General features: G+C 64.9%; 52 protein-coding genes and 2 pseudogenes. 31 read left to right on the plus strand and 23 right to left on the minus strand.

What is annotated here, in order from left to right:
- Window positions 1-190: pseudogene (locus AWC27_RS31130) on the plus strand (hypothetical protein); the annotation flags it as partial.
- Between the two features lie 52 nt (window positions 191-242).
- Here AWC27_RS31130 and AWC27_RS14395 read toward each other — a convergent pair.
- Both AWC27_RS14395 and lppK read right to left on the minus strand, forming a co-directional pair.
- On the minus strand, window positions 243-536 hold the full coding sequence (locus AWC27_RS14395; protein ID WP_085671112.1) for a DUF503 domain-containing protein: 294 nt from the start codon (window positions 534-536) through the stop codon (window positions 243-245).
- 8 nt (window positions 537-544) lie between these two features.
- Complete coding sequence (lppK, locus tag AWC27_RS14400; protein ID WP_085671113.1) at window positions 545-1,171, minus strand: lipoprotein LppK; 627 nt, start codon at window positions 1,169-1,171, stop codon at window positions 545-547.
- Window positions 1,172-1,443: 272 nt separating this feature from the next.
- On the opposite strand from lppK, the gene arc reads away from it, so the two are divergent.
- Window positions 1,444-3,273 carry a proteasome ATPase gene (arc, locus tag AWC27_RS14405; protein ID WP_085671114.1) on the plus strand — a complete coding sequence of 610 codons (1,830 nt, stop codon included), beginning with the start codon at window positions 1,444-1,446 and terminating at the stop codon, window positions 3,271-3,273.
- A gap of 35 nt (window positions 3,274-3,308) precedes the next feature.
- Complete coding sequence (locus AWC27_RS14410; protein ID WP_085671115.1) at window positions 3,309-5,096, plus strand: hypothetical protein; 1,788 nt, start codon at window positions 3,309-3,311, stop codon at window positions 5,094-5,096.
- Here AWC27_RS14410 and AWC27_RS14415 read toward each other — a convergent pair.
- Window positions 5,093-5,728 (minus strand): hypothetical protein, encoded by a 636-nt coding sequence (locus AWC27_RS14415; RefSeq protein ID WP_085671155.1) that lies wholly within the window; start codon window positions 5,726-5,728, stop codon window positions 5,093-5,095. The two genes, AWC27_RS14410 and AWC27_RS14415, sit on opposite strands and share 4 nt — an antisense overlap.
- A gap of 10 nt (window positions 5,729-5,738) precedes the next feature.
- Window positions 5,739-6,923: a hypothetical protein gene (locus tag AWC27_RS14420; protein ID WP_211281631.1), complete on the minus strand. Its 1,185-nt coding sequence runs from the start codon at window positions 6,921-6,923 to the stop codon at window positions 5,739-5,741.
- Between the two features lie 306 nt (window positions 6,924-7,229).
- On the opposite strand from AWC27_RS14420, the gene dop reads away from it, so the two are divergent.
- The 11 genes from dop (at window position 7,230) to AWC27_RS14475 (ending at window position 19,006) form a co-directional block, all read left to right on the plus strand.
- Window positions 7,230-8,726 (plus strand): pup deamidase/depupylase, encoded by a 1,497-nt coding sequence (dop, locus tag AWC27_RS14425; RefSeq protein ID WP_211281632.1) that lies wholly within the window; start codon window positions 7,230-7,232, stop codon window positions 8,724-8,726.
- Between the two features lie 102 nt (window positions 8,727-8,828).
- A complete protein-coding gene (locus tag AWC27_RS14430) occupies window positions 8,829-9,023 on the plus strand; it encodes a ubiquitin-like protein Pup (protein WP_085671157.1) in 195 nt (64 codons plus the stop codon).
- Window positions 9,020-9,877, plus strand: coding sequence for a proteasome subunit beta (gene prcB, locus AWC27_RS14435; protein ID WP_085671117.1), 858 nt, complete (start codon window positions 9,020-9,022; stop codon window positions 9,875-9,877). Before AWC27_RS14430 ends, prcB begins: the two co-directional genes overlap by 4 nt.
- Window positions 9,874-10,638, plus strand: coding sequence for a proteasome subunit alpha (gene prcA / locus AWC27_RS14440; protein ID WP_085671118.1), 765 nt, complete (start codon window positions 9,874-9,876; stop codon window positions 10,636-10,638). Before prcB ends, prcA begins: the two co-directional genes overlap by 4 nt.
- Window positions 10,639-10,695: 57 nt before the next feature.
- Window positions 10,696-12,054 (plus strand): Pup--protein ligase, encoded by a 1,359-nt coding sequence (gene pafA, locus AWC27_RS14445; RefSeq protein WP_139801853.1) that lies wholly within the window; start codon window positions 10,696-10,698, stop codon window positions 12,052-12,054.
- Window positions 12,055-12,062: 8 nt separating this feature from the next.
- A complete protein-coding gene (locus tag AWC27_RS14450; RefSeq protein ID WP_085671119.1) occupies window positions 12,063-13,055 on the plus strand; it encodes a helix-turn-helix transcriptional regulator in 993 nt (330 codons plus the stop codon).
- Window positions 13,052-14,020, plus strand: coding sequence for a helix-turn-helix transcriptional regulator (locus tag AWC27_RS14455; protein ID WP_085671120.1), 969 nt, complete (start codon window positions 13,052-13,054; stop codon window positions 14,018-14,020). Before AWC27_RS14450 ends, AWC27_RS14455 begins: the two co-directional genes overlap by 4 nt.
- Before the next feature lie 101 nt (window positions 14,021-14,121).
- Entirely contained in the window at window positions 14,122-14,373 is a 252-nt protein-coding gene (gene tatA / locus AWC27_RS14460; RefSeq protein WP_083115492.1) for a Sec-independent protein translocase subunit TatA, read from the plus strand.
- Between the two features lie 116 nt (window positions 14,374-14,489).
- Complete coding sequence (gene tatC / locus AWC27_RS14465) at window positions 14,490-15,350, plus strand: twin-arginine translocase subunit TatC (protein WP_085671121.1); 861 nt, start codon at window positions 14,490-14,492, stop codon at window positions 15,348-15,350.
- An 87-nt stretch (window positions 15,351-15,437) separates the two neighbouring features.
- Window positions 15,438-18,179, plus strand: a complete 2,742-nt coding sequence (locus AWC27_RS14470) for a DEAD/DEAH box helicase (protein ID WP_085671158.1) — start codon at window positions 15,438-15,440, stop codon at window positions 18,177-18,179.
- Window positions 18,180-18,238: 59 nt separating this feature from the next.
- Window positions 18,239-19,006 (plus strand): DUF4333 domain-containing protein, encoded by a 768-nt coding sequence (locus AWC27_RS14475; protein ID WP_085671122.1) that lies wholly within the window; start codon window positions 18,239-18,241, stop codon window positions 19,004-19,006.
- Between the two features lie 89 nt (window positions 19,007-19,095).
- Here the strand turns inward: AWC27_RS14475 and AWC27_RS14480 are convergent, their stop codons facing one another.
- Window positions 19,096-20,052 (minus strand): 5'-3' exonuclease, encoded by a 957-nt coding sequence (locus AWC27_RS14480; RefSeq protein ID WP_085671123.1) that lies wholly within the window; start codon window positions 20,050-20,052, stop codon window positions 19,096-19,098.
- 129 nt (window positions 20,053-20,181) lie between these two features.
- On the opposite strand from AWC27_RS14480, the gene AWC27_RS14485 reads away from it, so the two are divergent.
- Together AWC27_RS14485 and AWC27_RS14490 are read left to right on the plus strand one after the other, a co-directional pair.
- Complete coding sequence (locus AWC27_RS14485; protein WP_085671124.1) at window positions 20,182-21,300, plus strand: M24 family metallopeptidase; 1,119 nt, start codon at window positions 20,182-20,184, stop codon at window positions 21,298-21,300.
- Between the two features lie 36 nt (window positions 21,301-21,336).
- Entirely contained in the window at window positions 21,337-23,589 is a 2,253-nt protein-coding gene (locus AWC27_RS14490) for an alpha/beta hydrolase-fold protein (protein ID WP_085671159.1), read from the plus strand.
- On the opposite strand, the gene AWC27_RS33000 is transcribed toward AWC27_RS14490, so the two are convergent.
- Window positions 23,571-25,340 (minus strand): DUF5631 domain-containing protein, encoded by a 1,770-nt coding sequence (locus AWC27_RS33000; RefSeq protein WP_342744549.1) that lies wholly within the window; start codon window positions 25,338-25,340, stop codon window positions 23,571-23,573. The genes AWC27_RS14490 and AWC27_RS33000 overlap by 19 nt on opposite strands.
- Between AWC27_RS33000 and AWC27_RS14505 the strand changes: the two genes are divergently transcribed.
- Together AWC27_RS14505 and AWC27_RS30205 are read left to right on the plus strand one after the other, a co-directional pair.
- Entirely contained in the window at window positions 25,266-25,472 is a 207-nt protein-coding gene (locus AWC27_RS14505) for a hypothetical protein (protein ID WP_085671127.1), read from the plus strand. The genes AWC27_RS33000 and AWC27_RS14505 overlap by 75 nt on opposite strands.
- Window positions 25,473-25,870: 398 nt before the next feature.
- Window positions 25,871-26,116 (plus strand): hypothetical protein, encoded by a 246-nt coding sequence (locus tag AWC27_RS30205; protein ID WP_139837000.1) that lies wholly within the window; start codon window positions 25,871-25,873, stop codon window positions 26,114-26,116.
- Between the two features lie 295 nt (window positions 26,117-26,411).
- Here the strand turns inward: AWC27_RS30205 and AWC27_RS14510 are convergent, their stop codons facing one another.
- The 6 genes from AWC27_RS14510 to AWC27_RS14525 all read right to left on the minus strand — a co-directional run bounded on the left by AWC27_RS14510 (window position 26,412) and on the right by AWC27_RS14525 (window position 31,676).
- Entirely contained in the window at window positions 26,412-27,371 is a 960-nt protein-coding gene (locus tag AWC27_RS14510; RefSeq protein ID WP_245847109.1) for a hypothetical protein, read from the minus strand.
- 680 nt (window positions 27,372-28,051) lie between these two features.
- Window positions 28,052-28,468 (minus strand): hypothetical protein, encoded by a 417-nt coding sequence (locus tag AWC27_RS30210; RefSeq protein ID WP_139837001.1) that lies wholly within the window; start codon window positions 28,466-28,468, stop codon window positions 28,052-28,054.
- Window positions 28,469-28,599: 131 nt separating this feature from the next.
- The gene (locus AWC27_RS14515) at window positions 28,600-28,998 is read right to left on the minus strand and encodes a hypothetical protein (protein WP_245847110.1); all 399 of its coding nucleotides are present in this window, start codon (window positions 28,996-28,998) and stop codon (window positions 28,600-28,602) included.
- A 97-nt stretch (window positions 28,999-29,095) separates the two neighbouring features.
- Entirely contained in the window at window positions 29,096-29,539 is a 444-nt protein-coding gene (locus tag AWC27_RS30215) for a hypothetical protein (protein WP_139837002.1), read from the minus strand.
- Window positions 29,536-31,194 (minus strand): hypothetical protein, encoded by a 1,659-nt coding sequence (locus AWC27_RS31135; RefSeq protein WP_169726794.1) that lies wholly within the window; start codon window positions 31,192-31,194, stop codon window positions 29,536-29,538. Before AWC27_RS31135 ends, AWC27_RS30215 begins: the two co-directional genes overlap by 4 nt.
- Window positions 31,195-31,373: 179 nt before the next feature.
- The gene (locus AWC27_RS14525) at window positions 31,374-31,676 is read right to left on the minus strand and encodes an RNA 2'-phosphotransferase (RefSeq protein WP_085671129.1); all 303 of its coding nucleotides are present in this window, start codon (window positions 31,674-31,676) and stop codon (window positions 31,374-31,376) included.
- Window positions 31,677-32,015: 339 nt separating this feature from the next.
- Here AWC27_RS14525 and AWC27_RS14530 point away from each other — a divergent pair, with 339 nt between their 5' ends.
- Window positions 32,016-33,500 (plus strand): phosphoinositide-specific phospholipase C-related protein, encoded by a 1,485-nt coding sequence (locus AWC27_RS14530; protein WP_085671130.1) that lies wholly within the window; start codon window positions 32,016-32,018, stop codon window positions 33,498-33,500.
- Here AWC27_RS14530 and AWC27_RS14535 read toward each other — a convergent pair.
- Window positions 33,442-33,849, minus strand: a complete 408-nt coding sequence (locus AWC27_RS14535) for a F420-dependent biliverdin reductase (protein WP_083114887.1) — start codon at window positions 33,847-33,849, stop codon at window positions 33,442-33,444. The two genes, AWC27_RS14530 and AWC27_RS14535, sit on opposite strands and share 59 nt — an antisense overlap.
- A gap of 35 nt (window positions 33,850-33,884) precedes the next feature.
- Here AWC27_RS14535 and dprE2 point away from each other — a divergent pair, with 35 nt between their 5' ends.
- The 5 genes from dprE2 to bla are packed head-to-tail and all read left to right on the plus strand — an operon-like array spanning window position 33,885 to window position 38,172.
- Window positions 33,885-34,634: a decaprenylphospho-beta-D-erythro-pentofuranosid-2-ulose 2-reductase gene (gene dprE2, locus AWC27_RS14540; RefSeq protein ID WP_085671131.1), complete on the plus strand. Its 750-nt coding sequence runs from the start codon at window positions 33,885-33,887 to the stop codon at window positions 34,632-34,634.
- Window positions 34,631-35,803 (plus strand): precorrin-6y C5,15-methyltransferase (decarboxylating) subunit CbiE, encoded by a 1,173-nt coding sequence (gene cbiE / locus AWC27_RS14545; protein WP_085671162.1) that lies wholly within the window; start codon window positions 34,631-34,633, stop codon window positions 35,801-35,803. Before dprE2 ends, cbiE begins: the two co-directional genes overlap by 4 nt.
- Window positions 35,800-36,549, plus strand: a complete 750-nt coding sequence (gene cobM / locus AWC27_RS14550) for a precorrin-4 C(11)-methyltransferase (RefSeq protein WP_085671161.1) — start codon at window positions 35,800-35,802, stop codon at window positions 36,547-36,549. The genes cbiE and cobM overlap by 4 nt, the downstream gene beginning before the upstream one ends.
- Entirely contained in the window at window positions 36,549-37,274 is a 726-nt protein-coding gene (locus tag AWC27_RS14555) for a cobalt-precorrin-6A reductase (RefSeq protein WP_085671163.1), read from the plus strand. Before cobM ends, AWC27_RS14555 begins: the two co-directional genes overlap by 1 nt.
- Window positions 37,267-38,172, plus strand: coding sequence for a class A beta-lactamase (bla, locus tag AWC27_RS14560; RefSeq protein WP_085671132.1), 906 nt, complete (start codon window positions 37,267-37,269; stop codon window positions 38,170-38,172). Before AWC27_RS14555 ends, bla begins: the two co-directional genes overlap by 8 nt.
- Here bla and AWC27_RS14565 read toward each other — a convergent pair.
- The 3 genes from AWC27_RS14565 to cobG are packed head-to-tail and all read right to left on the minus strand — an operon-like array spanning window position 38,169 to window position 41,374.
- Complete coding sequence (locus AWC27_RS14565; RefSeq protein ID WP_085671133.1) at window positions 38,169-39,638, minus strand: precorrin-2 C(20)-methyltransferase; 1,470 nt, start codon at window positions 39,636-39,638, stop codon at window positions 38,169-38,171. The genes bla and AWC27_RS14565 overlap by 4 nt on opposite strands.
- Complete coding sequence (locus tag AWC27_RS14570; RefSeq protein ID WP_085671134.1) at window positions 39,635-40,261, minus strand: precorrin-8X methylmutase; 627 nt, start codon at window positions 40,259-40,261, stop codon at window positions 39,635-39,637. Before AWC27_RS14570 ends, AWC27_RS14565 begins: the two co-directional genes overlap by 4 nt.
- A 9-nt stretch (window positions 40,262-40,270) precedes the next feature.
- A complete protein-coding gene (cobG, locus tag AWC27_RS14575) occupies window positions 40,271-41,374 on the minus strand; it encodes a precorrin-3B synthase (protein WP_085671135.1) in 1,104 nt (367 codons plus the stop codon).
- 138 nt (window positions 41,375-41,512) lie between these two features.
- Between cobG and AWC27_RS14580 the strand changes: the two genes are divergently transcribed.
- A complete protein-coding gene (locus AWC27_RS14580; RefSeq protein ID WP_085671136.1) occupies window positions 41,513-42,181 on the plus strand; it encodes an alpha/beta hydrolase in 669 nt (222 codons plus the stop codon).
- A gap of 46 nt (window positions 42,182-42,227) precedes the next feature.
- A complete protein-coding gene (gene cobN / locus AWC27_RS14585; RefSeq protein WP_085671137.1) occupies window positions 42,228-45,800 on the plus strand; it encodes a cobaltochelatase subunit CobN in 3,573 nt (1,190 codons plus the stop codon).
- 6 nt (window positions 45,801-45,806) lie between these two features.
- Here the strand turns inward: cobN and AWC27_RS14590 are convergent, their stop codons facing one another.
- Genes AWC27_RS14590 through AWC27_RS14605 form a run of 4 tightly spaced genes read right to left on the minus strand, consistent with a single transcriptional unit; the run spans window position 45,807 to window position 49,637 of the window.
- On the minus strand, window positions 45,807-46,610 hold the full coding sequence (locus AWC27_RS14590) for an SDR family NAD(P)-dependent oxidoreductase (protein WP_085671138.1): 804 nt from the start codon (window positions 46,608-46,610) through the stop codon (window positions 45,807-45,809).
- 9 nt (window positions 46,611-46,619) lie between these two features.
- Window positions 46,620-47,285, minus strand: a complete 666-nt coding sequence (locus tag AWC27_RS14595) for a TetR/AcrR family transcriptional regulator (protein ID WP_085671139.1) — start codon at window positions 47,283-47,285, stop codon at window positions 46,620-46,622.
- On the minus strand, window positions 47,272-48,417 hold the full coding sequence (locus AWC27_RS14600) for a sulfotransferase family protein (RefSeq protein ID WP_085671140.1): 1,146 nt from the start codon (window positions 48,415-48,417) through the stop codon (window positions 47,272-47,274). The genes AWC27_RS14595 and AWC27_RS14600 overlap by 14 nt, the downstream gene beginning before the upstream one ends.
- On the minus strand, window positions 48,414-49,637 hold the full coding sequence (locus tag AWC27_RS14605) for a DUF1214 domain-containing protein (protein ID WP_085671141.1): 1,224 nt from the start codon (window positions 49,635-49,637) through the stop codon (window positions 48,414-48,416). The genes AWC27_RS14600 and AWC27_RS14605 overlap by 4 nt, the downstream gene beginning before the upstream one ends.
- A 115-nt stretch (window positions 49,638-49,752) precedes the next feature.
- Here AWC27_RS14605 and AWC27_RS14610 point away from each other — a divergent pair, with 115 nt between their 5' ends.
- The gene (locus AWC27_RS14610; RefSeq protein ID WP_085671142.1) at window positions 49,753-50,139 is read left to right on the plus strand and encodes a PPOX class F420-dependent oxidoreductase; all 387 of its coding nucleotides are present in this window, start codon (window positions 49,753-49,755) and stop codon (window positions 50,137-50,139) included.
- A gap of 5 nt (window positions 50,140-50,144) precedes the next feature.
- Window positions 50,145-51,035 carry a type 1 glutamine amidotransferase domain-containing protein gene (locus AWC27_RS14615; protein ID WP_085671143.1) on the plus strand — a complete coding sequence of 297 codons (891 nt, stop codon included), beginning with the start codon at window positions 50,145-50,147 and terminating at the stop codon, window positions 51,033-51,035.
- Here the strand turns inward: AWC27_RS14615 and AWC27_RS14620 are convergent.
- Together AWC27_RS14620 and AWC27_RS14625 are read right to left on the minus strand one after the other, a co-directional pair.
- Complete coding sequence (locus AWC27_RS14620) at window positions 51,017-51,544, minus strand: hypothetical protein (protein ID WP_085671144.1); 528 nt, start codon at window positions 51,542-51,544, stop codon at window positions 51,017-51,019. The two genes, AWC27_RS14615 and AWC27_RS14620, sit on opposite strands and share 19 nt — an antisense overlap.
- A gap of 1 nt (window position 51,545) precedes the next feature.
- Window positions 51,546-52,250 (minus strand): dienelactone hydrolase family protein, encoded by a 705-nt coding sequence (locus tag AWC27_RS14625; protein ID WP_085671145.1) that lies wholly within the window; start codon window positions 52,248-52,250, stop codon window positions 51,546-51,548.
- A 72-nt stretch (window positions 52,251-52,322) separates the two neighbouring features.
- On the opposite strand from AWC27_RS14625, the gene AWC27_RS14630 reads away from it, so the two are divergent.
- From AWC27_RS14630 to lnt, 3 genes and pseudogenes are all read left to right on the plus strand, one after another.
- Window positions 52,323-52,796: an FxsA family protein gene (locus AWC27_RS14630; protein ID WP_085671146.1), complete on the plus strand. Its 474-nt coding sequence runs from the start codon at window positions 52,323-52,325 to the stop codon at window positions 52,794-52,796.
- Window positions 52,797-52,807: 11 nt separating this feature from the next.
- The gene (locus tag AWC27_RS14635) at window positions 52,808-54,388 is read left to right on the plus strand and encodes an amidohydrolase (RefSeq protein ID WP_085671147.1); all 1,581 of its coding nucleotides are present in this window, start codon (window positions 52,808-52,810) and stop codon (window positions 54,386-54,388) included.
- A 160-nt stretch (window positions 54,389-54,548) separates the two neighbouring features.
- Window positions 54,549-57,222 (plus strand): annotated as a pseudogene (gene lnt / locus AWC27_RS14640) (apolipoprotein N-acyltransferase); the annotation flags it as partial.
- Here lnt and rbpA read toward each other — a convergent pair.
- Window positions 57,201-57,536, minus strand: a complete 336-nt coding sequence (gene rbpA, locus AWC27_RS14650) for an RNA polymerase-binding protein RbpA (protein WP_083114870.1) — start codon at window positions 57,534-57,536, stop codon at window positions 57,201-57,203. The pseudogene lnt and the gene rbpA overlap by 22 nt on opposite strands.
- Window positions 57,537-57,671 lie beyond the last annotated feature (135 nt).

The raw sequence follows: 57,671 nt of genomic DNA on the forward strand, positions 1-57,671 counted from the left end.
CGGTGGAGACGGCGGAAACGGCAGCAATGGCGGGAACGCCGGCGCGCTCGTCGGCGTCGGCGGTAACGGCGGCAACGCCGGCTCTGGCGGTGCCGGCGCCGGCGGCAGTGCCGACGGTATCGCCGGCACCCGAGGCTTTGGAGGCGCCGGGGGGCTGCTGTTCGGACAGAAAGGCGCAGACGGGTCGTAGCACCCGCCGTGCGGTTGCGTGCACGTCAATTTCCGGCTGTAGTGGACGTCGGCTAGTCGTCGCTGCGGTGCAGGCCCCGGCGCACTGACAGCAACTCGAACTCGGGGTGCGCGGCGACGAGGCGCTCGGCGGCGTCGAGCACATCGACGGCGTGCGCGCGCTCGCCGGAGACCACGGCCACGCCGATGCCCGCGCGTCGGTATAAGTCCTGTGCGCCGGTCTCGGCAGCAGCGACGCTGAGCTTGCGTTGCAGCTCCGCGACGACAGGACGGATCACCGACCGCTTCTGCTTGAGTGATCGCACGTCGCCCAGCAACACGTCGAATTCAAGCCAGCCGATCCACATCTGTGGCCTCAGCCCGGAGGAGCGGGCGCCGGCGCCGGGGTTTCCGAGGGGCTCGGTTCCGGCGCTGGGGCGGGACCGGGCTCCGGAGCCGGCGCCGGAACTGGAGTGGATGGCGGTGTCGAGTTCCGTGAGTTTTGTAGCGCCAGCAGCATTTCCGCGGTTCGCCTGGACAGCTGCCAGCCGCCCTGGGCGGGAGTGAACTCCATCGGAAAGGTGAACTGGCGGTTGTTCGGTTGGGCGGTGGTGACGACGACGGTGGCCATCACGTCGGACGGATTCCGGTCCGACCAGGCAAGGTTGTTGGCCGCAAACGTCATGGGCAGATAGCCGCCATCGCGTGCGGCGGTGGTGAACCGGTCCAGCGCGGCGGCCGTCTCAGGAGTGGAGCCCTCGACGAGGTTCAGCTTGTTGGCTCCCGGGACGCCCGGGTCGGCGAGTCGTGACAACACGTCGGTCAGTGCTTCGGGCGCGGGCAGCGGACCGGTCGGCCGCGCCGGCACCACGCTGGACGTAGCGGGCGGCACCGACGGTTCGGCGGCAGGGGATTTTTTGTGATCGTTTTGCGAACAGCCCACGAGGCTCAGCACCGCCGTGACGATGGCGGTTAAGAGGGGCACGCAAACGATTCGGTGCATCCAGCGGCTACGAGCGGTGGGCGATTGCAATCGAAGTCACACTGGCCGCTCCGGGACCGGTCATCGCGACGGCTTCCATGCCCGTGGCTAGGGATTTCGCAGTCACCGCGATCCTTTCGCTCGGCTCGATCGGAAGCTGAGATTACCAGCGAGACCCAAGTTGTTACTTTTCATCAGCGTTTCGACGCATTTGACTCCGCACATCAAGCGGCAATCGCCGGTAGCGTTGAAGTATCCGCCACGCCATTCCTGGTGCGGGAAAGGAGCGCAACATGGGTGAATCAGAGCGTTCTGAAGCATTCAAGACCCCCCGCGATATCCCCCTGTCCAGCGAAGATGCTGCCGAACTCGAACAGCTGCGGCGTGAAGCAGCGGTGCTGCGCGAGCAACTGGAGAACGCCGCCGGACAGAACAACCCGGCGCGCGCTGCGCGGGATGTCCACCAACTCGAAGCCCGGATCGACTCGCTTGCGGCCCGTAATTCCAAATTAATGGAAACTCTTAAAGAAGCCCGCCAGCAACTGCTGGCACTGCGTGAGGAAGTCGACCGGCTGGGGCAGCCGCCCAGCGGCTACGGCGTCCTACTGTCGGCTCACGACGACGAAACCGTCGACGTGTTCACCTCGGGCCGCAAGATGCGCCTCACGTGCTCGCCCAACATCGACACCAAATCCCTCCGGAAAGGGCAGACGGTCCGGCTCAACGAAGCCCTGACCGTCGTCGAGGCGGGAACCTTCGAATCGGTCGGCGAGATCTCTACGCTGCGTGAGGTTCTCGCCGACGGTCACCGAGCCCTTGTCGTCGGCCACGCCGACGAGGAGCGCATCGTGTGGCTGGCCGAACCGCTGGTCGCCGAGGACCTTCCCGAAGGGCACCCCGACGCCCTCAACGACGACACCCGTCCGCGCAAGTTGCGCCCGGGCGACTCACTGCTGGTCGACACCAAAGCCGGCTACGCCTTCGAGCGCATTCCCAAGGCCGAAGTCGAAGACCTGGTGCTCGAAGAGGTGCCCGACGTCAGCTACGAAGACATTGGCGGCCTCACCCGACAGATCGAGCAGATCCGCGACGCCGTCGAGCTGCCGTTCCTGCACAAGGAGCTCTATCGCGAGTACGCGCTTCGCCCGCCCAAGGGCGTGCTGCTGTACGGTCCGCCCGGCTGCGGCAAGACGCTAATCGCCAAGGCGGTGGCCAACTCGTTGGCCAAGAAGATGGCTGAGGTTCGCGGCGACGACTCGCGTGAGGCCAAGTCGTACTTCCTCAATATCAAGGGCCCCGAACTGCTGAACAAGTTCGTAGGCGAGACCGAGCGTCACATCCGGTTGATCTTCCAGCGGGCGCGCGAAAAGGCGTCCGAAGGCACGCCGGTGATCGTTTTCTTCGACGAGATGGACTCGATCTTCCGCACCCGTGGCACCGGGGTCTCCTCGGACGTCGAGACCACGGTCGTCCCCCAGCTCCTCAGCGAGATCGACGGCGTCGAGGGACTGGAGAACGTCATCGTGATCGGCGCGTCCAACCGCGAGGACATGATCGACCCGGCCATCCTGCGCCCCGGGCGCTTGGACGTGAAGATCAAGATCGAGCGGCCCGACGCCGAGGCGGCCCAGGACATCTACTCGAAGTACCTGACCGAGTCGCTGCCGGTGCACGCCGACGACCTTGCCGAGTTCGATGGTGACCGAACGGCCTGCATCAAGGCAATGATCGAGAAGGTGGTCGACCGGATGTACGCCGAGATCGACGACAACCGGTTCCTGGAGGTCACCTACGCCAACGGTGACAAGGAAGTCATGTACTTCAAAGACTTCAACTCCGGGGCCATGATCCAAAACGTCGTCGACCGGGCTAAGAAGAACGCGATCAAGTCGGTGCTGGAGACCGGGCAGCCGGGTCTGCGCATTCAGCACCTGCTCGACTCGATCGTCGACGAGTTCGCTGAGAACGAGGACCTGCCCAACACCACCAATCCCGATGACTGGGCAAGGATCTCGGGCAAGAAGGGGGAGCGGATCGTCTACATTCGCACCTTGGTCACCGGCAAGTCGTCGAGCGCGTCGCGAGCCATTGACACCGAGTCGAACCTGGGTCAGTACCTGTAGGTAGTTTGTCGGTACCCCCGACTAGCGTCCCAAGGGTGCGCCTTCAATTCGATCCCGGCGACGACGACGCCTATAACGCGGCGCGCGTCGCGCTGCTTGACGAGCTTGACGGTTGGCTGGATCGACCCCCGCCCGAACGGGCCGGAGTGGTCACCGACGTCGAGATATTCCTGGACTGGCGGTATCACGAATCCAGCGGTGTTCTCGACGATTTCGGTCCCGGCGACATCACGCAGTTTCTGCTCGATTGGTGTCCGCGCCGCTTCGCGGGGCAGGTGGATGGCGCCGAATTTCTCTGCAGCGCAGTGGGTGTCTACGTCGACTTCATGGCAGCCAGCGGACGTCTGGTCGGGGGTATCGACCGCGCCAACCGACTGAGGCGCCTGGCCGCCGACCTCGTCCCGAGCGTGCGCGAAGAGATGCGCAGCCCCACTGCCGGCGGTGGTGACTCGGACACCGTCGAGTCATACGAGTTGCCGTTCGTCTACGTCCCGCCGAGGGCTGCGGACGTGGAGGCCGCCGCGGCCGCCGCGCCGTTGCTGGCGAAATTCGATGCCTTGCGCGACTATTTGGGGCCAGACGGCAAGCAGGTGACGGAGGCGGGGAACCTCAAGTTGGCCGACGGCCGTGCGCTGGTTGAGCTCCTTGGCACGGGCGACGAGATGGATGTCAACATCGGCGACAAAACATCGCGCAAGCGCACAACCGCGTGCCTGCGGCGGCTGAACCTCATCGTCGCCTTTGCCAAGGAAGCCGGAGCGGTGCGGATGCATCAACGTCGTTTGGTTCCGGTTAAGGCTTGGCGGGCGCGGTCAGCGGTCGCCCGTGCGGAGGCACTCTTTGCGGCGGTCGTCGAGCTGGGTCCGTCGCAGTCGCAGTCTTCCAGCCGGGTCATGTATTTCAACGAACTTCACGAATTGCTCGACGACGGGATCGTGCATTGGTTGGCTCCGCTGCTCGCGCACGACAACACTGAGCTGCCGTTCGAGTCCTTCATCGAGTGGGCGCAATCCGTACTAAGCCGGCACTTAAACCCCTACTGGGCGGATGAGGACATGCTCGACAAATTTACCGACGAGAACATGAGCTCTATCTTTGAGATCCTCGAGGAGGCCGGCGTAGTGCGATGGACTGACCGACAGGAGGTACCGAAGCGGTTCGGGCGCAGCCACTGGACTGCCGGCACTGTGGCGCTGACCGCCTTCGGCCGTCATGTCCTGCCGGACTATCTCGATAACGCCGGATATGTGCTGCGTCGCGTCGGCGACGTCCAAAATGCCGATGGTGCAGCCTTGATCGACGCGATGTTGACGACGGCTGACACCGGACATGGCGATTTGGTCGCGAACTGGCAGCCTGGCCGTGCTGCCATCGAGCGGGTGCGGATGCTCAGCGAGGCCATCGTGGCGGCCTCCAGCGCCGCCGGCCGGATGATGGGATTTACCGCGCTGCACATGTTCGACATCGAGGAAGCCGAACCGTTTGTCCGGCAGCTGTTGGACACGCCGGTCGCCGGCCATGCGGCGTTGTGGTTGATACAGCGAGGATGCGCGGCTCCCGAGACCCTCGCCAGCTTCGTCGACATCGCGGTACTCGTCGATGTGCTCGCGAGTGATGTGGCTGACCCGGAAGGACTATGTAGCTTCTTCGCTAGCTTGTCCGAGCCGCTGCAGGTGCTCGAAAACATGTGGCGCCATCCCGCGGCCGAGACCGCGGTCGTGCTCGACGCGCTAGGTCAGCACTTGCCGGATAAGGCGCTTGCCAAAGCCGCCCGAAAGGCCGCCGTTCGTCACCGGAGTTGGCTGCCGAACCGCTTGGGTTAGGCACTCGCCAGCGAATAGCTGTTCGTCAGGTCGTCCTGAAGGACTTGGGCAGCCCGTGTCGTGGTGTCGATCCTGAGCTCACTGGGCAGCACACGCGAGTGATAGGACCACCCGTCGGGAAGCTTGAGCCGGTCTGCCAGCTTAGGCAGGTCGGCTCGGGATAGGTTGGGATCCACCACCTGGCTCCAGGTCTGCATTACCCAGCGCTGCCCCCTGGGGTCCTGCAGTTCATAGACCTCTTCGCCCTCGTTGAAGACGAAGACCGTGTTACGGCTCACCTGGTTGACGGTGTAGGGCGCCGGGTTCATCGACGACAGCAGCACGGTGGCCTGCAAGAGCATTTCGATGCCGCCGAAGTTCTTCGTGATCGCCGGCCCCTGAGGGGCTTTCTCAATGGCGTTCATCAGCCAGTAGCGCGGGCCGTTGAGCAGGGCACCCGCCGCGCCGTGTTCCGTCGCGAGTGCTTGCGCGTCCAGCGCAGACCACAGTTCGGCGGGGCAATCGTTGAGCGGGAAGCTGTTGTAGACGCTGGCCTGAGGTCCGGCCTCGCCTGGGGTTACGAGAAGGACCTCCCCATAGCGCTTCCCGGAGATGTCGGTGACTTCTTCTTCGCGGGCATGTTTGGCCGGCACCAGGGTGAAGTTAATCACTCCGCTCAGCGGCGTCAACACGACCCGCGGCGATGTTGCCGCGGTAACGGTTGCGCGCGATCAGCGTGTTGTGCAGATCGTGGATCAGCGGGTCGACGAAGGTCGACCGATAGTCGGCGTCGCCCGCCGCGCGGGCGCTGATGTACATGAATGTCAACGCGCCGAGGAACAGACACAGGTGTACCAGCGAATCGGGCACCGGAACCGTCAGGCCCAGCAGTGTCGAGGTGCCCGATTCCGTGTGTGCCCATTCTTTGAGCAGCGCCGGACTGAGCACGATCAGCCCGAGAATGACGTAAATCGCGGCGGTGAGTGCCGCGACCACCGCGATCTGCGCCAACTGGGATGCGGCGAGGACGAAAACGACGTTGGCCCGCTCGGTTCTGGTGAGCGGTGGGCTGTTGGGCGGATCGGGTATCGCAGCAAAGGGCGTGTCGGTCAGCTCTTCACAGTCCATGGGTACCGCTGTCGGTGACCGCAGCATCGGCTTGACCCGCTCCACCGTGGCCGAAACGACAAATGCGGCGGCGATGCTTGTCAAAAACAGCACCGCCAACGCTAGGCGTTCGCCGCTGATCGTCGCGGACATCAGCCAGACATTGCCATTGAAGAACACCAAGGTGGTCAGCAGAACGACCGGCAGGGCCCGGATCGCCAGCGCCCCAATCGTCGCCAAATGCGACAGCACCATGCGCACCGACCAGCCGACCACCGACCCGATACCGCTGGCGGTGAGCAGCAGTACCGCGACGGCGACGAACGCCGCATCCGGCAGGTGGGATACGGACGTTTCGACGACGATGATGATCGCCACGATGCTCATTGCGACCGTTGCCGCGAGCGAACGCGTCCGGCTGTCCGATAGCCGCGACACCAGCCAGCCGACCAACATGATCAGTGCCGGCGCGACGCCGACCAGACCCAGGATCGCCCACTCTCGCGGACTGGGCGATCCGTCGATGATGACCTCGTCGCCGTGGGTGATCAGCAGGATCGGCAACATCCAGCAATGCAGCGTCGCGTACGCGGCCAGGGCAGGCGCCGACCGGGGCCACAGCCGTCGCCAGCGGGCTCGCTTAGTCAGCACCGACGGGAGGCCGCGATGCAGGAACCACGCTTCAGCCGCAGCCCTCGGGGAGTCCGCGGCTGCTGGCGCCCGGCGCAGGGAAAGGCTCATCCCGAATTACCCTAGTGGCGGTCTGGCGCATTTAGGGGCCGAGCTGACGGCTACAGCTGTGTAGCCAGGGCGGGATCTGCCGAGAATTTCCGCCCTACAAGCACACCCGAGGCCACCACTGCACACTCGATTGTCCGCGTCGGCCACGCACCGCTACGCGCACGCATTATCGCCACGCCTAGCGCGGATTGCGCGCCTCCTCCTCGGCCGCTACGCGGCCGCATCGTCGCCACGCCTAGCGCGCATTGCGCGCCTCCTCCTCGGCCGCTACGCGGCCGCATCGTCGCCACGCCTAGGCTTTACCGCATGCAACGGATTATCGGAACGGAGGTTGAGTACGGCATCTCATCGCCGTCGGACCCGACCGCCAACCCGATCCTCACCTCGACGCAGGCAGTGCTCGCCTACGCCGCCGCCGCCGGCATTCAGCGCGCCAAGCGCACCCGCTGGGATTACGAGGTGGAATCGCCGCTGCGAGATGCCCGCGGCTTCGACCTGAGCCGCTCGGCCGGCCCACCGCCGGTGGTCGACGCCGACGAGGTCGGCGCGGCGAACATGATCCTGACCAACGGCGCGCGCCTCTACGTCGACCATGCCCACCCGGAATACTCCGCGCCGGAGTGCACCGACCCCCTTGACGCGGTGATCTGGGATAAGGCCGGCGAACGGGTGATGGAGGCGGCCGCCCGGCACGTCGCCAGCGTTCCCGGAGCCGCGAAACTGCAGCTCTACAAGAACAACGTCGACGGCAAGGGCGCCTCATACGGGGCCCACGAGAACTACCTGATGAGCCGCCAGACGCCGTTTTCGGCCATCATCGCCGGCCTGACGCCGTTCTTCGTTTCCCGGCAAGTGGTGACCGGCTCCGGGCGCGTCGGCATCGGGCCCTCCGGTGATGAACCGGGCTTCCAACTGTCCCAGCGCTCCGACTACATCGAGGTCGAGGTCGGCCTGGAAACCACTCTCAAACGCGGCATCATCAACACTCGCGACGAACCGCACGCCGACGCCGACCGGTACCGCCGGCTGCACGTCATCATCGGCGACGCCAACCTTGCCGAGACGTCGACCTACCTCAAGCTCGGCACCACCGCCCTGGTGCTCGACCTGATCGAAGAGGGCATCGATCTGACCGATCTGGCCCTGGCCCGCCCGGTACACGCGGTGCACGCGATCAGCCGCGATCCCTCGCTGCGCCAGACCGTGGCCCTGGTCGACGGACGCGAGCTGACCGGCCTTGCGCTGCAACGGATCTACCTCGACCGGGTGGCCAAGCTGGTCGACAGCCGCGACCCCGACCCCCGCGCCGCTCACATCGTGGAAACCTGGGCCCATGTGCTCGACCAACTCGAGCGTGATCCGATGGACTGCGCCGAATTGCTGGACTGGCCGGCCAAGCTGCGATTGCTCGAGGGTTTCCGGCACCGGGAGAACCTGAGCTGGTCGGCGCCCCGGCTGCACCTCGTTGACCTGCAGTACTCCGATGTCCGGCTGGACAAAGGCCTCTACAACCGCTTGGTCGCGCGGGGCTCGATGAAGCGTCTGGTGACCGAGCACCAGGTGCTTGAGGCGGTGGATAATCCGCCGACGGACACTCGCGCATACTTCCGCGGCGAGTGCTTGCGCCGGTTCGGCGCCGACATCGCCGCGGCCAGTTGGGACTCGGTGATTTTCGACCTGGGTGGCGATTCGCTCGTTCGCATCCCAACGCTCGAGCCGCTGCGCGGCAGCAAGGCACATGTCGGAGCGCTATTGGACTCGGTGGACAGCGCAGTGGAACTGGTAGAACAACTAACCAGTTAAGGGCTATAAGCCGGGAAACGTCAGTGTTGACCGGTAGGGTGGAGAAAAGCCAACGGGCGGATGGACACGTACCCGCGGCCCGCGACGAACCAGGAGGCGGCGATGGCTCAGGAGCAAACCAAACGTGGCGGTGGCGGTGGAGACGAGGACGACCTCACCGGTACCACGGCCGCGGGCCAGGAGCGTCGCGAAAAGCTGACCGAGGAAACCGACGACCTGCTCGACGAGATCGACGATGTCCTTGAGGAAAACGCTGAGGACTTCGTCCGCGCGTACGTCCAAAAGGGCGGACAGTGATCTGGCCGTTCCCCGATCGCCTGTCAACCAATCAGCCCGCCGTAGACCTGTCATCTTTCGCTGACTTTCTGCGCCGTCAGGCACCGGATTTGCTGCCCGCAAGCCTCAGCGGTGGCGTCCAATCCGCCGGTGACCAGCTGCCGCACGGCACCACGATCGTGGCCCTGAAATACCCCGGCGGTGTCGTCATCGCCGGGGACCGGCGCTCGACGCAGGGCAACATGATCGCAGGTCGCGATGTGCAGAAGGTGTACATCACCGACGACTACACGGCCACGGGCATCGCCGGTACCGCAGCCATCGCAGTGGAATTCGCCCGGCTGTACGCGGTCGAACTCGAGCACTACGAGAAGCTCGAAGGCGTACCGCTCACCTTCGCCGGCAAGGTAAACCGGCTGGCGATCATGGTGCGGGGCAATCTGGCCGCCGCGATGCAGGGGCTGGTGGCGCTCCCGCTACTGGCGGGCTACGACATCCACGCATCCGATCCGGAATCCGCGGGTCGCATCGTGTCGTTCGACGCCGCCGGTGGCTGGAACATCGAAGAAGAGGGCTACCAGTCGGTGGGATCGGGGTCGATCTTCGCCAAGTCGTCGATAAAGAAGCTGTACTCGCGCGTCACCGACGCCGATTCGGCGTTGCGGGTCGCCGTCGAGTCGCTTTACGACGCCGCTGACGACGACTCAGCCACCGGCGGGCCGGACCTGGTCCGCGGCATCTACCCGACGGCCGTCACCATCGACGCCGACGGCGCCGCCGACGTGGCGGAGAGCAGAATAGCCGAACTCGCCCGCGAGATCATCGAAAGCCGTTCGCGGGCAGACACTTTCGGTCCCGATGGCGGTGAAAAGTGAGCTTCCCGTATTTCATCTCGCCTGAGCAGGCGATGCGCGAGCGCAGCGAGCTCGCGCGCAAGGGCATTGCTCGCGGCCGCAGTGTGGTCGCGCTGGCTTACGCCGGAGGTGTGCTGTTCGTCGCGGAAAATCCGTCGCGGTCGCTGCAAAAGATCAGCGAACTCTACGACCGGGTGGGCTTTGCGGCCGCTGGAAAGTTCAACGAGTTCGATAACCTGCGCCGCGGTGGCATTCAGTTCGCAGACACGCGCGGCTACGCCTACGACCGCCGCGACGTCACCGGCCGGCAGCTGGCCAACGTCTACGCGCAAACACTGGGCAGCATCTTCACCGAGCAGGCCAAGCCCTATGAAGTCGAACTGTGTGTGGCCGAAGTCGCGCACTACGGCGAAACCAAACCGCCCGAGCTCTACCGGATTACCTACGACGGGTCGATTGCCGACGAGCCGCACTTCGTGGTGATGGGTGGCACGACCGAACCGATTACCAACGCGCTCAAGGAGTCCTACGCCGAGAACGCCGATCTGCCCGACGCGGTACGGATCGCGGTGCAGGCGTTGCGGGCGAGCACTCCGGAGAACTCGGGCAACGGTCAACCCGCACTCGGAGTGGGCAGCCTTGAAGTCGCCATTCTCGACGCCAACCGGCCGCGGCGGGCGTTCCGGCGGATCACCGGTACCGCGCTGGAGACGCTGCTGCAGGAACTTGATGCCAAGGGCAAGAAAAAAGCCGCGAAATCCGACGAAAAGTCTTCGGACTAGCGCCCCCTTGGCGCGGCTTGCTCACCGTGGTCCTCGGACAACTTGTACTCTCGATATGTGCAGCGACGAATCATGGGCATCGAGACCGAGTTCGGTGTCACCTGCACCTTCCACGGTCATCGTCGGCTCTCTCCGGACGAGGTGGCCCGCTACCTGTTCCGCCGGGTGGTCTCCTGGGGTCGCAGCTCCAATGTCTTCCTGCGTAACGGGGCCCGCCTCTACCTCGATGTAGGCAGTCATCCCGAATACGCCACCGCCGAGTGCGACAGCCTGGTGCAGCTGGTCACCCATGACCGGGCCGGTGAGTGGGTGCTCGAAGATCTCCTTATCGACGCCGAGCAACGGCTTGCCGACGAGGGCATCGGCGGCGACATTTACCTGTTCAAGAACAACACCGATTCAGCGGGCAACTCTTACGGCTGCCACGAGAATTACCTGATCGTGCGGGCCGGTGAGTTCTCCCGGATTTCCGACGTGCTGCTGCCGTTCCTGGTCACTCGCCAGTTGATCTGCGGAGCGGGCAAGGTGCTGCAGACTCCGAAGGCGGCCACTTTCTGCTTGAGCCAACGCGCTGAACACATTTGGGAAGGCGTCTCGTCGGCCACCACCCGCAGCCGCCCCATCATCAACACCCGAGACGAGCCGCATGCCGACGCCGAGAAGTACCGTCGGCTGCACGTCATTGTCGGCGACTCGAACATGTGCGAGACCACCACGATGCTTAAGGTGGGCACCGCGGCGCTGGTACTCGAGATGATCGAATCGGGGGTGGCGTTCCGCGACTTTTCGCTGGACAACCCGATCCGCGCCATCCGCGAGGTCAGCCACGACGTCACCGGCCGTCGGCCGGTCCGGTTGGCCGGCGGGCGCCAGGCCAGCGCGCTGGACATTCAGCGCGAGTACTACACCCGTGCCGTCGAGCATCTGCAGACTCGTGAGCCCAACGCGCAGATCGAGCAGGTCGTGGATCTGTGGGGCCGCCAGCTCGATGCCGTGGAGAGCCAGGATTTCGCAAAGGTGGACACCGAGATCGACTGGGTGATCAAGCGCAAGCTGTTCCAGCGCTATCAGGACCGCTACAACATGGAACTGTCGGACCCCAAGATCGCGCAACTCGATCTGGCCTACCACGACATCAAGCGTGGGCGCGGTGTCTTCGATCTGCTGCAGCGCAAGGGCCTGGCGTCGCGCGTCACCACGGACGAGGAAATAGCCGAGGCCGTCGACCACCCGCCGCAGACCACCCGCGCCAGGTTGCGGGGCGAATTCATCAGCGCCGCACAAGCCGCCGGCCGGGATTTCACCGTCGACTGGGTGCATCTCAAACTGAACGACCAGGCGCAGCGCACGGTGTTGTGCAAGGACCCCTTCCGGGCGGTCGATGAAAGAGTCAAACGGCTGATCGCGAGCATGTAACCAAGCGAATGCCTACCTCGAAAGTCGAACGGCTGGTAAATCTCGTCATCGCGCTGCTGTCCACTCGCGGCTACATCACGGCCGAGAAGATCAGGACCAGCGTGGCGGGGTACGCGGAGAGTCCCAGCGCCGAAGCGTTTTCCCGGATGTTCGAGCGCGACAAGAACGAGCTGCGTGACCTCGGCATTCCGCTTGAAGTCGGCAGGGTGTCACACCTGGACCCCACCGAGGGTTACCGCATCAATCGAGACGCCTACGCGTTGCCTCCCGTCGAGCTAACCCCGGACGAGGCGGCTGCGGTGGCGGTGGCCACCCAACTCTGGGAGTCGCCAGAATTGATAACCGCGACCCAAGGCGCCCTGCTCAAGCTGCGGGCGGCCGGCGTGGACGTCGACCCGTTCGATTCGGGGACTCCGGTGGCAATCGCCTCGCCGGCCGGCGTCCCGGGTCTGCGTGGTTCGGAAGACGTGCTCGGAATCCTGTTGTCGGCCATCGATTCTCGGCAGGCGGTGCAGTTTCCGCATCGGTCCTCGCGCACCGAACCGTTCACCACCAGAACCGTCGAACCGTGGGGCGTGGTCACCGACAAGGGCCGTTGGTATCTCGTCGGCCACGACCGCGACCGTGATGCCACCCGCACCTTCCGGCTGTCTCGGATCGGCGCCGAGGTGACCCCCATCGGCCCGGCCGGCGCGGTCACCGTGCCTGACGGCGTAGATCTGCGCGCGATCGTGGCCCGCACGGTCGCGCAGACACCGACCGGTACCCGGGCGGCGGTATGGGTGGCCGACGGGCGGGGGACTGGGCTGCGACGTGCCGGGCGGTCGGCGGGACCCAGGCAGCTCGGTGGCCGCGACGGCGAAGTCATCGAGCTGGACGTCGTGGCCAGCGACCGGTTAGCGCGTGACATCACCGGCTATGGCGCCGACGCCATCGTGTTGGAGCCGCCGTCATTGCGCGACGAGGTGTTGGCGCGGTTGCGGGCCCAGGCGGCCCCATGACTCCCGTCTCGACTCGGTTGGTGCGGCTGCTGAACATGGTGCCGTACTTCCAGGCCAACCCGAAGATCACCCGCGCCGAGGCGGCCGCCGAACTCGGCGTCACCACCAAACAGCTGGAGGAGGACCTCAACCAGCTGTGGATGTGCGGATTACCCGGCTATTACCCAGGTGATCTCATCGATTTCGAGTTCTCCGGCGACACCATCGAGGTGACATTTTCAGCGGGCATCGACCGGCCGCTCAAGCTGACGTCGCCCGAGGCCACCGGGCTGCTGGTGGCGCTGCGCGCGATGGGCGACATTCCGGGCGTGGTCGATCCGCAGGCGGCGCGCAGCGCCATCGTCAAGATCGCGGCCGCAGCCGGCGCCGTCTCCAACGGGGGTACGGTGACCGCCGTCGAGGAGCAGGCGCCCATCGAGAACCGGGCCGCGGCGGTGGTGCGTGCGGCAGTGCGCGACAAGCGCGCGCTGACCATCGACTATTACTCCGCCTCGCATGACACGCTGACCACCCGGACCGTGGACCCCATCCGGGTGCTGCTGATCGGAGGTCAGAGCTATTTGGAAGCGTGGTCACGCGAGGCCGAAGGGGTCCGGCTGTTTCGCTTCGACCGGATCGTCGACGCCGTCGAGCTCGGGGAGCCGGCCATGCCACCGGAACCGGTGTTGCAGGCACCGCCGGACACCTCGCTTTTCGACGGCGACCCGGCACTGCCGTCGGCGACGCTGCGGATAGCCCCGTCGGCGTCGTGGATGTTCGAGTATTACCCGATGCGCGACGTGCGCGAGCTACCCGACGGTTTCTGCGAGGCAGCCATGACCTATGCCTCTGAAGATTGGATGACGCGCCTGGTGCTGGGCTTTGGTTCCGATGTGCAAGTACTGGCGCCGGAGTCGTTGGCCCAGCGGGTGCGAGCAGCCGCGGTCGCGGCAGTACAGGCCTACCAGGCGGCTGACCAGGGCTGATACCGCTGCTCTCAGCGGCGCGCGCGGCCGGCACTGCTTGCTTGTCCCGGAGAGGGGGCTTGGCTGCGGTACCATCGGGTCAACGTCTGGAGGTAATCAAAGTGGGCAGTCTTAGTCCGTGGCACTGGGCGATCCTCGCTGTGGTGGTGATCGTGCTGTTCGGTGCCAAGAAGCTCCCCGATGCGGCGCGCTCGTTGGGCAAGTCAATGCGAATCTTCAAGTCCGAGGTCCGCGAGATGCAGAACGAGCACAAGACCGAAGCATCCATCGAGAGCCCCACGCCGGTGCAGTCGCAGCGTGTCGACCCGCCAACCACTGCGGAGCCCGGTCACACCGAGGCGCGGCCGGCGTAGCCCGGCATCACTGACCGAATGCCGTGAACGGTCCCCGGGTTTCTGCGCGCGCCTTCGGTCTTCTCAAACGGCTCAATCCGCGTCAAAGGCGCAGCCGAGTCAATCCTGACGCGACCATGTCGTTGGTCGACCATCTGACGGAGTTGCGCACCCGGCTGCTGATTTCGATGGCGGCGATCCTGGCCACCACGATTTTCGGGTTCATCTGGTACTCGCATTCGGTCTTCGGGCTGGAGAGTCTCGGTGAGTGGCTGCGGCACCCCTATTGCTCGCTGCCGCAGTCGGCGCGGGCGGACATCAGCGCGGACGGGCAGTGTCGGTTGTTGGCCACCGCGCCGTTCGACCAATTCATGCTGCGGCTCAAGGTCGGCATGACGGCTGGGGTCGTGCTGGCCTGCCCGGTGTGGTTCTACGAGTTGTGGGCCTTCATCACTCCCGGTCTGTACAAGAAGGAGCGCCGCTTCGCCATCGCGTTCGTGATCCCGGCGGCGCTGTTGTTCGTCGCGGGCGCGGTGCTGGCCTACCTGGTGTTGTCCAAGGCGCTGGGCTTTCTGTTGACCGTCGGCAGCGACGTGCAGGTGACCGCCCTGTCCGGCGATCGGTACTTCGGCTTCCTGATCAATCTGCTGGTGGTCTTCGGGGTCAGTTTCGAGTTTCCGTTGCTGATCGTGATGCTCAACATGATCGGCGTCCTGACCTATGAGCGGCTCAAGTCGTGGCGGCGTGGTCTGATCTTCGGGATGTTCGTGTTCGCGGCGGTGTTCACGCCGGGTTCCGATCCGTTTTCGATGACAGCACTGGGCATGGCGTTGACGGTATTGCTGGAGTTCGCCATTCAGATCGCCCGCATCCACGACAGGCGAAAAGCCAAGCGTGAAGCCATCGCGATACCGGACGATGAGGCGTCGGTCATCGATCCGCCAGCGCCGGTGCCGGCGCCGTCCGTCATTGGCGGACCGCATGACGACGTCACCTAGCCTCGACCCCCGCGAGCGTGCGGGTCGGTACGCTGACACGCCGCTATTGACGTACTTTTGCGCACCCTCGCGGGACGAGACGGCGGCGTGACCGATCTCGTCGAGCTGCCCGGGTTCGCCGCCGAGTTGCCCTTTGCACTCGACGACTTTCAACATCGAGCCTGCGCCGCGCTGGAGGGCGGTCACGGCGTGCTGGTCTGCGCGCCCACCGGTGCGGGCAAAACGGTCGTCGGCGAATTCGCCGTACACCTGGCATTGGCCGCCGGAGGTAAGTGCTTCTACACCACACCGCTGAAGGCGCTGAGCAATCAGAAACACACCGACCTCGCGGTGCGCTACGGCAAAGACAGGATTGGCCTGCTGACCGGCGACGTCTCCGTCAACGCCGACGCGCCCGTCGTGGTGATGACGACCGAAGTGCTGCGCAACATGCTATACGCCGATTCGCCTGCGCTGCAAGGACTTTCGTACGTAGTGATGGACGAGGTGCATTTCCTCGCCGACCGGATGCGGGGGCCGGTGTGGGAGGAGGTGATCCTGCATCTGCCCGAGGAGGTGCGTTTGGTCAGCCTCTCGGCGACGGTGAGCAACGCCGAAGAATTCGGTGGCTGGATCCAAACCGTCCGCGGCGATACGACGGTGGTGGTCGACGAGCACCGGCCGGTCCCGCTGTGGCAACACGTCTTGGTGGGTAAGCGCCTTTTCGATCTGTTCGACTACCGGGCTGAGACCGGTGCCAAAGACAAACCGCACGTCAACCCCGACCTGCTGCGCCACATCGCGCATCGGCGCGAGGCCGACCGGATGGGTGACTGGCAGCCCCGTCGGCGCTCACCGCGTCAACAGCAGGGCCGTCCCCGGTTCTATCGGCCACCCTCGCGGCCGGATGTGATCGCCATGCTTGATGCCGCCGGCCTGTTGCCGGCGATCACCTTCGTGTTCTCCCGGGCGGGTTGTGACGCCGCGGTCGCTCAGTGCCTGCGCTCGCCACTGCGTTTGACCACCGAAGCAGAGCGCGCCCGGATCGCCGAAGTCATCGACCACCGCTGCGGCGATCTCGCCGACGCCGACCTGGCGGTGCTCGGCTACTACGAATGGCGGGAAGGCTTGCTGCGCGGACTGGCCGCCCACCACGCCGGGATGTTGCCCGCGTTCCGCCACACCGTGGAGGAGTTATTTGCCGCAGGTCTGGTCAAGGCTGTGTTCGCCACCGAAACCTTGGCCCTCGGTATCAACATGCCGGCCCGCACCGTGGTGCTGGAGCGGCTGGTGAAGTTCAACGGCGAACAACACGTGCCGCTGACGCCGGGGGAGTACACGCAGCTGACCGGCCGGGCGGGCAGACGCGGTATCGACGTGGAAGGCCACGCGGTGGTGCTCTGGCATCCCACCGACGCAACCTCGGAGCCGTCCGAGGTGGCTGGGCTGGCCTCTACTCGCACCTTCCCGCTGCGCAGCTCGTTTGCCCCGTCCTACAACATGACGATCAACCTGGTGCACCGATTGGGTCCAGAACAGGCCCACCAGCTGCTTGAGCAGTCTTTCGCCCAATATCAAGCCGACCGATCCGTCGTCGGGATCGTCCGCGGCATTGAGCGGGGCACGCGGATGCTCGATGAGATCGCCGCCGAACTCGGTGGGCACGAAGCGCCCATCCTCGACTATGCCCGGATGCGCGCGCGGATTTCGGAGCTGGAGCGTTCGCAGGCCCGCGCGAGCCGGCTGCAGCGCCGCCAGGCCGCCAGTGACGCCCTGGCGGCGCTGCGCCGTGGCGACATCATCACCATTACCCAGGGTCGCCGCGGCGGCCTCGCGGTGGTATTGGAATCGGCTCGGGACAGCGAGGACCCGCGGCCGCTGGTGCTGACCGAACATCGCTGGGCGGGCCGTATCTCGTCGGCCGACTATTCGGGTGCGACGCCGCCGGTCGGGTCGATGACGCTGCCCAAACGCGTCGAGCATCGTCAGCCGCGGGTTCGACGCGATCTGGCTTCGGCGCTGCGATCGGCGGCAGCAGAACTCGTGCTTCCCAACACGCGCCGCGCCAAGGAGGGCGCGGTTCACGATCCGCAGCTGGCGACATTGCGGGAGGAGTTGCGCCGTCATCCCGCCCACAGCTTCCCCGATCGAGAAGAACAGATGCGTCAGGCCGAACGTTATCTCCGTATCGAACGGGACAACGGGCAACTGGAGAAGAAGGTCACCGCTGCCACCAACTCCTTGGCACGCACGTTCGACCGGATCGTCGGGCTGCTCACCGAACGTGAGTTCATTACGGGCCCGGCAACCGATCCCCAGGTCACCGACGATGGCCGCCTGCTGGCCCGAATCTACAGTGAGAGCGACCTTTTGGTGGCCGAGTGTCTGCGGACCGCGGCCTGGGCCGGTTTGAAGCCGCCCGAGCTCGCGGCGGTGGTCTCGGCGGTGCTCTACGAATCGCGTGGCGACGGCTCAAGTGCCCCCTTCGGCGCCGATGTGCCCACCCCGAAACTGCGCCAGGCGCTGAACCAGACATTGAGGCTGTCCACGGAGTTGCGCGCGGACGAGCAGACCCACCGCATCGCCCCGAGCCGCGAACCCGACGACGGTTTTGTCAGCGTGATCTATCGCTGGGCGCGCACCGGTGACCTGGCCGCCGCATTGGACGTCGCCGACGGGATCGGCACTGGGTCTCCTTTGTCGGCAGGCGATTTCGTACGCTGGTGCCGTCAGGTGCTCGACCTACTGGATCAAGTTCGCAACGCCGCCCCGGACCCGGAAGTACGGGCCGCCGCCAAGCGCGCTATCAATGACATTCGGCGCGGCGTCGTCGCAGTTGACGCCGGGTAGGCTGGGCCGAAGCTACGGTTACATCGAAGAATGCGACCAGCACGGACTGAGGAGAGACGATGAGCGGACCGCAGGGATCAGACCCTAGGCAGCCGTGGCAACAGCCCGGCCAGGGGGGCGATCATTCCTCGGACCCGACGATGGCCGGATCGCCCTGGCAGCAGCAGCCGGGGCAAGGCCAGGACGCGACGTGGCACGCTCCGGCGTACACGCCCACCGAATACCCCCAGTACCAGCAGCCGGCGGATCCGGCCTACCCGCAGCAGTACCCGCAGTCCGCGCCCGGATATGGGCAACCCGACTTCAACTCGCAGGCGACCCAGTACGGCGCCCCGCCGCAGTACCAGCAACCAGGCCAGTACCAGCAACCGGGGCAGTACGGTCAGCCGCCGCAATACGGTCAGCCCGGGCAGCCGGGACAGCCCCCGCAATATGCCCCACCCGGCCAGTACCCCGGGCAGCCCTATGACCAGTCCGGGAAGGGCACAAAGCGTTCCACCGGCTTGGTCCTGGGCGTGGTTGGCGGCATCGTCGCGCTGTTCGTCATCGGTATCCTGATCACCGGTTTCTGGCAACCCGGATTCTTCGTCACCACGAAGCTGGACATCAATAAGGCCAACTCCGGTGTGCAGCAAATCCTCACCGACGAGACCACCGGCTACGGCGCCAAGAACGTCAAAGACGTCAAGTGCAACAACGGCACAGACCCCACCGTCAAAAAGGGAGCAACCTTCGAGTGCACCGTCAGCATCGACGGCGCGGCAAAGCATGTGACGGTGACGTTCCAGGACGACAAGGGCACCTACGAGGTCGGCCGCCCGCAATAGAACGGTGTCTGGCTTTCAGAGCGCTGCACGGCCGCCCAGGCGACCCATGATGCAGTCTGAGAGTCGATATCGCATGCGCTAGCTCTTGGTCACCCGGGCAGCGCGTCGAGCGCTTTCTGCAGTCGGCCGATCGACGACCCAACGCCGTATCGGCTGGCCAGTTCGGCGGTACGTTTGGCGTCGGCGGCTGCCAGCGGCAACTTGTCTGTCGGCGTTGACAACGTGACCGGTGCGTCGGTGGCAACGCGAACCACTTGGCCCGCCGCCTCGATGTAATCCGTTGCGGCGCGCAATTTGGTGCGTAGTCCCTTGGGCATCTTGGATTTCGGATCTTGGGCGGCCGCCACGATGTTCTCCAGTGAGCCGTGCTGAGCCAGCAACGTTGCAGCCGTCTTTTCGCCGACGCCTGGCACGCCCGGCAGGCCGTCGGACGGATCGCCGCGCAGCAACGCGAGTTCGGCGTAGGCCGCGCCGGCTCGATCCGCTGGGACGCCATAGTGTTCGGCCACTTCGGCGGGCCCGAACAAGGTGGCCTTGGACAGCCCGCGGCCCAGGTAGAGCACTCGAACGGGGACGGGATCGTCGGCAACGACTTGCAACAGATCGCGATCTCCGCTGACGACGACCACCGGATCGCTGCGTTCCTGTGCCGCCAACGTGCCCAATACGTCGTCGGCCTCATAGCCCGGTGAACCCGCGGTGGGAATTCCGAAGGCGTCCAGTAGCTCCATGATCATGTCGACCTGCGGGGTCAGTTCGTCGGGTACTTCCTCGATGTCGGGTTGGCCCTCGGGCTCGGGCTCGGCAACCCGATGCGCCTTGTAGGAGGGGATGAGGTCCACCCGGAACTGGGGTCGCCAATCCAGGTCTAGGCACACCGCGAGGCGGCTTGGACGATGCTGGTTGATCACCACGGCCATGGAGTCGATGAAGCCCCGCACTGCGTTGACCGGGCGGCCGTCGGGAGCCTTGATCGACGACGGCACCCCGAAGAACGAGCGAAACCACATGCTGGCGCCGTCGAGTAGCAGCAGTGGCGATTGCATACGCCGCGGGTCGCCACTCGTCGAGCTTGGGGGTGCGGGCATGCCAACAATCCTGCCAGGCTGCTGTATTGGCCTGGCGACGAAGCGGGCGGGGAAGAGCGGGGCAATCAAGGCATTAGCCTGGCTGGCGTGGACTCTCGATTCGACGCCGCGGTGTATCTCCGGCGGTTGACCGCGGCCGCGGCCGGGGCCGCTAACGCCGGGTTGGCCGGCTTGGTGATCACTCCGGGCTACGACCTGCGTTACCTCATCGGCTCGCGTGCTGACACGTTCGAGCGCCTGACTGCGCTAGTGGTGCCGGCTGCTGGTGAGCCGACCATGGTGCTGCCGCGACTAGAGTTGGCTTCGCTCAAGGACTCCGCTGCGGTGGAATTGGGCCTGGCCGTGCGGGATTGGGTCGATGGCGAAAATCCGTATCGGTTGGTCAGTGCTGCCTTGGGCGGCGTCCGGGCGGCTGTCACCGACTCCATGCCGGCATTGCATTTGCTGCCGCTAGCGAATGTTCTTGGCGTGACACCGATATTGGCCACCGATGTGCTGCGTAAGTTGCGCATGGTTAAGGAGGCCGCCGAGATAGACGCGCTGCGCAAGGCCGGCGCGGCGATCGACCGGGTGCATGCCCGGGTGCCGGAGTTCTTGGTACCGGGCCGCACTGAGGCCGACGTAGCCGCTGATATCGCCGAAGCGATTGTCGCCGAGGGACATTCGGAGGTGGCGTTCATCATTGTGGGCTCCGGGCCGCATGGCGCTGACCCGCATCACGGATATTCGGATCGCGAACTGCAGGCAGGAGACATCGTCGTCGTCGACATCGGCGGGACATATGGACCCGGCTACCACTCCGACTCAACCCGTACCTACAGCATTGGTGAGCCTGATCCTGAGGTGGCGCAACAATATTCATTACTCCAGCGGGCACAGCGCGCTGCCTACGATGCGGTTCGCCCGGGGGTGACGGCCGAGCAGGTCGATGCCGCGGCCCGCTCGGTGTTGGCCGATGCCGGGCTCGCGGAGTATTTCGTGCACCGCACTGGACACGGCATCGGGCTGTGCGTGCATGAAGAGCCCTACATCGTGTCCGGCAATGCTCTGCCGCTAGCAGCGGGCATGGCGTTTTCCATCGAGCCGGGTATCTATTTCCCGGGGCGGTGGGGGGCGCGCATCGAGGACATCGTCGTTGTGACCGAGGACGGTGCCCAATCCGTCAACAACCGGCCGCACGAGCTGACCGTGGTGCCTGTGTCCTAGCGGCGAGATGTCGGATGCGCCAAGTAGGTTGGCGTGGTGTCTTTGTTGGACCTCACTCTTCTTCCGTTTCGCATCGCTCGTCATATCGCCGACGCGGTGGTACATCCCGTCTCGCGCGCGCCGGCACCACCGGCCGAACTCGTCGTGGTCGACGGGATGCCCGAGGGCGTGCCGCCGGCTGCGCTGCGGCCGGAACCGTCACTTCCGGTGCCGTCGGGATGGCCGTTTGGCGAGGACTTTCCGCGAACCTGCGGTACCGGCAGGGTCGCCGGCGGGGCGCTGTTCTGGACGGACTTCCTGTACGACGACCATGGAGCAACGGGCCTGCCGCTCGGGGATCTGAAGATCCAGGCGCCGCCGCACGGCACCTACGCCTATCCCGCTGGACCCGCGGCCAACAACGGGGCCGACATCTTCCGGGTCGCGATCGGGCTTACCGAAACCCACACTTGGTGGCGGATCGACTGGAACACGCTAGTCGACGCGACAGTACCGATCGCCTTGTTTGCCTTCGACACCGACCGCGACCGTGCCGCGTCGGACGAGTGGCCGGCCGGGGCGGGCGTGCACTCCGCCGGTATCGACATGGCGCTGCTGGTTTCGGGTCGCAGCGCCCGGCTCATCGACTTGACCACGCAGGCGGTCACCCCGGTCGAGCTCAGTGTCGACCTGCCGGCACGGTCATTTGTTGCTCAGGTTCCGCGGTCTGTGCTGGAGCCGAATGGGACCTGGACAGTCCGGCTGGTCGCCGGACTGGCGAACGCCGCGGGTGACGGGTTCGCCGACGTGTCAGCGGCACACGGCGCGTTGCCCGGCCAGCCCAACGTCTACAACGTCGCGTTCCGCACTCACGACCAGGAGAAGCAGCATCTGAACTTCTGGTCCGACGCGGCTCAGGCCGCCGCGTTGACCAGCGGCGACGTCTCCGAGTTCGCGGTCGCCGTGGTATGGGATCAGCTGGCGGCTCACCAGACGACGCCCGAGCCCGTGGTCACCGGGGCATCGACACGCTGGTACGTGTCCTCGGTCGAACTGGGCCAAGGTGTTGCCGAGGGCAGCGTGTTGGACACCAAGCCGCAATTTCTCGGGCGAGTGCAGCCGTATTCGGTGTGTCTGCCGTCGACGTATGCGCCTGGCCAGAAGTTGCCGCTGACGTTGCTGTTGCATTCGCTTGCCTTGGGGCAGTCCCAGTTCGCCGCGATCGAACCGCGTTTGTTGCACGAGGTTTGTGAGACGCGCGGATCGGTCGTGGTGACGCCGTTGGCTCGGGGACCGTCAACGTGGTACCTCGACACCGGCGAGCTTGACGTCTGGGAGGCCTGGGCGCGGGCGGCCGAGCAGCTGGGCGCCGACCCGAATCGCACTGTGATTTCCGGTTATTCGATGGGTGGCTACGCGGCGTACAAGCTGGGGTTGAGCTATCCGGAGGTGTTTGCGCAAGCGGTTGTGTTGGCTGGTCCGCCGACGTGTGGGGTGCGGCTATGGCCCAACGTCGACATCCCGGCCAACCTCGATCTCGATACGCCGTGTGCCCGCGAAGGCGATACCTGGGAGCTGCTGCCGAATGCGCGCTGGCTTCCGTACGTGATCGCGCACGGTCTGGTCGACGAGTTGGTGCCGGTCGCCTCGGTTGCCGAGCAGGTGCTCGAATTCGATCGGCTGGGCTACCGATATCGGTTTACCGTCTATCCGCTCGAGGATCACATCGCGTGGGTGTTTCATGACGAATTCGACGATCCGATTGCACACATGGGAACCGGTCTGCGCCAAGGGAATCCGGGCCACATCACGTTCGTGTGGTATCCGCAGTTGGTGCGGGCGAATCTGGGTATTGGGCCGCATCAGGTGTGGTGGCTGTCGGAACTTGTCGCAGATGCGGACGTGGTCGCTCGGCGCGGGGCCACCGCGCAGATCGACGCGCGGTCCTATGCCAGGCCGGACCCGACGCACACCACACGGCGACACCGCGGCTTCGTCCCGCACTTCGACCCGACGCCAGGGCTCTACACCGAGTTGGACTGGCGGGTAGGGGCGCCGGTCGGTGCGCTGCCTTATCTAACGCTGCGGCTCAAAGGCGTTGCGAGCTTTAGGGTGGACGTCGAACGGGCCGGGTTGGCGTCGCTGCCGTCATCGACCATTCAGGTGGCTACCGATACTGCCGTGCAGATCACGCTTGGCGGGTTGCCTGACCGGCTGGAGGTGCAGCTAGACGAGCAGCCGGCCGGGCCGACGGTTGCCGTGGCGCCGGGACGACACCGGATCACGCTGAATCAGCGGGCGCAGGCTTGAAACCACGCGAAGTGATAGTTGGCTGACGCTTTGTCACCTGCGGCTAGTGCGTCGATGGCGGCTAGGAGTTGCCAGTTGCCGACGTCGTGGGCATCGATGTTCTCGGGGTAGCTGTCGAGCACTTTGGCGCTCGTTGTTGCCAGATGCTCACGTAGGATGGCGATTTCGGAGTCCAGCACGCCGGTGCCCGCGCAGGCGGCCTTGGCCAGCGTGTGGGCTAAACGCGGTAGCCCATCGCGCCACTGCGTGGCTTGGCTTAATTCCCAGGCGAATTCGTCGATAGTCTCGGCTTGGCGGGGCCGAGGTGAGGTTGCCAGTGGTTCGTCCTCGTCGGGCACATGATGTATCGGGGTGTAGGCCTCAGCGATATTGATTTCGCCGAGCAAGGCTTCCAGATTGCCGCTGCGACGCGCGGGTTGCAGGAGTGTGACCGCGGCGGGGAGTGCGATGCCCGGTGGAATCCATCCGCTGGCCAAATCGGTTGCGAGGACGGTGGTGTTGTCCGCGCGGTTGCCGGCCGCCCACGCGAGTCGAGGTTGTTGACGGGCCACCGTGATGACGATCTTCCGTAAGCGGGCCCGCTCGGTCGCGTCGGCCGACGCTGTCCCGGCGACGGCTCCGCTGGCGGTGGCAACGACGGCTTGGGCGCCTACGTTCGAGGGTGGTGTCGAACTGGTTGGTGGCGGCGCTTGGCGGACGACCGGGGGGTGATTTGTGCTGGCTTGGCCCGCGGCAGGGTGTACTGGCGCCGAACTCGGTGTAGCGGGTAGTGGCGGCGGCGATGGTGGTGGTGCGGCTGGCGTTGTTGTTGGCACTGCGGGTCGTAAGTCGGCGCCGTAGGTCGGTAGCGGCCCAGCGGCGGACGGTATGGGCTGGGTCGGGTTTGGTGCCAGTGATGCGGCCACGATTGGCGGTGAGGGAGCTTCGGGGACGGGTGCATGTTGGACAGGTGGAGGCGAGTCGAACGCTGGCGCATGCACCGGACTGCTAATGCCCGCGGACGGTGCAGTTGGTGGAGTCGACGATAGCTGCGATTCTGTGTGCGACAACGGACTCGTCGGTACGGCATTGCCGGGTGCGGAAAAGGGCGCGCCGGATTCCATTCCCTTGTTGAAGCTTTGCATTAACTCGGCGGGTTCGCTGTATGTTGTCGCCGCCGAGGACAAGTGACTGCTTGCTCCTAATTCTGTGGTTGGAAGCGTCACCGGAGCACTGTACGACGAAGACATAGTCGGTATCGCTGGCGATTGGTGCGGCACGCCTAATGCCGGCGGATTGACGGGCGAGGCAGCAGGCGGAGGGATGTCGGATCCGATTGTTGAGGGAGGCTGAAAGCGTGCGCTGCTGAAGGCTGGCGAGACGCCCATCTGCGAGCCGATCATTGAACCCTGGCTGTTCCCGGCCTGCGCTACAGAAATAGGCGTCGCCGAGCCGAATGCCTGTGTCGTGCCAGTGGCGGAGCCGAGGTCGGTGCGGTTGACGTGTTCGCCGGGATGTGGCGGTCCAGCTGTTGCAGGCGGTGTCCGAAAGGCAGACGTGATGCCCATGGGCGACCCCTCGCCCTCGAGGACGTCCTTAACTTGTTTCTCCAGGTCCTCTTCTCCACTGCCTTGCCGGAAAAGGTTTACAACGTCAATACCCTGTGATTCCGCGAATTGACGGGCCGACGGTACTAGGTGCTCCTCGGTAAGGATCGTTTGCATCGCGTCGAAAACGCTGCCGCCACACTTCGCCGCGGCAACGTTGGCCATGCCGCGGTATCTGTGGATCGCCGCGACGATCTTTCCTACCTTAGTTTCGACAGGCTCTTTTTTAGCCTGTATTTCCTTAATCTCGTTGTTACCTTCTTCGGCCAAGCTGCTCAGGTCGTGACGAAGGGCTGACACGCTATTGTAGGCAGTTTTATATGCACTTTTCTTTATTGCATTCTTTCTTGCCACGTGTCGAGCATGATCTTCGCCCTGTTGGAAGGTGGTTCGGAGGTCTTCTGCGGTGTAGCCGCGCTGATCGATAAGAGCACCGGTTTGTGCTCCATGCAGAGACTCCGCAAAATTTGTGAATTGAATTGTTGCAGTCTTACGATTACTATTGCCGCGATCGAGCGCAATTATGTCTTGATCATCCGGCCATTGATCGCCGACGAGTATCAGGGACCACTCTCCCGGAGGAAAAGGGGTCACCTGCACAAACCTTCGATAGTTAGAGTTGCCTCATCACCGGCCCGCAGTGTTGGTTCCATTTCGGAATCGGGTAGACCGTTGAGATAGTTGACGGTGAGTTCTTGGAAAACGTCAGTGAGTTTTCGGATTGTGGCCGCGAGTTCTTTTGGGGCGGCTGGTGCGTCAGCGAGTATGGTCCGAAGGTATTCGCTTCCTGCGAGCAGCGCCTGGCGCCCGTTAAGCGCGAACGCCAATTGCGCTGTCGGGTCATTGCCAATATCCCGAGCGGAACTCGCCTTGATTGCCTTATGCACTTTGCTATACGCAGCGCACACTTTGCTTTTGGCTTCCGCAACCTGCTGGCTTGAGTACGTAGATGCGGCGGGAGCAGGATGACTGGGCAGCGGTCGAAACCAGGCACCGATCGCCACTCCGGTCGCCACTAGAGCTAGCGCTAGCGATGCAATAGCCAGCCAGCGTGATGGCTGGTTAGGCCTGGACGGACCCGTAAACTGCCACTGGGGCGGCACAGGCGGCGGTGGGAGCACGTTCGACACGCGGTGGATCGTATCGTCTGTCCACAAAATCGGTAGTCACCCCCTGTGAGCAGGCAATTGGCTCTCGCTGCCGTTGAAAACGTTTCATCTCCGACTCGTCAGCCGATCAACCGCTCCCGGTAGCACCGTCATCCTCGCGCTTCTCGTCACGAAGCAGGATGCGCCTAGTCGCGACCGGCTTGCCGTCGACGCGTTTAATCACGGCTGGGGTGGGCGGCGGCGTCGTGATTCGTCCTTGCACTGGAGCGCCGTTCTTTACCGTTGGCGCGACGATTCGTTTGGTATCCGGCTTCGCCTCGCTACCTGCTCCGCCCGCGCCGTGCATGCCGCCGCCCGGTGGCATCATCGGCATCGCCCCCATACCGCCCCGCGGCCCAGTCGACGGCTCCGGTGCGCTCGGCGGCGCTACTGATGTTGCATGCGACGCTGCTGGAACGGTGCCGGCGGAAGGCGTTGGCGGTGGACCGAGCATCGCTGTTGGTGTTGTGGTGTCAATGCCCGCCCCTCCGGAGGCTCCACCCCCGCCCGCGCCGCCTATCTCGCCGACACCTCGACCCAGCTCACTTTCGGCACCGAGCAATTCACCAGGTGTTGCCTCGCCGGCACCCGCTCCGTGCTGCAGCATGCCCATTCCCATCTGCATGGCCTGTTGACCGGCCTGAGCGACTTGCTGCGGGATTTGGCTCAGTGGTTGTAACGCCCCTCCCAGCGCCCCAGCGATTCCGCCTGCGATGCCAGATGCCATTTGAGGCATTTGTTGAAGCATCTGGGCCATCTGTCCAGAGTTGCCGACGCTGGCCAACTGTGCGGCCGCTTGATCTTCGTTGGCCGGAAACTTAGTCAAGGCATCGCTGGTCTTGGCCTGGCGTTCGTCGTGTCCAGCTTGTGCTTCGCCGTTGTCTGTGGCGTCGCCGCCGTTGGCGGCGGCGCCCAGCGCCCTCAGTAACTGGCTGATATTCGAGTGACCGGTCGCCAGCTGGTCGGGTGTGACTACCGGTGGAGGCGGTATTCCGAGCAGCTGCGATAGCTGGTCGAGGATGATCCGTACTTCGTCGTCCCCGCTCATCAATTCCTTCCACGCGTCTGAGGTCTGGTTAGCGTGCCCGAAACCAGGTAGAGGTCAGAGACAACCCGCGCATACGAGCGCCACGGACCAGCGGCCCCGGTGCCAGGCGACCATGCTATCGCCCTTTGTTCCACGTCGTTATTCAACTTTGCTGATTTTTGACGGGCGTTAGGTTTCTGCTATCTGCCAGCGAATATGGATAGTGCCCTAGTTTTTAACAGTTTGCTGTGGATGCCCTACCGGCCGGACAAGAGATCGGCAGGGCGACGAAATCGGCGGGATGCGCACCCTTGTCAAATATCGCTGATGCGATGGTAGCGTTTGCGGTGCTTGATCGGCCTGGACTGCAAAGTCCTTGAGCGGGGCAAAACCTATGCACGGCAACCGCGTTGGAGGCCTTAACCTTCCTGCTCCGGCGGCGGCGATAACATACCGGACGATGGGAACCACACGGGCTGCGGCCGGGTGCCTGCTTGTGCAACGATTGCTTTTGAGCTGATCGGTCGCCATACGGGCGGGTTCATGCCTGGCCGAAAATGATCCTCGGTTTGCAAGCGCCATCTTTTCAAGTGGTGAGTACCTTTCACGGTCTACAATGGAGTCAATGCCCAACATTCTCCGAATTGGCTGCGTAGGAAATGTTCGTTTGACTTGCCAAGCGAGGTCTGGTCTCAATATCGCTATCGGTTACCGTACATTACTAGAATACCGGCATGCGCTGTCTCATAGTGCTTAACGATGCGATCCTTCACCCATTGCACGGGATCTTCATATGCATTAGCTTCGGCTATCGCAATTCTTAGGCGCTCTTGCGGTGAGACGTTTGGTCGTTTCGAGAACTTAGTGATGTAGTGCCATCGCATGCTCGTCAAACCGAATTCGTTTGGTGCTTCTAGCGGAGCAATCATGCAGTTCACTTCACCCTCGCGGGAACAGTCAAATATCTGCATTTTGCAATCAAAGGATCTGTAGTAGACGATATGCCGTTCAATCCCGCCTTCATCCGGAGTGTCGTCGACCTCGTCCAGAATGAAACCAAGTTCTGCTAGTAATGGCCCCAGTGTCGTTTCAACATGTGTAGAAAATTTGACAGTCATCGTTCTCCGCCTCCCGCATAAATCCATGCGTCTCCGACTCGTTTATACCCATATCCGGCAGCATTGTCGTTGAGGAAGTTTATTTCCATCGCAGAGAACGCGTCGGGCGGCCCGCCGCCAGCATCGCCTCCCTATTGCTTAGGCCCCGACAGCAGCGCATCGCAAGCAGCTTCAAAATGTAGATCGAAGAGCGCCTCGAGCCAGGACATTACTGTGTTATCGTCGACGTCAAGCCCAGGCGTCGGCAAGTCATCATGTACCCCACTCAGTAATAGCATGAACTGCCATTTCTCTGACCGGTTCAGCAGTCCGAATTCGTTCGGCGCATCGAGTGGCGCGAGCATGAAGTCTATCCCGCCATCCCTGGCGGACCAGCAAATCTGAAGTTTGCAGTCAGCACTGCGATAGAACATCACCCAAGCACCGCGCTCGCCATACACGATATCGGCGTCGACCTCTTCGAGCTCAAAGCCACGAGCAGTGAGTAAGGGGCCCAGGTGCATGTTTATCTCACGGGGCGTATTACCCATTACAAAACCAGAAGCGCCTGGCCGCCCACGAGAGCTTCATTGTCCTCCACATTGGCTAATCACACAAGCTTTCAATGCAGAGCCGCGCAAAAATTTCTTAGTGGCCCGAGTTTCGATACTCGGATCTGTTCATTTCAAGAATACCGCTGCGCGCTGCGGGAAAATATCTCTTAATGCGACCGCGCACCCATTCAAGTCGCTGACGAATGGTTGGAAAATTGCTCGGCAATTTATCCTCTATGACCTCTTCGCGCGGAACCCCCTGTTTTATAGCCAACATGACAAGGTACTGCCACGTTCTAGAACGATCGTAAGGACCGAATACATTTGGCGCGTCGAGTGGAGCGATCATACAGTTAACCGAAGCGTCGCGCCGTGAATCGTAAATTTGGATCTTGCAATCCTTCGAACGAAAATAAACGGCAGCGCCCGTCGGGCCGTCTTCATCCACGTTATCGTCGTGCCCATCCATCTGAAAACCGAGCTCATTCAATAAGGGCTCGACGATTAATCCAACTTCAGCCAAAAATTCCTTTGTCATTTACTTCCGTCCGTTACACGTATCCACGAGTCCCCAACTTGTTGGTAGCCATACGTGCCAGCGTTATTCTTTAAGAATTCTATCTCTTTAGCGGAGAAAGTTTCCGGATCCACGATTAAAACGTCGTCAACAGAAGCAAATCTACCGAAAAGTTCGTAGTCGATCCGAGGCACACCGTGCTCCATTTGGCCTCGAAGGAACTGTTCGTTAATTTGCCATACAAGGCCGTCGGCTTCACGCTGGCTTAGCCCCTGGATCATGGCATCCCAAGTCGGGCCGCCTGTATCAAAGTAGATCCCTCCATTACCTCGGGCGTCGCCGATGTAGCCATCCTCGTGACCGTCGAACTTACCCAGCACGACGCGGTCTGGGTTGTCGCCAATGTAGTGAGTCGACATCTCCGCGATCTTTCGACTGAGGCCTGCGGTGGCTTCCTCGTGTACATGCGCGGAATTGAGATCGAGCGCCGCCTGGTCCGCCCACGAGTGGTAGGTGAGGGGTTGATCGAATCCGATCGGTGTATGCGGTAAATGCGTTGGGCCGTAGTCAATTGCGGCGGCGTCAAGGTCGCCAAGCCCGACAACGCCTGCCCCTTCTCCACCGAACAGCATTCCCGGCAAGGCATAGGCACCGTCGGAGGCCTTGGCGCCCGCATAGTAGGCCGGGCTCGGCGATTCCAAAGCACCCTTGATTTCCCCGACCGCCGCCCCCACCGGGTTCTGCGCAACTCCAACGGTGCCCTTGAGCATCTGCTCCCAGGACTGCAGCACACCCGGCGCTCCCGGCCCTCCTTGCCCGAACAGATTCTTGATCCCCTGTTCGGTAGCAAACCAGCGGTCCCCGAATCCCTCGGCGAATCCCGGCGCCGGCGGGCGCGGCGGCGCAGGCGGAACGTAGTTGGGCATCCCCTTGTCGATCCACTGCTGGGTGCGCCCCACGATGTCATTGAGTCGCGCCTCGATCTGCTCTGGCGGCACACCATCGCCGATCATGGTTTGGCGGGCCATCGCCTTGAAACTCTCCACCTCCGCGGCACTCAGCCGAGGCGGCAGTGCCCCAGCAGCAGCGGACTGGCGCAACCAGCTCAGCACGTCCGGCAGGCTCCCGGGTGGGGGTAACTGCTCACCACTGCCAACAGGCTCGGGCTTGCCGGCAGGCGGTAAAAGGTCTGCCGGCGAAGGTGGCTCGCCGGCCCCCGGAGGTACCGGCGTGGCATCGCCGGGCTTACCGCCAACGGGGCCGCCGGGCAGCAGCATGTCTTGCCACGTCCGCGGCTTGCCGCCAGGCGCAGGGGCTGGTAGGGCTGGTCCACCACCTGGCATAGGCGGACCTAGCGAGACTTCGCCGACGGCGGCGCCGATAGCGGTGGCAAGCTCGTGGTCGGCGGTGTGGGCGTGCGCCGCACACGAGATCAGTTTGTCCTGCAATATCTGCTGTTGGGCCGCGAACTCAAGTGGATCACGCCCAATCCAAGTGTCGCCAACGTCGATGCGCCAGGCCGGCGTGATGGTCCAGCCCTTGGCAGCAGCAGCCTGTTCGATATCGTCCAGCTCGCGCTTGCAGGCGCTCACGTCGGCCTCGGCGTGCGACACCGCCGTCGCCACCTGCTGGGATTCCGCGCCGTCTGCCTCGACGTCGCGACGAATCTTGCCCACATCGGCACGGAAGGCCTCCCCGCTTCCCCTTGCCAGCCGGCCAGAACATTGTGGGCCTGATCCAGACTGTCCCCCAACCGCTGCAACGTAGCAGCGCGCCCGCTGGCCGTCTCGAACACCGAATGGATCGCGCCCAGATCCCAGCCTTTGACGTCAGCAGGGGTCAACGACCCCACCCGCTACCCCGCTACCGACCCGAGCGCCCCGCACGAGGCGTCCTCGTTGGTGCGGTACTCAACCATCGCCTCGGCGACATGCAGCCCCAACCCGCCTACCTGAAGCTTGTGCAGGCTGTGCCGGGCTTCCCACCGAGCCGCGAGTTGACCCAACGCCAGCTGCGAGGACCCAACCCACCCCGACGCCGCATCCGCCAGCCCATCCTCATGACGAAGGAAGTCCACAGCCGCCTCGCCGACCCCATCGAGCACGTGGTTGCTCCCAACGTGCAGCGCAGCGAGATCGACTGCTAAATCATCGGCCACGATGACTCCCCTTTTTCTGATCGGCGGCACGGCGCGAGCAAGCCTAACCCGTTTCGCGCCACCACGCCCTTCACCCAAGTTGGCCAGACTCCCGGCCGAGCAGCACGATTGGTTGACACGGTGCGACAGCAAAGCTTGCTCCCAGGTCGCGTAACTTGTGTCACTATTGCGGGTCTGGCGACCAGCTAGTGCGCTGACCTGTGAGCTTGTAGGTCGATTCTTCCTGCGCCAGCTCGGCAACCCCCAACGAGCACCCCCTTCATCTCGAACACGAACGGCCATTGCAACACTTCGACAACATCCCTCGAAACCGGCGCGCTGACGTGTAAGGGTAGCCGGATGCCCCGCATCCGATGGCTGCAATGCGCAGCCGTCGGTAGTTCGCTAGTCCTGCTATTGGCAACGGCCACAACGGTTTCCGCGGATCCGTCCCCCACAGGACCGTGCGACGCTATCAGCCCGATCGCTGTCCCGTGCGTCGCGCTCGGCAAAGGCGTCGACGCGTTCGCCGCTGAATGCCGGCGCGCCGGCATAGCCGAGACGAGCTGCGTTCTTCCGCTCGCTCACCGCGTCACCCAAGCCGCACGAGACGCCTACCTGCAGTCCTGGGTGCACCGTACCGCGCAGTTTCAGTACGCCCTCGGAAATCCGTTGCCGCTCAAGGAGGCTCAGTGGATAGGCACCCACAACTCGTTCAACAGCGTCGCCGAATCGCTCACCGTCTCGCACGTCGATTCCAACCAGCAACTTACGCTCACTCAACAGCTGGACATCGACGTGCGCAGCCTCGAGCTGGACCTCCACTACATAAGACGCATCGAGCGCTTCGGGGCCCCTGACGTCACGGTGTGCCACGGGCTTAGCCCCGACAAAGCGAACTTCGGCTGCACCACCGAACCGCCCCTCGGCAAGGTGCTCACCGAGATCGCGACGTGGCTCAACACACACGCCGACGAAGTCGTCCTGCTTTACCTCGAGGACGAATTGAAGGACCCGTCCGCGTACACCTCGGCCGTCGCCACCCTAAACACAGCGCTCCGAGGGCCAACCGGGGAAAGCCTTATTTACCAACCGAATCCAGGCCAGCGATCCACGAATGGCTGCGTCCCGCTGCCGCTGGGCGCATCGCGCGACGACGTCCGTAGATCGGGGGCGCGGGTGATGCTCGTCGGCGCCTGTGCACCCGGGTGGTCGGCCGATGTGTTCGACTGGGACGGCTTGGAGGCCGAGAGCGGCTCAACCCCCGGCTATCAGCCCTACCCCAGCTGCGATGCGACGTACGGCAGCGCCGTCTACGCCGGCAGGCTCGTGCGCTACTTCGAGGATTCGACCTTGATCGGCGCTCTGTCCAGCCCCACCCGTCCGCCGCCCAATCCCGAGGCGATCACCCCCTCGAAGGTGAAAGCGATGACCGACTGCGGGGTCAATCTGTTCGGCTTCGATCAGCTGCTTCCCGAGGATGGGCGCATCCAGGCGTCGTTATGGAGCTGGGCGCCGGACGAGCCGCGTGCGGGCGCCGGCGCCTGCACCCTGCAGCGAACGGACGGCCGCTGGCAAGCGGCCCCGTGCGGCGACGCTCATCCCGCGGCCTGCCGCAGCGCCGCCAACACCTGGACCGTCAGCCCGAGCGTGCCGTTCGCCGCTGCCTCGTCGGCGTGCGCCGCAATCGGCTCGAATTTCGCCCTGCCGCGCACGGGAGAACAGAACGCGCGCCTGCAGGCGATGTCAGGACCCGCCGGCGGCGCCTGGCTGCCCTATACGACCACTAACCCCGGTCAAGCAGATCCGAGGAACCCAGCACCCGCTCCACCTGAACCTCGATGACCACCCGCCGAGGATTGGCCCGGGGGGTGCGATAGCGCTGCGCGTAACGCAATTCGGCGTCGCGCACTGCGTCGATGTCCTTGTTGACGGCCGACTTGCCCTCAAGCGAAAGCCACCGAGCCCCGTCGACCTGGCTGAGGACGGCGACGCCACCGCGATCGGCATTGACGGCCTTCTGGGAGCCGCCGGTGGTGATCACCCGGGCAATGTGCGTCTTGGGATCGAAGGTGAATCCGACGGCCACCACGTGCGGCGAACCGTCGGCCCGCAGCGTGGTCAGCATGGCTAAATGGCGTTCGGAGAGGAACGCCAACGCGTCGTCAGTGAGCCGCGTAGTGGTATTCGCCATCACAGTCCACGCTAGCGCAGGTCATAATCGCAGCCGTGGACGACACGGGCGCAGGTCCGGTAGTAATTTTCGGCGGTCGCAGCGAGATCGGCATTGAACTCGCGCGGCGGCTGGCGCCCGGCGCAACAGTGGTGCTGGCTGCCCGCAACCCCGGCCGGCTGCAGGAGCAAGTCGCCATCCTCGACGCCGCCGGTGCGAGCAACGTCTATACCAGGGAGTTCGACGCCGACGACCTGCCCTCGCACGGCGCGCTGATCGAGTCGATCGTCGCCGATCACGGCCCCATCGGCACCGCCGTTTTGGCCTTCGGGATCCTCGGTGATCAGGCCCGCGCGGAAACCGACGCAGCGCACGCGGTCGCCATCGTCCATACCGACTACGTCGCCCAGGTCAGCCTGCTCACCCACCTGGCCGTCGCAATGCGGACCGCCAGGCGAGGATCACTGGTCGTGTTCTCCTCGGTGGCCGGAGTGCGGGTGCGCCGCGCCAACTACGTCTACGGGTCGGCCAAAGCCGGCCTCGACGGCTTCGCCAACGGCCTGGCCGACGCGCTGCACGACACCGGCGTGAAACTCCTCATCGCGCGCCCCGGATTCGTCATCGGACGCATGACGGAAGGCATGACACCCGCGCCGCTGTCCAGCACGCCCGAGCAGGTGGCCGCGGCCACTGCGCGTGCGCTGGCCAAGGGGCGGCGCACTGTGTGGATCCCGTGGGCACTGCGGCCCATGTTTTTCACGCTGAAGTTGCTGCCGCAGTTCGTGTGGCGCAGGATGCCGCGATGATCATCGTCATCGGTATCGGCGCCGACGGAATGCCGGGAATCTCGGAATCCGCACGGTCCGAATTACGCAGCGCCGCGGTGATTCACGGGTCCAAAAGACAGCTCGACCTGCTCGACGAGACCATAACCGCCCCTCTTAACGAGTGGCCGTCACCCATGCTGCCCGCGCTGCAGAGCCTCGACGACCGCGACCACGACATCCATATCGTGGCCAGCGGCGACCCGCTGACTCACGGCATCGGCGGCACCCTGATCCGGCTATTCGGCCCCGCGAAAGTCAAAGTGCTGCCACACGTCTCATCAGTGACGCTCGCCTGCGCACGCATGGGCTGGAATGTCCACGAAACCGAAATCATCAGCCTGGTCACCGCGCCGCCGCACACCGCGGTGCGCCGCGGCGGCCAAGCGATCGTGCTGTCAACCGACCGCACCACACCCAAGACGCTGGCAGCGCTGCTCAACACTTACGGGCGTGGTGATTCCGAACTCAGCGTGCTCGAGCAACTGGGCGGCCCAGCTGAACACAGGCGAGACGGCACCGCCCGACAGTGGGCCGACGACGCACCAGCCGACGTCGACGATCTGAACGTCATCGCCGTTCGCTACCTGCCCGACGAGCGCCTGAGTTCGTTACCCGACGACGCATTCGTTCACGACGGCCAGATCACCAAACAGGGGATCCGCGTGGTGACCCTGGCCGCGCTGGCACCCCGACCGGGACAGCGTCTTTGGGACGTCGGTGCCGGCGCGGGAAGCATCGCCGTCGAGTGGTGCCGAAGCGGGCCGGGTTGCACCGCCGTGGCCTTCGAGCGCGACGAACGACGCCGCCTCAACATCACCGCCAACGCCGCGGCTTCTGGTGTGACTATCGACGTGCGCGGCGAAGCGCCCGGCCAATTCGACGGCGCAGCAACACCTGACGTCATTTTCATCGGCGGCGGCCTGACCCAGCCCGGCCTGCTGGACACCTGCCTCGAACACCTGCCAACCGGAGGGCGACTGGTCGCTAACGCGGTCACCGCGGAATCGGAAGCCCTACTGGTACAGGAATATTCACGGCATCAAGGCAAACTGCAACGCTTCCAGCACTACCGAGGCGAACCGCTCGGCGGCTTCACCGGGTGGCGCCCGCAGCTGCCGGTCACGCAGTGGACGGTGACCAAGCGATGACGGTGTATTTCATTGGCGCGGGGCCCGGCGCCGCCGACCTGATCACCGTTCGTGGGCAACGACTTCTCGAAAGATGCCCGGTCTGCCTTTATGCGGGTTCGATCATGCCCAACGATCTGCTGGCGCATTGTCCTCCCGATGCCAAGGTCATCGACACCGGCCCGTTGACGCTCGAGCAGATCATCACCGAGCTCGCCGCCGCCGACGCCGCCGGTCACGACGTGGCCCGCCTGCACTCGGGTGACCCGTCGCTGTACAGCGCTCTAGCCGAGCAATCCCGCCGGCTCGACGCGCTCGGTATCGACTACGAAATCGTGCCGGGCGTGCCGGCTTTCGCCGCGGCTGCCGCGGCGCTCAAACGTGAGCTCACCGTCCCCGGAGTCGCCCAGACAGTCACCCTGACTCGAATAGCCACCCTGTCCACGCCGATGCCGCCCGGCGAAGACCTCAACACCCTCGCCCAATGCGGCGCCACCCTGGTTCTGCACCTGGCCGCGGCCCAGATCGACGCGATTGTGCCGCAGCTGCTTGACGGGGGATACCGAGCCGAAACCCCTACGGCGGTAGTGGCTTTCGCGAGCTGGCCACAGCAGACGGTACTGCGCGGTTGTTTAGCCGATATCGCCGCCAAGATGCACGATGCCGAGATCACCAAGACGGCGGTCGTCGTTGTCGGCGAAGTGCTTGCCGCCGAAGGCTTTACTGACAGCTACCTCTACTCGGTGGCCCGCCGGGAGTCGCATTGATCAGAGTATTGGTGCTCGGCGGCACCGCCGAAGCACGCGCATTGGCCAAAGCCTTACACCCGCGTATCGACATCATCAGCTCGTTGGCCGGCCGGGTTCCCGAGCCGGCATTACCGGTGGGCCCGGTGCGAATCGGCGGATTCGGCGGCGTCGAGGGACTACGGCAGTGGCTGATAGAAGAAAACATTGACGCCGTTATCGACGCCACCCATCCGTTTGCAGCGACCATGACCGCGCACGCCGCCGAGGCCTGCGGTGAACTGCGGTTGCCCCACCTCGTGCTGGCCCGGCCGCCCTGGGACCCCGGCGAAGCTACCGTCGTGGCGTCGGATACGGACGCTGCGGAAACTGTTAAGCAGCAAGGCTATTCGCGAGTTTTTCTGACCACCGGCCGCTCGGGAGTCAAGGCCTTCGCAGACAGCGACGCGTGGTTGTTGATCCGTGCAGTCACCGCGCCCGACGCCACCGTATTGCCGCGTCATCACCGAATACTGCTGTCCCGCGGCCCGTATCGCTACGACGACGAGCTCACGATTCTGAAAGATCACCGCATCGACGTGTTGGTCACCAAGAACAGTGGCGGCGACATGACCCGTGGCAAATTGGATGCCGCTGGAGCACTGCGCATCCCGATCGTGATGGTGGCCCGTCCACCGCTACCGTCCGGCGTCACGGCGGTTGGCACCGTGCAGGAAGCGGCCGATTGGGTTGTCGCGCATGGTTAACCGTTTCAGACGACGTGAGCTGCTGCTCGCCACAGCGCTATTAGGGCCCCTGGCGGCGTGTGCGGGCCGCACCGCTAACGACCATCCTGTGTCGACCAGAACGCGCCCCGACTTGACCAGTCGCTTCATGGAACTCGAAAGAAAGTACACCGCCCGGTTGGGTGTGTTCGCCGCGGCAACCGACCCAAGTGCCGAGATCGCCTATCGAGCCGACGAACGCTTCGCATTCTGCTCCACCTTCAAGGCGCCGCTGGTGGGAGCCGTGCTGCACCAATACCCGCTGACGCACCTGGACAAGGTGATCACCTACAACAGCGACGACATTCGGTCGATCTCGCCAGTGACCCAACAACACGTCCAGACCGGCATGACGATTCGGGAACTGTGTGACGCGGCGATCCGCTACAGCGACGGCACCGCTGCCAATCTGTTGCTGGCCGATATCGGCGGCACCGCGGCCTTCACCGGATACCTGCGCGAGCTGGGCGACAATGTGAGCCGCTTGGACCAGCTGGAACCCGAATTGAACCGCGACGCACCGGACGATCCGCGCGACACCACGACTCCGCATGCAATCGCCCTTGTCTTCCAGCAACTCATTCTGGGCGACGCATTGCCTCCCGAGAAGAAGACGATGCTCACCGATTGGTTGGCCCGCAGTACGACCGGAGCCAAACGCATCCGGGCTGGCTTTCCCGCCGAGTGGAAAGTGGTGGACAAGACGGGAAGTGGCGACTACGGGCGCGCCAACGACGTTGCCGTCGTGTGGTCGCCCAGCGGCGCGGCCCACGTGGTGGCGATCTATTCCGACCGCGCCGGGCAAGGCTACGACGCCGAACCCAGCGACGCGATTATCGCCGAAGCCGCGGCGGCAATCGCCAAGGCGCTCGGCGGCTAGCCGGGGTAGCGTCGGGGAGTAAACACCTGGTCGCCGAAATCTGTTGTGTTCCATTGCGTTTGGGAAGAACCGATAATCAGCAGACAGCGCATGTCGACGTCGGCCGGATTCAGATCGGCCAACCGGACCACCTGGACGCTCTCGTCGGGCCCGGAAACATTGCGGCCGATCACCACCGGCGTGCCTGGGTCCCGATGTGCGAGCAGCAGATCCCGCATCGCGCCCACTTGCCAGGTCCGCGTCTTGGACGCCGGGTTGTAGATCGCCAGCACCAGGTCCGCGGCGGCGGCGGCGTCAATGCGCGCGGCGATGACGTCCCACGTTTTGAGCCGATCGGATAGCGAGATAACCGCATAGTCGTGACCCAGCGGAGCGCCGACTCGGCTGGCGACCGCCTGGGCTGCCGTCATCGCCGGAATCACCCGGACCCGTACCCCCGGCCACTGCGTGGCTTCCTCCAAAACCGCTGTCGCCATGGCGAATACCCCCGGGTCGCCCGACGACACCACGGCGACCGACCGGCCCTGCTCGGCCAGCGCGCACGCCAGTCGCGCCCGAGCGGGTTCGTCGGTGTTGTCGCTGGGATGGCGCCGCTGTCCCTCGCAAACCGGGACGCGGTCCAGGTACCCGTGATAGCCGATCAAGTCAGTGGCGCAAGCCAATTCGCGTCGACTCTGCGGCGTCATCCAGTCCACGTTGCCCGGCCCCAGTCCTACCACTGCCACGCTGCCGGCCACTTGTTCGCGCCGTCGCCCACCGGGCAGCATGGCCAGCGAGAAGTACGGCACGCTGGTTTCGTCGACCTCGGCGGCCGGCAGCACTCGCTGTCCCGGGGTACTGGCGCGCTCCACGTAGAACGCGTCGTCGAGCTGCCCGGAAGCCGAAAGCGCCTCGCGGACGCCGTGATACGAACGGCCCAACTTTAGAATGACGGCCGCGTCGGCGTCGGTGAGCCGGCGGGTCAACTCGGCGACCGGCAACGTTCCCGGCAGTACCGACAGCACTTCGTCACCGGCCACCAAGGGCGTCGCGATCGCCGCCGACGCAGCGCTCACCGACGTCACACCCGGCACAATCACGGCGTTGAACCGCTGCGTCAGCCGGGTGTGTAGATGCATGTACGAGCTGTAGAACAGTGGGTCGCCCTCGGCGAGCAGCGCGACGTTGCGTCCGGCGTCCAGATGCGCCGCTATCCGCTCGGTCGCTTCGGTGTAGAAGTCTTCGAGCGCACCGGCGTATCCGCCGGGATGGTCGGTCGTCTCGGTGGTCACCGGGTAGGTCAGGTGTTCCTCGATCTGGCCTTGCCGCAGATACGGTTCGGCAATACCGCGGGCGATGCTGCGGCCGTGGCGCGCACTGTGGTAGGCCACCACGTCGGCCTCGCCGATCACCCGGGCGGCCTTGACCGTCACCAACTCTGGATCACCGGGCCCCAGGCCGACTCCCCACAAAGTGCCGCGGGTCATTCGGCGTTGCTCGCAATCGCATTGACCGCGGCCGCGGCCATGGCGCTCCCGCCGCGGCGGCCCTGCACCACCAGGTACGACATGGCGCGCGGACGGTCGATGAGCTCCTGCTTGGACTGCGCCGAACCGACGAAGCCCACCGGTCCGCCCAGCACCGCAGCCGGCGCCGCAGCGCCCTCGTCGATCAGTTCGAGCAGTCGAAAAAGAGCGGTGGGCGCGTTGCCGATGGCCACCACGGCCCCGCCCAGCCGTTCGGCCCACAGCTCCACACCGGCCGCCGACCGGGTGGTCTGCCGACGGGCGGCCAAGTCGGCCGCGCGCGGATCGGCGACCAGTGACACGACCTCGTTGGCCGCGGGCAAGCGCGCCAGGGTGATTCCGGCGGCGACCATCGACGAATCGCACAACACCGGAGCACCGGCCGCTAACGCGGCGCCGGCGCGGGCGACGACGTCGTCGGTGTAGGCGACGTGTTCGGCGACATCGACCTGCCCGCAGGTGTGGATCAACCGGACCACGACGCGGGCGACGTCGGCGGGGAAGCGGTCGAGGTCAGCTTCGGCGCGAATCGTCGCGAACGACTGGCGGTAGATCTCCGCGGCGTCGCGAATGTAGTCGAGCACTCGCCCACCCTAAGCGTTGGTGCTTCGGAGCAGTCGATATCCGTCTTCGCTGGCGACGAGCACGTCGCCGGCCAGCGGACTGCCGCACGCCCGTTCACACCCGACGAAGTGGCGGTGCACCGCCGTGCCGGCGTCGCCGGCTGCTTCGGCGGCATCGGCGCGCACATCGGCGACCGAGTGCGCGCAGCCGGGGCTGCCGGTGCACGCGCTGACCGACAGCCAGGGTGAGTTCTCGTCGAACACCAGGCCCAACGGCGCCAGCACGCGAAGCGCGGTGTCGGCAACCGCTTCGTCGAGATCGCAGACCAATATCGACCGCCAGGGGGTGATCACCAGCGGCGCCTCGACTGCGGCCAGAAACTCCGCGACGTGGGCGGGCAGGACCCCGAGCGGCACCCCGGCGCCTAGTGCGACGCGGCCGTCATCCTGCGGTATCCACCCAACCGGTCCGTTGGTAACGCAGGGAAAGCCAGCGCCAAGCTGGACATCGGGCACCAGCTCGTCGAGGTTCGGTAATTCCTTTACCCGCCAAGCTTTTCCGCGGATTTCAACAAACCGGCGCGCGACACTCAGCAGCAACGCGGTCACGTCGTCAACCCGGACGCCGGTGTCTCGTCCCGCCAGCAGCAAGGCGACACCATCGTCTAGAACGTGAACGCCGACGTCGGCGCCCAGCCCGGACACATCGCCGCGTCCGTCGTCGACACCGAACCAGAATCGGCCGCCCAGACCGGTCAGTTCGGGTGTCGCCTGAATTGCCGCGTCGAGTTCAGTGACCCAGGCCCGCACATCTGCTCGGCCGCCGGCTCGGCCCGACAGCGGCGACGCGACGATGTTGCGGACACGCTCGTGCGTTGCCGACGGCAACAGTCCGGCGCCTGCGATCGCTTCGGCGACTGCGGGAACGTCGGTGATGCCGCGCAGCTGCACATTGCCGCGAGCAGTCAGCTCGAGGGTTCCCGAGCCGTAGCGGCTCGACGCACCCGCCAGCGCGGCCAGCTGGCCGGCGGTGATCATCCCGCCTGGCAGCCTTATCCGTGCCAGCGCACCGTCGGCGGCCTGGTGGACCTGCAATGCGCCCGGGCAGGCATCGGTGTCGCGAGTCCTGGCCATCCGTCCACGGTACGGCCTCGCGGCCAAAGTGCTATCGCATGCGATATATCGCATTCCTGAGTCGGGTGGTGCCCTCCAGGCCGGTGCTCGTGTGACTGATGTGGTTTGGATCCACGTCGTCCGGGCATCCCGGTCCCTGTGCAGACGGTCGAGTACGCACCCGGACGGCAAGCCGACGTCTTCGGCGATCCAGCGCAACCCACCATCCTGCTGTGGCATGGCATGCAGAGCGATGCGCGCGCCGCCGTCCGGCCTCTGGCTGGTCTGCTCGCCGGCCATGGCGCCAGAGTGGTGGCGCCCGACTGGAATTCACACGCCGCCGACGGCGGGCGCGCGGACCTGTTGCGGTCCGTCGAATTCACCCGGGAACGCGGTAGCGACCGCATCGTGCTCGCGGGGTGGTCCTTGGGCGGTGCAGCTGCGGCTGCCCTAACCATCAACGCTGAGCGCTTCGAAATCGATGTCGCGCATACGGTTTGTCTGGCAGGCGCGTTTGTCGCCCGAGACCCGATCTTTGGCCGCTACGTGGCAGAGGAGCTGTCAACCGCCCGCGTCGGTTCGCCATTCACCCTGCTGCACGGGCTCGCCGACGACGTCGTACCGGTGAGCGTCAGCAGAGACTTCGCCGCCGCTCTGCAACTGATGCAGTGGCCGGTGAATCTAGTGGAGTTGGCCGCCGATCACGGGTCGATCGCCGGCGCCGAGTACGACGCGGCCGCCGATCGCTACGTGCCGGGGAAGGGGGATGCAGCACAACGCGTCGCGGGTCAGGTCGCCGCGAGAATTGTCGCGGTACTCGGCCGTTGAGGTGGTGGCCACTTGCGGTTCCAACGCACTGCGGTACGAATGACGGGTGGCTGAGCCGACCATCCTGCTGTTGTCGACCTCCGATACCGATTTGATCAGCGCCCGATCCAGCGGGAAGAACTATCTGTGGGCCAACCCGTCGCGACTCTGCGACCTCGACCTGGCCGACTTGCTGGTCGACGCTGCGATTGTGGTGGTTCGCATTCTGGGTGGCTACCGTGCCTGGGAGAGCGGCATCGACACCGTGCTGGCCTGTGGCCTGCCGACCGTGCTGGTCAGCGGTGAGCAAGCGGCCGACGCCGAGCTGACCGACCTGTCGACCGTCGCCGCCGGCATCGCCGTGCAGGCCCACATCTACCTCGCTCATGGCGGCGTCGATAACCTGCGTCAGCTGCACGCCTTCTTGTCCGACACCGTGCTGATGACCGGACTCGGTTTCACACCGCCGGTAGTGACCCCGACGTGGGGGGTGCTGGATTATCCGACGGCTGATCGCACCGGCCCTACCATCGCGGTGCTCTACTACCGCGCGCAGCAGCTTGCCGGCAACACCGCCTATGTCGAGGCACTCTGCCGCGCCATCGAAGACGCCGGCGGGCGCCCGCTGCCCGTCTACACCGCCTCATTGCGTACCGCCGAAGCCGAGTTGCTGGACACGCTGGGCGAGGCCGACGCCATGGTGGTCACCGTATTGGCCGCCGGGGGAGTGAAGCCGGCCACCGCGTCGGCCGGCGGCGATGACGACAGCTGGAATGTGGAACACCTTGCGGCGCTGGATATCCCGATCCTGCAAGGCCTCTGTCTGACCAGCCCGCGTGATCAGTGGCGCGACAACGACGACGGCCTGTCCCCGCTGGACGTGGCGAGCCAAGTGGCGGTGCCCGAATTCGACGGCCGGATAATCACAGTCCCTTTCTCGTTCAAGGAGATTGACGACGACGGGCTCATCGCTTATGTGGCAGACCCGGAGCGGTGTGCGCGGGTGGCTGGTCTGGCCGTGCGGCACGCACAACTACGCCATGTCCCACCCGCCGACAAACGGGTTGCTCTGGTGTTTTCGGCGTATCCAACCAAGCACGCCCGCATCGGCAACGCAGTCGGACTGGACACGCCGGCCAGCGCGGTCGCGTTACTGAGGGCGATGCGTGAGCACGGATACCAGGTGGGCGACATACCCGGTGTCGACTCCAATGACGGCGACGCCCTGATCCATGCGTTGATCGAACGCGGTGGGCAAGACGCCGACTGGCTCACCGAGGCCCAGTTGACCGGCAACCCGATCCGGGTGTCCGCCAAGGACTATCGCGACTGGTTCGCCACCCTGCCCGCCGAACTGGCCGAGGCAGTCACAGCCCACTGGGGGCCGCCGCCCGGAGAGCTGTTCGTCGACCGCAGCAGGGATTCCGACGGCGAAATCGTCATCGCCGCAATCCAAGCCGGCAACCTTGTGCTGATGGTGCAGCCACCGCGCGGCTTCGGCGAGAACCCGGTAGCGATCTATCACGATCCGGACCTGCCGCCCAGTCACCACTATTTGGCCGCCTATCGTTGGCTCGACGCGGGCTTTAACGCCCACGCGGTGGTGCATCTGGGTAAGCACGGCAACCTGGAGTGGCTGCCGGGCAAGACACTGGGCATGTCGGCGGCCTGCGGATCCGATGCCGCGCTGGGCAACCTGCCCTTGGTCTACCCGTTTCTGGTCAACGACCCCGGCGAAGGAACCCAGGCCAAGAGACGAGCACACGCGGTACTCGTCGACCACCTGATTCCGCCGATGGCCCGCGCCGAAACCTACGGCGACATAGCCCGATTGGAACAGCTACTCGACGAGCATGCCAACGTCGCTGCCCTTGACCCCAGCAAGCTGCCCGCCATCCGCCAGCAGATCTGGACGCTTATCCGGGCGGCGAAGATGGACCACGACTTAGGGCTGACCGAGCGCCCCGAAGAGGACTCGTTTGATGACATGCTGCTGCATGTCGACGGCTGGCTGTGTGAAATCAAGGACGTACAGATCCGCGACGGCCTGCACATCCTGGCCCAACAGCCCACGGGCGAACAAGAACTCGATCTGGTGCTGGCGATCCTGCGGGCCCGTCAGCTGTTCGCCGGTGAGCACGCATTACCCGGACTGCGCCAGGCGCTGGGTCTGGCCGAGGACGGCACCGACGAGCGCACCTCGGTGGACCAAGTCGAGGCCGCCGCGCGTGGGCTGGTTGCCGCGTTGCAGGCCGCCGGCTGGGATCCGGCCGCAGTCGACGGCATCACCGAAAGCACCGACGTGGCAGCGGTGCTACGGTTCGCGGCGACTGAGGTGGTGCCGCGACTGGCCGGGACCGCAGCCGAAATCGACCAGGTGCTAAGGGCGCTCGACGGTCACTTCATTCCGGCCGGCCCGTCCGGCTCACCGCTGCGGGGACTGGTCAACGTGTTGCCGACCGGCCGCAATTTCTACTCCGTCGACCCCAAAGCGGTACCCTCGCGGCTCGCTTGGGAAGCAGGTGTGGCACTGGCCGATTCACTGCTGGCCCGCTATCGGGATGACCATGGGCAATGGCCGCAGTCGGTTGGTCTGTCGGTGTGGGGCACTTCGGCAATGCGCACTTCCGGTGACGACATCGCCGAAGTTCTTGCGCTGCTGGGTGTTCGGCCGGTCTGGGACGATGCGTCACGTCGTGTCGTCGATCTCGCGCCTATTCCACTGGCCGAACTGGACCGGCCGCGCATCGACGTGACAGTGCGGATCTCCGGCTTCTTCCGCGACGCCTTCCCGCATGTCGTGACCATGCTCGACGATGCGGTGCGGCTGGTCGCCGATCTCGAAGAGCCCCTGGGCGACAACTATGTGCGTGCGCACGCCCAAGCCGACCTGGCCCAGCACGGCGACCAACGACGTTCCACCACAAGAATTTTCGGGTCCAAGCCGGGTACCTACGGTGCCGGGCTATTGCAGCTGATCGACAGCCGCAACTGGCGCGACGACGCCGATCTTGCACAGGTATACACGGCATGGGGCGGATTCGCCTATGGGCGCGGTTTGGACGGCCGGCCCGCCACCGACGATATGAACCGCCAGTACCGCCGTATCGCGGTGGCCGCCAAGAACACCGACACCCGCGAGCACGACATCGCCGACTCCGACGACTACTTCCAGTACCACGGCGGCATGGTGGCCACGGTGCGCGCACTCACCGGCCAGGCCCCTGCCGCCTACATCGGCGACAACACCAGGCCCGACGCCATCCGCACCCGCACGCTCTCGGAAGAGACCACACGGGTGTTCCGGGCCCGCGTGGTCAATCCGCGGTGGATGGCCGCGATGCGCCGGCACGGCTACAAGGGTGCCTTCGAGATGGCCGCTACCGTCGATTACCTGTTCGGTTACGACGCCACCGCCGGTGTGATGGCCGACTGGATGTACGAACAACTCACCGAGCGCTACGTGATGGATCCGGAGAATCGCAAGTTCATGACGGAGTCCAACCCGTGGGCACTGCACGGGATGGCCGAACGGTTGCTGGAGGCGGCCGGACGGGGCATGTGGGCCGAGCCGCAGCCCGACACCCTCGATGGGCTACGCCAGGTACTGCTGGAAACCGAGGGCGATTTGGAGGGCTGAGGAGCGTCAGATGAAATCCGAGCCCCCATCCACGTTCACCGTGGCGCCAGTGACGTAGCCGTTGCGCCGAGACACCAAATAGGCCGCGATTGAGGCGACCTCCTCGGGCAGGCCGGCGCGACCGAGGTCGCAGGGTTGGTGAAAGTTATTGTCGATCCACGTCATAACGTCGCGCGGATTGCTGGCATCGAGGCCGTCGGCAGCCAATATATCTTTCAATACTTCGGTGAAGCTGGCGGTGACGATCGTTCCGGGACACACGCAGTTCACCAGGATGCCGTCCTTGGCAAGACTTTTCGACAGGTTCTTGGTGACGCTGGCCAATGCCGCCTTGGCGGCCGTGTACGCGACAATTCGCGGGTTCTGCCGCTGAATCGAGTGCGCGGAAAGGGTCACGATGCGGGCCCACTCGGCGGCGCGGAGCAGCGGCAGCGAGGCGCGGATCGATCGCACTGCCGACATCGTGCCGAGCGCAAACGCTGTGTTCCATTGCGCGTCGTCCATCTCCTCGAAATAGCCGTCGCCCGGCCCAATCGTGTGCACCAGGCAATTGAGTTGCCCCCACCGCTGGGAGACAACACCGAAACCCTGGGTGATCGACTCGGCATCAGCCATATCGACGCTGATCCCCACCGCGTCCGGGGCGCCGGCCTCACGCAGTGACTTGACCGCGACGTCGAGAGCTTCGCGGCCCCTTGCCATCACGGCGACGCTGGCTCCTTCGGCTGCCAGGGTTTCGGCAATGGCAAGTCCCATCCCCTTGCTGCCGCCCGTCACCACGGCCGTCGATCCGGCGAAACCCAAGTCCATCGATGCCTCCTAGCGGTTGATGCACATAGCGATCGTTTCCGCCGTCACGCCTAGCCCGCGCAAGCAGAAGCGCAGAATGCGTTCGCGAACCTCGTTGCGGTCACAGTCACCGATCGTCCATTGTCGCTCGGTGCCCGCCCACACCACGCCATGGATGTACTGTGCCTCGGTCAGCGGATCGATGTGATCGAACACTCTGAGCCGCAGCCCGCGCCGAAGCGCGTCGGTTAGCGGCTCGAGCATCTCCTGGTAAGCGAGCTGAACCAGGTGAGGTGAAGCGAACATCTGAGATTGAGCCTCCATAGACGCCCGGCGCAAATCGGACTTGATGTTGTCGTCGAACGCCAAATCGAGCCGCCCGTCGATCCAGGCCGTCACGGCCTCGACTTCGTTGGCGGCAGCATCCATTCGGCGCCGCAGCCGGCGTTTCTCGGCGCGTGCCATCTCCACGAATACCGCCGCTACCAGTTCGTCCTTAGAGTCGAAATGCCGATAGAACGCGCGGGTGCTCAAACCCGCTCGATCTAACACTGTTGCGACACTAAGTCCTCGAACTCCTTCCTCACGCAGCGTAATTGAGGCGGCGGACAGGATCTCGCGGCGGACCGTGGGATCCGGGGCCAGCTTGTCGCGTCTACGCGTGCGAGAAGGCCGCACGCGGTCAGGCAGTTGCATCGTAGGTGTCGAGGTAGTCCGCGAACCGCTCGCGAACGCCGTCGGCGGTCAGCCCGTAATCGCTAAGGTCGTAATCGTGCGCTCCGCGGGATCCGGGCCGGTGCCCCTCTGCCCACCGCTCGACGGCATGCAAAGTAGCGTCGCTGAACGTCAAACCCAAAGACGTGTAGCTGGATCGCACCGAACCCACTGGGTCGCGCTGCAATTCGGCGAAGGAAACATCGGCAAATCGGCCGTCGCCCGCTCGGTTGCGGAAATTCATTGCCCGTCGCACGCCTTCAACCCAACTATCGACCTGCTCGGCGCCCAGCTCCTTGGCATCGTCGCGGTCGCTGCTCCAGCTGCGTACATAGTGGATCAGGCTGCATACCGATCCCAACACTTTGGCCGGATCGCGATGACTCCAAAGGAATTTTGCGTTCGGGTAGGCCTCGATGAGTTCGTCAAGTGCGAACATGTGCACCGGTGTCTTGAGGTGCCACAGAGTCGGGGGGCAATGCCATTGCAAGAGCCTTAGCACGCGGCGGTGATAGATGTAGGTCCCGCTCATGTCGCAGTCCATCAGCCACGCCAGGTAACTCGGCGCGTGAACAGCGCCGTCAAAATGAAAGGTACGGAAACTCATGCCCATCAGGTCTTGGCATTCAGTCGCGGCCGTCGGCTCGGAGTTGTAAAGCGTTTTCATCAACGGGAACATCTCGTCGAGCATCTTCAAGCCGGCCTGCGCCTGCGCGATGCGCGGATCGGTGTCCTGGGTAGCCGTTTCCGGCGGCGGGGCGGGTGCCTGAGATTCCCACATCCGCAGTGACCGGAACTGAGGATCTGCAGCGACAAGTTGACTCAGGGCGGTCGTGCCGGTGCGGGGCAAGCCGATCACAAAGACGGGACCGCCGACTACCTCGTCGTCAATCTCGGGGTGCTCGCGATAGGTGTCTTCAACCTTGAGGCGTTGAATCAAGGCGTTGCTGATGGTCGCATGCTGGATGATCCGGCCGATGTCGTTGAGATTTGCCTCCGTGTTGAGTGCTTCGACGATGCGTTCCAGTCCCTCGCGATAGTACGTTGAACCGAAATCTTCGAGACCCGTTGCAGCGCAAGCCCCTTCTTCCAATTCGTCGGCGCTGAACGTCACCGTCCGAACCTTTCCTGCACCGCGCGGCGGCGCGCGCTGAGAACGGACGCTCGTTGCTCGGGCGTGACCATCATTGTGTCCGAAGGCAACTCGGCGTGGATGTCGTTGACCCGTACCACTCGCGCCGCTGGTATCGGTGCGGTTTTGGTTCGCACGCAACGGAAGATGATCGGACCGTTGCTGTGGCCGGCGGTGTCGAGCCAATTGGCGACGCCGGGATCATCCGCGCACAACACCACACGTACCAGGCCGTCGGAATCCAGCACCGCCTGATGGGCATTAAGGCTAGATTGGTGGCGCCCGTAGTGAATGGTTTCCCACCACGCGTTGCCGATGGAAAAGCTCCAGTAGATTCCTTCGGGCGGTTCGACTTCGACAATGAGTGCCTCGTCGGGGCGCAGCTCCCAGCGGCCAATTACCGGCCTGTTCTCTGCGGCAGCACCGATATCGGTGCGGTCGATCGGTGGCAGGAAGCCGTTCGGTGGCGGCGCGGCGCCGAATTGGAGGAAGAAGGCCAGGTTGTCACGGACGAAGTCGCCAAGGGCAACCACCTGCCGCGACAAGATCACGCCAGGATCGGCCATGCCGCCTTGAGTCTTTACCGGATCGTCAAGCCTTTCAATCCGCAGCGAGGATGTGACCTCGGTGTCCCAGTCATAGAAAAAGTGCCGCACGGTCAATGTTGGATGGGCGCCCTCTATGCGCATCCAATTGCCTGTCCGCTCCTCGATCGACAGCGCGACCTCGAAGTTCCCATCGGCATCGACTTCGAGTTCGTCGACCAACTCGTTCGCGGTCGCCGTGATGCCGTTCATCGTCTGCAGCCCGACATAGCGTGCGGTGCCGCGATTGCCGAACAATCGGTAACTTTCGCCGCCGCGCAGGACGGCTCTGGTGTAGATGCAGTCCGGACATTCCATGCCCCAGGTCAGGATGTCATCAGTGCTGGTGGGGCAGACCGCGAGGACCGGATCCGGATCAAAGCGCAGCACCTCATCGATGCCGGCGCTAAGCAGCACGAGGAGGTGTCGCATGCCGGCCGCGAGATCGGCGCGATTCCACTTCGCAGCATGCGACTTCACGATGCGCGCCGACTCGCGGAGTTGGCTCAACAGATAAGACCATGCCTGGTCTAGGTCGACATCAGTGCCCGACTCGGACAAGGCTGCCTCGGCGATGGCGAACGGCAACCAAGCAAGCGGCTTGTTTGAGTCACTCACTCACGCGTTCCCCGCTTTCGTGAGTCCCTTATCTGAAAATGTTATTTTCGTTTAGCTTGGGGTGACTGTCAACGCCTCATGTCCTGGCGGCACGCCGCGGGGTAACTTGACACCCGTGATCCCCACCTTTGCCGACCTTGCCAAGGCGCAATACATTCTGCTGACCACCTTCACCAAAGACGGCCGCCCCAAGCCGGTCCCTGTCTGGGCCGCCGCCAACGGCGATCGCCTACTCGTCATTACCGAGGCAAAGTCCTGGAAGGTCAAGCGGATCCGCAACACCCCAAAGGTGACGATGGCCATCTGCGACGTTCGCGGTCGCCCGAAAAGCGAGGCTGTCGAAGGGACCGCCACCATCCTCGACGCCTCCCAAACCGCGGCCGTTTATGACGCGATCGGCAAGCGGTATGGGATCTTGGGCAAGGTCTTCAATCTGTTCAGCAAGCTGCGTGGCGGTATGGACAAGAACGTCGGACTTGAGCTGAAAGTGGCGCAAGGCTAGCGGCAATGGGCACTGTCTTGATCCCGATCCCGGATCGCGATTTCGACCCAACCGAGGTGGCCGTCAGCTGGCGAGTGCTGACCAATAGTGGGCACCGGGTCATCTTTGCCACCGAGAGCGGCACACCCGGCGTCGCCGACGACATCATGGTGACCGGCCGCGGTTTGGATCTGTGGTCGCAGCTTCCGGCGCTGGGTGCCGTCTCGCTCATCGGCCGGGTGCTGCGCGCCAACAAAGACGGCCGCCGTGCATATCGAGAAATGCTGGGGTCCAGCGAATTTCGGCATCCAGTCAGCTGGGCGCAAGCCACCCTCGACGGCATCGATGCGCTGCTGCTGCCTGGCGGCCATCGCGCCCGCGGAATGCGCAGCTACATCGACAGCGACATCCTCCAACGGCTCGTCGTAACCGCCTTCAAGCGGGATGTGATCGTGGCAGCGATCTGTCACGGCGTGCTGCTTGCCGCTCGCAGCATTGATCCCGCAACTGGTCATTCGGTGCTCTACGGACGCCGCACCACGGCATTGACCTGGGCGCTGGAACGCACCGCTTGGCGTCTGACTCGTCTGACCCGCTTCTGGGACCCGGATTACTACCGCACCTACAGCGAGGAGCCCGGCCAAAGCAGCGGCTACATGTCCGTTCAGGCCGAAGTCACTCGCGCACTGAAGGACGCTGCGGATTTCTGCGACGTCCAACGCGGCACGCCTAACGCGTGGCTGAAATCCTCGGGAATGGTGCGCGACACCGCGACCGATTCGCGGCCGGCGTTCGTTGTCGACGACGGTACTTATCTGTCCGCGCGCTGGCCCGGCGACACGCACACCTTCGCGACTGCTGTATCGCAGAAAATAAAGGGGCGCAGCGGGTTTTGGGGTCAGGTCGCGGCGCCGTAGCGCTGCCACCATGAGTACAGGTCGTTCAGGCTGGGCCCGCCGTTGACGGTGGCCAGCAGCAGCTGAGAGTCGCGGGTCCACACCACGTCCGACTGGTCCTCGACACTGCCACAGGCGATCCTGCCGCCCGGTTGGCTCAGGTGCGGCCCGTAATTCCATGTTCCCGGCGACGCATTGCCGCCCGGGCAGGGCGCCAGTGCCATGCCGCCGATAGTGATAGCGAAGTCGGCGTTCAACGCATCCAACTTGTCGTACAGCGTGAAGCGCGCGTAGTCCGGAGTCTCGGAGTTCGCGTCGTCGGTGCAGTCCAGGCTGGCGATCGCATTAGGAAACGGGTTGGTGGCCCGGGTGCACGAGCTGGCCGCATAGCCCGGCGGGAGCAGGCCGACCACTTCTTCTTCTGCGGCGGTGAACGGTTCTGCGCCCGCCTTCGGCTGGCCAACGCCAACGCCCGCTGCGACCACCAACGCGACGAAACCGGCGCAGGCGCCGACCTTAAATGCACGCATCTCACTGCTCCTTTGACTGCAAGTGTTCACCGAAGAATGCGAAAACCCGGCGCCACGCGTCCTCGGTCGCCGCCTCGTCGTAGCCGAAACCAGCGATGCGGATCAGCGGCTGGGCGGGCAGCTTGTTGGCGAAGCTGTGCCCCGCACCGGGATAAGCCTTGATGTCGGCGGTGATGTTATTGGCTGTGGTGATTTTGCGCAGCCGATCGGCGGCGCCCCGGCCCAGCGGATCGCGGGCACCGAAGCTCGCCACGATCGGACAGGCCCCGTCCAGCGTTTCACTGAGATGGCGGGGCAGTGGTGTGCCGTAGAACGGGGCGGAGGCGCCGAAACCCTTGGGCGACAGAATGAGCGCGAACTGACCGCCCATGCAAAAGCCGGCGATCCCGACCTGCCCGGAGCACTCGGACATGCCCAGCAGGTGATCGCGGGCGGCCAGCACGTCATCGAGGGCGCGGCCCTGCTGCGTCAACAGCTCGCGCATCACTCTGGTGATGCAACGTGCGCGGCCGCCGCGCGCGTACATGTTGGGCGTGAGCGCCACATATCCCGCTTGGGCGATTCGCCGGGAGGTCGACTCTTTGTCCGGGGCGTACCCGACGGCGTCGTGCACGACGACAACGCCCGGCCACGGACCTTCCCCCGCAGGCATGCCCAACATGGCATCGATCGGTCCGGCGGGAGTGTCGATTTCTACCGTCGTCATAGCGACATCTAACTGCAGCCGTGTTGCGATCGTTCGCGGAACTCCACTGTGGCCCGCATACGTTGGCGTCACATGGTAGGACGGCTGCTTCTCATTTATGCCGTCGTCGAGCTCATGGCGGTGATCGGGCTGGCGGCGGCGATCGGCTTCGGCTGGACGGTGCTGGTGCTGCTCGCCGCCTTCATCCTGGGGCTGGTCGTCTGGGCTCCGATGGGTGGGTGGCAGCTCAGCCGCAAGTTCGTGCAGTTGCGATCCGGCCTGACCGACCCGCGCAGCGCGCTGGGCGACGGCGCTCTGGTCACCGTGGCAACAGGCCTAGTCACCATTCCCGGTCTGGTCACCACCGCTATTGGCCTGTTGCTACTCATCCCGCCCGTGCGGGCGGTCGTTCGCCCCGGTCTGGCGGCCATCGCGGGCCGGGGCTTTCAGCAGCGCATATCGCTGATCACCGACGTACCGGCCGGCACCGAACGCCGAGACTACATCGACGGCGAGGTCATCGACGTGATCGACGTCGAACCACCCGTCCTGCCGTATGGGCGCTAACCTGCCCTGTGATGCCCACCAAACTGTTGGTGAACGGTCGGGTCCATAGCCCAACTCACCCGGACGCCACCGCCATGGCGGTGCGCGGCGCGTCGATCGCTTGGCTGGGCAGCGATGATGTCGGCCGCAAGCAGTTTCCGGACGCTGAAGTGCAGGATCTCGACGGCGGATTCGTGGCGCCGGGCTTCGTGGACAGTCACATCCACCTCAGCGCCACCGGACTGACGCTCACCGGCCTGGATCTACGGCCCGCGACTTCGCGTGCGCACTGTCTGCAGCTGCTCGCCGACCACGCGGCGGCGCACCCAGGGCAGCCGGTGTGGGCTCACGGGTGGGACGAGTCGGCCTGGCCCGAGAACACCCCGCCGAGCACGTCCGACCTGGACCTGGTGCTCGGCGACCGGCCCGCTTACCTGGCCCGCGTCGACGTGCATTCCGCGCTGGCCACGACGAGCCTGCGGCGACGGGTTCCGGAACTGCCGGTGAGCGAGCATCCGGTCACCGAGGGCGAGCATCATCTGATCCGGGCGGCCGCACGAGACTTGTTGACCGCGGCTCAGCTCGCCGAGGCACGGGTCGCCGCGCTGGATGCGCTGGCCGCGGCCGGCGTCGTCGCAGTGCACGAATGCGCCGGCCCCGAAATCGGTGGGCTGGACGACTGGCTGCAGCTGCGCGAGCTCGTGCACGGCGTCGAGGTGATCGGCTATTGGGGTGAGCCGGTGACCACTGCCGAGCAAGCGCGCGCGCTGATGGCCGAAACCGGGGCCCGCGGGCTGGCCGGCGACCTGTTCGTCGACGGCGCGCTGGGGTCGCGCACCGCCTGGCTGCACGATCCATACGCCGACGCACCCGGATGCCTGGGCACCTGCCATATCGACGCCGAGACGATCGCCGCACACCTGCGTGCGTGCACCGAGGCGGCGGTGACGGCCGGTTTCCACGTAATCGGAGACGCCGCGGCCTCGGCGGTGGTTGACGCGCTCGAACGCGTCGTGGCAGACCTCGGGGTGGTGGCCGTCGCGCGCTGCGGGCACCGGTTGGAGCATCTGGAAATGGTGACCGCCGAGCAGGCGGCAAAGCTGGGGGCGTGGGGTGTGATCGCAAGCGTCCAGCCCAATTTCGACGCGCTGTGGGGCGGCGCCGAGGGCATGTACGTCCAGCGCCTCGGCTCGAAGCGAGCCTGCCAGCTCAACCCGCTTGCGCTGTTAGCATCCCAAGGCGTGCCCCTCGCCCTTGGCTCCGACGCCCCGGTAACCGGCTTCGATCCGTGGACGAGCGTGCGTGCGGCCGTCAATCACCACACACCGGGCAGCGCGGTATCGGCGCGCGCCGCGTTCGCTGCGGCGACCCGCGGCGGCTGGCGAGCCGCCGGCGTACGCGACGGCGACGTGGGGACACTGGTCCCGGGAGCGCCCGCCTCCTATGCCGTGTGGGACGCCGGAACCCTCGATGTCAGCGCGCCGCGCGACGCCGTCCAGCGCTGGTCGACCGACCCGCGTTCGCGCGTGCCCCCGTTGCCGCGGCTCGGCCCATCTGACGACTTGCCGTTCTGCCGCCAGACCGTGCATCGAGGTGCGGTCATCCATGGCTAAGCGCTGGCTCGGCCGACATTCCTCTCAGCAAACCGTCGAGGATTTGCCGGACGACTCACCAGAAGATTTGCCACAAACTCCGGAAAGCGCGGAACCCGAAGCGGCCGGGTCGGCCGGGGGGCCCGGTTTAGCAAACCGATTCGGCGTCGCCGCACGCCGGATGACGGTCGTGGCCGGCGCCGGCATAGCGGCAAGACTTCCCGCAGTGCGGACGGCCGTAGTACCGCGAGTGCCGCGACTGCTTGTCAGCGGCGTGGCGGGGTTTCTGCTGTACAGCAGTTTCCCGCCCAGGAACTGGTGGTGGGCGGCCGTCGTGGCCATCGCCCTGCTGTCGTGGGTGCTGACCCACCGCGCCACCACGCCGGTGGGTGGGCTGGGTTACGGCTTCCTGTTCGGCCTGTTCTTGTATGTGCCGCTATTGCCGTGGATCAGCATCCTGGTCGGCGCCACGCCCTGGTTGGTGCTGGCGACGGCGTCCGCGATGTTCCCGGGTCTTTTCGGACTGCTCGCCGTGGTGGTTCGCCGGCTGCCGGGTTGGCCGATCTGGTTCGCCCTGCTGTGGGGCGCCCAGGAGTGGCTCAAGTCGCTCTTCCCGTTCGGCGGCTTCCCTTGGGGATCGGTCGCCTTCGGTCAGGTGGAGGGTCCGCTGCTTCCGTTGGTCCAGCTGGGCGGAGTTCCCCTGCTGTCCACCGCGATCGTGCTGGTGGCAAGCAGCTTGACTGCTATCGCGCTGGAAATCGAGAAGTGGTGGCGGTCCGGAGGCCTATCGCGCGACCCGCAAACCAGTCGAACCAGTACCGACAGGACACCGGATCCAGTGGCGCCCGGCGCCGGTCCGCCACCGCCGGCTGTGGTCCTTCCAGGTGTGTGCATCACCCTGGTCTTGTTGGCCGCCATCGTCGTCTGGCCGCAGGTCCGGCACGCGGGTGCGGGATCAGGCGGCGAACCCACCGTCACCGTTGCGATCGTGCAGGGCAACGTGCCGCGGCTCGGCCTCGACTTCAACTCCCAGCGTCGAGCCGTATTGGACAACCACGTCCGGGAGACCGCGCAACTGGCCGAAGACGTGCGTTCCGGGCTGGCCCCCCAACCCCAATTCGTCATCTGGCCCGAGGACGCTTCGGATATCGATCCGCTGCTCAATCAAGACGCCGCCCAGCAGATCTCGGAGGCAGCAGAGGCGATCGGGGCACCGATCCTGGTCGGCACCATCCTCGACGTCCCGGGCCGCGCTCCGGAAATCACCAACACGGTGATCGTCTGGAACCCGGTGACGGGGCCGGCCGACCGGCACGACAAGGAAATCGTGCAGCCCTTCGGGGAGTATCTGCCCATGCCGTGGCTGTTCCGGCATCTTTCCGGGTACGCCAACCGGGCTGGACACATCGTGCCGCGGCAAAGCACCGGCGTCGTGCGCATCGCCGGCGTGCCGGTAGGGGTGGCTACCTGTTGGGAAGTGATCTTCGACCGCGCGCTTCGAAAGTCGGTTCTCAACGGGGCGCAGCTGTTGACCGTGCCCAGCAACAACGCCACGTTCAACCAGACGATGAGTGAGCAGCAGCTCGCCTTCGCCAAGGTTCGAGCCGTCGAGCACGACCGATATGTCCTGGTTGCCGGTACTACGGGCATCAGCTCGGTGATCGCCCCGGACGGCGGCGAGCTGACTCGCACCGACTTCTTCGTGCCCGCCTATCTGGACGCACAGGTGCGCCTCAAGACCAGGATTACTCCGGCCACGCGGTGGGCCCCGCTGCTGCAGTGGATCCTCGTTGGATCGGCTGGAGCGGTCATTCTCGCCGCGATACGGCACAATGGGTGGTTCCCGCGTCCCACGCGTCGGCGGTCCAGGCCCGCGGGGGGATCCGAAGAGTCGGACGCGCCCCGGGGTGAATCCGCGGACGCGGGTCCGGCGCATCGGAACCAATCCGACGGCGACCTGGAGACCGCCGAAGGCACGCCGCCCGACCAGGGCGGCCGCACCGATTTCGGGCAACATGAAGGAGCTACATGACCACCGGCCAGTCTGCGCCCCAGGTCGGGGGCAATCGGCCCAGCCAGCGCGTGCTGGTGATCATTCCCACCTTCAACGAACGGGAAAACCTGCCGCTGATCCACCGGCGGGTGAAGGACGCCTGCCCCGACGTGCACGTCCTCATCGTCGACGACAACAGCCCCGACGGAACCGGCCAGCTGGCCGATGAACTGGCCCAGGCCGACGCGGGCCGTACCCATGTGCTGCACCGCACGGTCAAGAACGGCCTGGGCGCAGCGTATCTGGAAGGGTTCGGCTGGGGACTGAGCCGGGATTACTCAGTACTGGTCGAAATGGACGCCGACGGAAGTCATGCGCCCGAGCAGCTGTATCGCCTGCTGGAAGCCGTTGACGCGGGAGCCGACCTGGCGATCGGGTCCCGCTACGTCTACGGCGGAACCGTGCGCAATTGGCCGTGGCGACGTCTCGCGCTGTCCAAGACGGCTAATACCTATTCCCGGCTGGCGCTGGGCGTGGGTGTCCATGACATCACCGCCGGCTATCGCGCGTACCGTCGCGAAGTACTCGAGGCGATCGATCTCGATGGCGTCGATTCCAAGGGTTACTGCTTCCAGATCGAAATGACCTGGCGCACGGTGAACGCCGGGTTCATCGTCGTCGAGGTGCCGATCACCTTCACCGAGCGAGAGATCGGCGTCTCGAAGATGAGCGGTTCCAACATTCGCGAGGCGCTGGTGAAGGTCACGTGCTGGGGGGTGGAGGGCAGGCTCGACAAAGCTCGGGCCACCCGCGCTCACAACCGCAGTTAAGCGGCGGGGCTCAGCCGCGCCGGCGCGACCTGATGAGTTCTAGACGCTCCTTCAGCAACTCTTCGAGTTCTTCGACCGAGCGGCGTTCCAGCAGCATGTCCCAGTGCGTCCGCGGCGGCTTGACCTTCTTGGGCTCAGGCAGGTCGCCCTCGATGAGCGTGCCTTCCATGCCGTTGCGGCAAAGCCAGGTGCCGGGGATTTCCGCGTCGTCGGCGAACGGAACCTCGAATTCCTCGCCGTTTTCGGTGCGGTACCGAGCGATCTGACGCGGCGCGAGATCGTGGTTGCGGTCGGTTTCGTAGCTCACGGCTCCGAGCCGGCTGCCTCTCAGGACGCGATCAGCCATTCCCGCTACTCCTCTGGATCCGGTGAGCTCCTAGGCTCTGTGATGATTGTCTCCGCTTGGCAAACGTCGCGACCGTCTGTGTAGTTCCCGGTCCGAGACGCAGCGGGCGACGCGAGCATTAATGATACCGGGATC

The organism is Mycobacterium szulgai (assembly GCF_002116635.1).
In the GTDB taxonomy this organism is placed as follows: domain Bacteria; phylum Actinomycetota; class Actinomycetes; order Mycobacteriales; family Mycobacteriaceae; genus Mycobacterium; species Mycobacterium szulgai.

What these genes read in the sequence shown, in the direction of transcription:
- AWC27_RS33000 (WP_342744549.1), bottom strand. Translation starts at nt 25,340, where the DNA reads ATGGCCAACGTTGCCGCGGCGAAGTGTGGCGGCAGCGTTTTCGACGCG.
- AWC27_RS14630 (WP_085671146.1), top strand. Translation starts at nt 52,323, where the DNA reads ATGGTAGGACGGCTGCTTCTCATTTATGCCGTCGTCGAGCTCATGGCG.
- tatC (WP_085671121.1), top strand. Translation starts at nt 14,490, where the DNA reads ATGTCGTTGGTCGACCATCTGACGGAGTTGCGCACCCGGCTGCTGATT.
- AWC27_RS14530 (WP_085671130.1), top strand. Translation starts at nt 32,016, where the DNA reads ATGCCCCGCATCCGATGGCTGCAATGCGCAGCCGTCGGTAGTTCGCTA.
- AWC27_RS14450 (WP_085671119.1), top strand. Translation starts at nt 12,063, where the DNA reads ATGCCTACCTCGAAAGTCGAACGGCTGGTAAATCTCGTCATCGCGCTG.
- AWC27_RS14510 (WP_245847109.1), bottom strand. Translation starts at nt 27,371, where the DNA reads ATGAGCGGGGACGACGAAGTACGGATCATCCTCGACCAGCTATCGCAG.
- AWC27_RS14515 (WP_245847110.1), bottom strand. Translation starts at nt 28,998, where the DNA reads ATGGGTAATACGCCCCGTGAGATAAACATGCACCTGGGCCCCTTACTC.
- arc (WP_085671114.1), top strand. Translation starts at nt 1,444, where the DNA reads ATGGGTGAATCAGAGCGTTCTGAAGCATTCAAGACCCCCCGCGATATC.
- AWC27_RS14535 (WP_083114887.1), bottom strand. Translation starts at nt 33,849, where the DNA reads ATGGCGAATACCACTACGCGGCTCACTGACGACGCGTTGGCGTTCCTC.
- AWC27_RS14475 (WP_085671122.1), top strand. Translation starts at nt 18,239, where the DNA reads ATGAGCGGACCGCAGGGATCAGACCCTAGGCAGCCGTGGCAACAGCCC.
- lppK (WP_085671113.1), bottom strand. Translation starts at nt 1,171, where the DNA reads ATGCACCGAATCGTTTGCGTGCCCCTCTTAACCGCCATCGTCACGGCG.
- AWC27_RS14620 (WP_085671144.1), bottom strand. Translation starts at nt 51,544, where the DNA reads ATGCGTGCATTTAAGGTCGGCGCCTGCGCCGGTTTCGTCGCGTTGGTG.
- AWC27_RS14420 (WP_211281631.1), bottom strand. Translation starts at nt 6,923, where the DNA reads ATGAGCCTTTCCCTGCGCCGGGCGCCAGCAGCCGCGGACTCCCCGAGG.
- AWC27_RS14635 (WP_085671147.1), top strand. Translation starts at nt 52,808, where the DNA reads ATGCCCACCAAACTGTTGGTGAACGGTCGGGTCCATAGCCCAACTCAC.
- AWC27_RS14430 (WP_085671157.1), top strand. Translation starts at nt 8,829, where the DNA reads ATGGCTCAGGAGCAAACCAAACGTGGCGGTGGCGGTGGAGACGAGGAC.
- dop (WP_211281632.1), top strand. Translation starts at nt 7,230, where the DNA reads ATGCAACGGATTATCGGAACGGAGGTTGAGTACGGCATCTCATCGCCG.
- AWC27_RS14565 (WP_085671133.1), bottom strand. Translation starts at nt 39,638, where the DNA reads ATGACCCGCGGCACTTTGTGGGGAGTCGGCCTGGGGCCCGGTGATCCA.
- AWC27_RS14480 (WP_085671123.1), bottom strand. Translation starts at nt 20,052, where the DNA reads ATGCAATCGCCACTGCTGCTACTCGACGGCGCCAGCATGTGGTTTCGC.
- rbpA (WP_083114870.1), bottom strand. Translation starts at nt 57,536, where the DNA reads ATGGCTGATCGCGTCCTGAGAGGCAGCCGGCTCGGAGCCGTGAGCTAC.
- AWC27_RS14595 (WP_085671139.1), bottom strand. Translation starts at nt 47,285, where the DNA reads ATGCAACTGCCTGACCGCGTGCGGCCTTCTCGCACGCGTAGACGCGAC.
- cbiE (WP_085671162.1), top strand. Translation starts at nt 34,631, where the DNA reads ATGATCATCGTCATCGGTATCGGCGCCGACGGAATGCCGGGAATCTCG.
- bla (WP_085671132.1), top strand. Translation starts at nt 37,267, where the DNA reads ATGGTTAACCGTTTCAGACGACGTGAGCTGCTGCTCGCCACAGCGCTA.
- AWC27_RS14395 (WP_085671112.1), bottom strand. Translation starts at nt 536, where the DNA reads ATGTGGATCGGCTGGCTTGAATTCGACGTGTTGCTGGGCGACGTGCGA.
- cobG (WP_085671135.1), bottom strand. Translation starts at nt 41,374, where the DNA reads ATGGCCAGGACTCGCGACACCGATGCCTGCCCGGGCGCATTGCAGGTC.
- AWC27_RS14625 (WP_085671145.1), bottom strand. Translation starts at nt 52,250, where the DNA reads ATGACGACGGTAGAAATCGACACTCCCGCCGGACCGATCGATGCCATG.
- cobM (WP_085671161.1), top strand. Translation starts at nt 35,800, where the DNA reads ATGACGGTGTATTTCATTGGCGCGGGGCCCGGCGCCGCCGACCTGATC.
- AWC27_RS30210 (WP_139837001.1), bottom strand. Translation starts at nt 28,468, where the DNA reads ATGACTGTCAAATTTTCTACACATGTTGAAACGACACTGGGGCCATTA.
- AWC27_RS30215 (WP_139837002.1), bottom strand. Translation starts at nt 29,539, where the DNA reads ATGACAAAGGAATTTTTGGCTGAAGTTGGATTAATCGTCGAGCCCTTA.
- AWC27_RS14615 (WP_085671143.1), top strand. Translation starts at nt 50,145, where the DNA reads ATGGGCACTGTCTTGATCCCGATCCCGGATCGCGATTTCGACCCAACC.
- AWC27_RS14455 (WP_085671120.1), top strand. Translation starts at nt 13,052, where the DNA reads ATGACTCCCGTCTCGACTCGGTTGGTGCGGCTGCTGAACATGGTGCCG.
- AWC27_RS14590 (WP_085671138.1), bottom strand. Translation starts at nt 46,610, where the DNA reads ATGGACTTGGGTTTCGCCGGATCGACGGCCGTGGTGACGGGCGGCAGC.